This is a genomic window from Mesonia aestuariivivens, assembly GCF_019311235.1.
GTDB lineage: Bacteria > Bacteroidota > Bacteroidia > Flavobacteriales > Flavobacteriaceae > Mesonia > Mesonia aestuariivivens.
In genome coordinates this window covers 172,739-230,409 of record NZ_JAHWDF010000003.1, presented here as the reverse complement: position 1 = coordinate 230,409, position 57,671 = coordinate 172,739, and the positions used below count along the sequence as shown (strand labels likewise).

The 57,671-nt window shown below is 32.9% G+C and carries 50 protein-coding genes and 1 tRNA gene (2 of these 51 running past the window's edge); 32 read left to right on the top strand and 19 right to left on the bottom strand.

Features of this window, described 5'->3' with window-relative positions:
• On the bottom strand, nucleotides 1-1,616 hold the 5' portion of the coding sequence (ilvB, locus tag KW502_RS04375; RefSeq protein ID WP_219039317.1) for a biosynthetic-type acetolactate synthase large subunit. The gene continues 94 nt to the left of window position 1, outside the view; 1,616 of the gene's 1,710 nt are visible here — the first part of the coding sequence; it begins with the start codon at nucleotides 1,614-1,616; its stop codon lies beyond the left edge, outside the window.
• Entirely contained in the window at nucleotides 1,600-3,291 is a 1,692-nt protein-coding gene (gene ilvD, locus KW502_RS04370; RefSeq protein WP_219039316.1) for a dihydroxy-acid dehydratase, read from the bottom strand. Before ilvD ends, ilvB begins: the two co-directional genes overlap by 17 nt.
• Before the next feature lie 410 nt (nucleotides 3,292-3,701).
• Here ilvD and KW502_RS04365 point away from each other — a divergent pair, with 410 nt between their 5' ends.
• From KW502_RS04365 to KW502_RS04345, 5 genes are all read left to right on the top strand, one after another.
• Complete coding sequence (locus KW502_RS04365; protein WP_219039315.1) at nucleotides 3,702-5,606, top strand: tetratricopeptide repeat-containing sensor histidine kinase; 1,905 nt, start codon at nucleotides 3,702-3,704, stop codon at nucleotides 5,604-5,606.
• 4 nt (nucleotides 5,607-5,610) lie between these two features.
• Nucleotides 5,611-6,261: a response regulator transcription factor gene (locus tag KW502_RS04360; protein ID WP_219039314.1), complete on the top strand. Its 651-nt coding sequence runs from the start codon at nucleotides 5,611-5,613 to the stop codon at nucleotides 6,259-6,261.
• Nucleotides 6,262-6,366: 105 nt separating this feature from the next.
• On the top strand, nucleotides 6,367-6,789 hold the full coding sequence (locus KW502_RS04355) for a hypothetical protein (RefSeq protein WP_219039313.1): 423 nt from the start codon (nucleotides 6,367-6,369) through the stop codon (nucleotides 6,787-6,789).
• Between the two features lie 21 nt (nucleotides 6,790-6,810).
• Nucleotides 6,811-7,197 (top strand): DUF805 domain-containing protein, encoded by a 387-nt coding sequence (locus tag KW502_RS04350; protein WP_219039312.1) that lies wholly within the window; start codon nucleotides 6,811-6,813, stop codon nucleotides 7,195-7,197.
• A gap of 311 nt (nucleotides 7,198-7,508) precedes the next feature.
• Nucleotides 7,509-7,700 (top strand): hypothetical protein, encoded by a 192-nt coding sequence (locus KW502_RS04345; protein WP_219039311.1) that lies wholly within the window; start codon nucleotides 7,509-7,511, stop codon nucleotides 7,698-7,700.
• Nucleotides 7,701-7,860: 160 nt separating this feature from the next.
• On the opposite strand, the gene KW502_RS04340 is transcribed toward KW502_RS04345, so the two are convergent.
• Nucleotides 7,861-7,934: transfer RNA gene (locus KW502_RS04340), tRNA-Arg, on the bottom strand.
• 115 nt (nucleotides 7,935-8,049) lie between these two features.
• On the opposite strand from KW502_RS04340, the gene KW502_RS04335 reads away from it, so the two are divergent.
• On the top strand, nucleotides 8,050-8,559 hold the full coding sequence (locus KW502_RS04335; protein ID WP_219039310.1) for an adenine phosphoribosyltransferase: 510 nt from the start codon (nucleotides 8,050-8,052) through the stop codon (nucleotides 8,557-8,559).
• Here the strand turns inward: KW502_RS04335 and KW502_RS04330 are convergent.
• From KW502_RS04330 to KW502_RS04315, 4 genes are all read right to left on the bottom strand, one after another.
• Complete coding sequence (locus tag KW502_RS04330; RefSeq protein ID WP_219039309.1) at nucleotides 8,556-8,738, bottom strand: SsrA-binding protein; 183 nt, start codon at nucleotides 8,736-8,738, stop codon at nucleotides 8,556-8,558. The genes KW502_RS04335 and KW502_RS04330 overlap by 4 nt on opposite strands.
• Nucleotides 8,739-8,813: 75 nt before the next feature.
• The gene (locus KW502_RS04325) at nucleotides 8,814-10,874 is read right to left on the bottom strand and encodes a M56 family metallopeptidase (RefSeq protein ID WP_219039308.1); all 2,061 of its coding nucleotides are present in this window, start codon (nucleotides 10,872-10,874) and stop codon (nucleotides 8,814-8,816) included.
• Nucleotides 10,874-11,233, bottom strand: a complete 360-nt coding sequence (locus KW502_RS04320) for a BlaI/MecI/CopY family transcriptional regulator (RefSeq protein ID WP_219039307.1) — start codon at nucleotides 11,231-11,233, stop codon at nucleotides 10,874-10,876. The genes KW502_RS04325 and KW502_RS04320 overlap by 1 nt, the downstream gene beginning before the upstream one ends.
• 1 nt (nucleotide 11,234) lies before the next feature.
• A complete protein-coding gene (locus KW502_RS04315) occupies nucleotides 11,235-12,020 on the bottom strand; it encodes a TlpA family protein disulfide reductase (RefSeq protein WP_219039306.1) in 786 nt (261 codons plus the stop codon).
• Nucleotides 12,021-12,261: 241 nt separating this feature from the next.
• On the opposite strand from KW502_RS04315, the gene KW502_RS04310 reads away from it, so the two are divergent.
• The 11 genes from KW502_RS04310 to KW502_RS04260 all read left to right on the top strand — a co-directional run bounded on the left by KW502_RS04310 (nucleotide 12,262) and on the right by KW502_RS04260 (nucleotide 24,272).
• A complete protein-coding gene (locus tag KW502_RS04310; protein ID WP_219039305.1) occupies nucleotides 12,262-12,522 on the top strand; it encodes a lamin tail domain-containing protein in 261 nt (86 codons plus the stop codon).
• Complete coding sequence (locus KW502_RS04305; protein ID WP_219039304.1) at nucleotides 12,489-13,271, top strand: chitobiase/beta-hexosaminidase C-terminal domain-containing protein; 783 nt, start codon at nucleotides 12,489-12,491, stop codon at nucleotides 13,269-13,271. Before KW502_RS04310 ends, KW502_RS04305 begins: the two co-directional genes overlap by 34 nt.
• A gap of 153 nt (nucleotides 13,272-13,424) precedes the next feature.
• Nucleotides 13,425-14,318 carry a CotH kinase family protein gene (locus KW502_RS04300; protein ID WP_219039303.1) on the top strand — a complete coding sequence of 298 codons (894 nt, stop codon included), beginning with the start codon at nucleotides 13,425-13,427 and terminating at the stop codon, nucleotides 14,316-14,318.
• 63 nt (nucleotides 14,319-14,381) lie between these two features.
• Nucleotides 14,382-15,587 carry a T9SS type A sorting domain-containing protein gene (locus KW502_RS04295; RefSeq protein ID WP_219039302.1) on the top strand — a complete coding sequence of 402 codons (1,206 nt, stop codon included), beginning with the start codon at nucleotides 14,382-14,384 and terminating at the stop codon, nucleotides 15,585-15,587.
• Between the two features lie 131 nt (nucleotides 15,588-15,718).
• On the top strand, nucleotides 15,719-16,666 hold the full coding sequence (locus tag KW502_RS04290) for a calcium/sodium antiporter (protein ID WP_219039301.1): 948 nt from the start codon (nucleotides 15,719-15,721) through the stop codon (nucleotides 16,664-16,666).
• Nucleotides 16,667-16,784: 118 nt separating this feature from the next.
• Nucleotides 16,785-18,968 (top strand): glutamine synthetase III family protein, encoded by a 2,184-nt coding sequence (locus tag KW502_RS04285; RefSeq protein ID WP_219039300.1) that lies wholly within the window; start codon nucleotides 16,785-16,787, stop codon nucleotides 18,966-18,968.
• A gap of 86 nt (nucleotides 18,969-19,054) precedes the next feature.
• Nucleotides 19,055-20,236: an AIR synthase related protein gene (locus tag KW502_RS04280; protein ID WP_219039299.1), complete on the top strand. Its 1,182-nt coding sequence runs from the start codon at nucleotides 19,055-19,057 to the stop codon at nucleotides 20,234-20,236.
• A gap of 18 nt (nucleotides 20,237-20,254) precedes the next feature.
• Nucleotides 20,255-21,283 carry a DUF3078 domain-containing protein gene (locus tag KW502_RS04275; protein WP_255554066.1) on the top strand — a complete coding sequence of 343 codons (1,029 nt, stop codon included), beginning with the start codon at nucleotides 20,255-20,257 and terminating at the stop codon, nucleotides 21,281-21,283.
• Nucleotides 21,284-21,402: 119 nt separating this feature from the next.
• Entirely contained in the window at nucleotides 21,403-22,479 is a 1,077-nt protein-coding gene (gene prfA, locus KW502_RS04270; protein ID WP_219039297.1) for a peptide chain release factor 1, read from the top strand.
• 49 nt (nucleotides 22,480-22,528) lie between these two features.
• The gene (pyrF, locus tag KW502_RS04265; protein WP_219039296.1) at nucleotides 22,529-23,347 is read left to right on the top strand and encodes an orotidine-5'-phosphate decarboxylase; all 819 of its coding nucleotides are present in this window, start codon (nucleotides 22,529-22,531) and stop codon (nucleotides 23,345-23,347) included.
• Nucleotides 23,348-23,483: 136 nt separating this feature from the next.
• Complete coding sequence (locus KW502_RS04260; RefSeq protein WP_219039295.1) at nucleotides 23,484-24,272, top strand: ABC transporter substrate-binding protein; 789 nt, start codon at nucleotides 23,484-23,486, stop codon at nucleotides 24,270-24,272.
• A 113-nt stretch (nucleotides 24,273-24,385) separates the two neighbouring features.
• Here the strand turns inward: KW502_RS04260 and KW502_RS04255 are convergent, their stop codons facing one another.
• The 3 genes from KW502_RS04255 to KW502_RS04245 all read right to left on the bottom strand — a co-directional run bounded on the left by KW502_RS04255 (nucleotide 24,386) and on the right by KW502_RS04245 (nucleotide 26,536).
• Complete coding sequence (locus tag KW502_RS04255) at nucleotides 24,386-25,306, bottom strand: mechanosensitive ion channel family protein (protein WP_219039294.1); 921 nt, start codon at nucleotides 25,304-25,306, stop codon at nucleotides 24,386-24,388.
• A gap of 85 nt (nucleotides 25,307-25,391) precedes the next feature.
• Complete coding sequence (locus tag KW502_RS04250) at nucleotides 25,392-25,571, bottom strand: Lacal_2735 family protein (RefSeq protein ID WP_219039293.1); 180 nt, start codon at nucleotides 25,569-25,571, stop codon at nucleotides 25,392-25,394.
• Nucleotides 25,572-25,825: 254 nt separating this feature from the next.
• Nucleotides 25,826-26,536, bottom strand: coding sequence for a DUF4197 domain-containing protein (locus KW502_RS04245; protein ID WP_255554057.1), 711 nt, complete (start codon nucleotides 26,534-26,536; stop codon nucleotides 25,826-25,828).
• A gap of 269 nt (nucleotides 26,537-26,805) precedes the next feature.
• On the opposite strand from KW502_RS04245, the gene KW502_RS04240 reads away from it, so the two are divergent.
• From KW502_RS04240 to KW502_RS04230, 3 genes are all read left to right on the top strand, one after another.
• Nucleotides 26,806-30,258 (top strand): methylmalonyl-CoA mutase family protein, encoded by a 3,453-nt coding sequence (locus tag KW502_RS04240; protein ID WP_219039292.1) that lies wholly within the window; start codon nucleotides 26,806-26,808, stop codon nucleotides 30,256-30,258.
• 184 nt (nucleotides 30,259-30,442) lie between these two features.
• Complete coding sequence (locus tag KW502_RS04235; RefSeq protein ID WP_219039291.1) at nucleotides 30,443-30,640, top strand: DUF1328 domain-containing protein; 198 nt, start codon at nucleotides 30,443-30,445, stop codon at nucleotides 30,638-30,640.
• A 63-nt stretch (nucleotides 30,641-30,703) separates the two neighbouring features.
• Nucleotides 30,704-31,336: a DUF1684 domain-containing protein gene (locus KW502_RS04230; RefSeq protein ID WP_255554052.1), complete on the top strand. Its 633-nt coding sequence runs from the start codon at nucleotides 30,704-30,706 to the stop codon at nucleotides 31,334-31,336.
• Here KW502_RS04230 and crcB read toward each other — a convergent pair.
• Together crcB and KW502_RS04220 are read right to left on the bottom strand one after the other, a co-directional pair.
• Nucleotides 31,329-31,700 carry a fluoride efflux transporter CrcB gene (gene crcB / locus KW502_RS04225; protein WP_219039290.1) on the bottom strand — a complete coding sequence of 124 codons (372 nt, stop codon included), beginning with the start codon at nucleotides 31,698-31,700 and terminating at the stop codon, nucleotides 31,329-31,331. The two genes, KW502_RS04230 and crcB, sit on opposite strands and share 8 nt — an antisense overlap.
• Complete coding sequence (locus KW502_RS04220) at nucleotides 31,700-32,779, bottom strand: SRPBCC family protein (RefSeq protein ID WP_219039289.1); 1,080 nt, start codon at nucleotides 32,777-32,779, stop codon at nucleotides 31,700-31,702. Before KW502_RS04220 ends, crcB begins: the two co-directional genes overlap by 1 nt.
• A 90-nt stretch (nucleotides 32,780-32,869) precedes the next feature.
• Here KW502_RS04220 and KW502_RS04215 point away from each other — a divergent pair, with 90 nt between their 5' ends.
• Entirely contained in the window at nucleotides 32,870-34,918 is a 2,049-nt protein-coding gene (locus tag KW502_RS04215) for a dipeptidyl-peptidase 3 family protein (RefSeq protein WP_219039288.1), read from the top strand.
• 91 nt (nucleotides 34,919-35,009) lie between these two features.
• Here KW502_RS04215 and KW502_RS04210 read toward each other — a convergent pair whose 3' ends face one another.
• The gene (locus tag KW502_RS04210; protein WP_219039287.1) at nucleotides 35,010-36,326 is read right to left on the bottom strand and encodes a serine hydrolase domain-containing protein; all 1,317 of its coding nucleotides are present in this window, start codon (nucleotides 36,324-36,326) and stop codon (nucleotides 35,010-35,012) included.
• A gap of 309 nt (nucleotides 36,327-36,635) precedes the next feature.
• Here KW502_RS04210 and purH point away from each other — a divergent pair, with 309 nt between their 5' ends.
• The 11 genes from purH to mptB all read left to right on the top strand — a co-directional run bounded on the left by purH (nucleotide 36,636) and on the right by mptB (nucleotide 50,406).
• On the top strand, nucleotides 36,636-38,168 hold the full coding sequence (gene purH, locus KW502_RS04205) for a bifunctional phosphoribosylaminoimidazolecarboxamide formyltransferase/IMP cyclohydrolase (protein WP_219039286.1): 1,533 nt from the start codon (nucleotides 36,636-36,638) through the stop codon (nucleotides 38,166-38,168).
• 42 nt (nucleotides 38,169-38,210) lie between these two features.
• Complete coding sequence (locus tag KW502_RS04200; protein WP_219039285.1) at nucleotides 38,211-39,239, top strand: rod shape-determining protein; 1,029 nt, start codon at nucleotides 38,211-38,213, stop codon at nucleotides 39,237-39,239.
• Nucleotides 39,240-39,253: 14 nt separating this feature from the next.
• Nucleotides 39,254-40,072: a rod shape-determining protein MreC gene (mreC, locus tag KW502_RS04195; protein ID WP_219039284.1), complete on the top strand. Its 819-nt coding sequence runs from the start codon at nucleotides 39,254-39,256 to the stop codon at nucleotides 40,070-40,072.
• A complete protein-coding gene (locus tag KW502_RS04190) occupies nucleotides 40,065-40,571 on the top strand; it encodes a rod shape-determining protein MreD (protein ID WP_219039283.1) in 507 nt (168 codons plus the stop codon). Before mreC ends, KW502_RS04190 begins: the two co-directional genes overlap by 8 nt.
• Nucleotides 40,568-42,430 (top strand): penicillin-binding protein 2, encoded by a 1,863-nt coding sequence (mrdA, locus tag KW502_RS04185; RefSeq protein WP_219039282.1) that lies wholly within the window; start codon nucleotides 40,568-40,570, stop codon nucleotides 42,428-42,430. The genes KW502_RS04190 and mrdA overlap by 4 nt, the downstream gene beginning before the upstream one ends.
• Nucleotides 42,431-43,684, top strand: coding sequence for a rod shape-determining protein RodA (gene rodA / locus KW502_RS04180; RefSeq protein WP_219039281.1), 1,254 nt, complete (start codon nucleotides 42,431-42,433; stop codon nucleotides 43,682-43,684). It abuts the gene before it with no gap.
• Nucleotides 43,685-43,754: 70 nt separating this feature from the next.
• Nucleotides 43,755-45,056, top strand: coding sequence for an NAD(P)/FAD-dependent oxidoreductase (locus tag KW502_RS04175; RefSeq protein ID WP_219039280.1), 1,302 nt, complete (start codon nucleotides 43,755-43,757; stop codon nucleotides 45,054-45,056).
• A complete protein-coding gene (locus KW502_RS04170) occupies nucleotides 45,049-46,641 on the top strand; it encodes a 4Fe-4S binding protein (RefSeq protein WP_219039279.1) in 1,593 nt (530 codons plus the stop codon). Before KW502_RS04175 ends, KW502_RS04170 begins: the two co-directional genes overlap by 8 nt.
• Entirely contained in the window at nucleotides 46,642-47,337 is a 696-nt protein-coding gene (locus KW502_RS04165) for a glycosyltransferase family 2 protein (RefSeq protein WP_219039278.1), read from the top strand. It abuts the gene before it with no gap.
• A 218-nt stretch (nucleotides 47,338-47,555) separates the two neighbouring features.
• Nucleotides 47,556-49,049 (top strand): cellulose synthase family protein, encoded by a 1,494-nt coding sequence (locus KW502_RS04160; RefSeq protein ID WP_219039277.1) that lies wholly within the window; start codon nucleotides 47,556-47,558, stop codon nucleotides 49,047-49,049.
• A gap of 43 nt (nucleotides 49,050-49,092) precedes the next feature.
• The gene (gene mptB, locus KW502_RS04155; protein ID WP_219039276.1) at nucleotides 49,093-50,406 is read left to right on the top strand and encodes a polyprenol phosphomannose-dependent alpha 1,6 mannosyltransferase MptB; all 1,314 of its coding nucleotides are present in this window, start codon (nucleotides 49,093-49,095) and stop codon (nucleotides 50,404-50,406) included.
• A 174-nt stretch (nucleotides 50,407-50,580) separates the two neighbouring features.
• On the opposite strand, the gene KW502_RS04150 is transcribed toward mptB, so the two are convergent.
• The 6 genes from KW502_RS04150 to KW502_RS04125 form a co-directional block, all read right to left on the bottom strand.
• A complete protein-coding gene (locus KW502_RS04150) occupies nucleotides 50,581-51,216 on the bottom strand; it encodes a lipid-A-disaccharide synthase N-terminal domain-containing protein (RefSeq protein ID WP_219039275.1) in 636 nt (211 codons plus the stop codon).
• Nucleotides 51,217-51,287: 71 nt separating this feature from the next.
• Nucleotides 51,288-52,814, bottom strand: coding sequence for a carbon-nitrogen hydrolase family protein (locus KW502_RS04145; protein ID WP_439651377.1), 1,527 nt, complete (start codon nucleotides 52,812-52,814; stop codon nucleotides 51,288-51,290).
• 392 nt (nucleotides 52,815-53,206) lie between these two features.
• A complete protein-coding gene (locus KW502_RS04140; RefSeq protein ID WP_219039273.1) occupies nucleotides 53,207-54,178 on the bottom strand; it encodes a deoxyhypusine synthase family protein in 972 nt (323 codons plus the stop codon).
• 113 nt (nucleotides 54,179-54,291) lie between these two features.
• Nucleotides 54,292-55,170, bottom strand: coding sequence for an agmatinase (gene speB / locus KW502_RS04135; protein WP_219039272.1), 879 nt, complete (start codon nucleotides 55,168-55,170; stop codon nucleotides 54,292-54,294).
• On the bottom strand, nucleotides 55,160-56,560 hold the full coding sequence (locus tag KW502_RS04130; RefSeq protein WP_219039271.1) for a type III PLP-dependent enzyme domain-containing protein: 1,401 nt from the start codon (nucleotides 56,558-56,560) through the stop codon (nucleotides 55,160-55,162). Before KW502_RS04130 ends, speB begins: the two co-directional genes overlap by 11 nt.
• A gap of 376 nt (nucleotides 56,561-56,936) precedes the next feature.
• Nucleotides 56,937-57,671, bottom strand: partial view of a pseudouridine synthase gene (locus KW502_RS04125; protein WP_219039270.1) — the 3' portion only. The gene runs 93 nt beyond the window's last position; only the last 735 of its 828 coding nucleotides appear in the window; its start codon lies beyond the right edge, outside the window; its stop codon occupies nucleotides 56,937-56,939.

The window sequence follows — 57,671 nt, the reverse complement described above, 5'->3', positions numbered from 1 at the left end:
CCTTTATGATTTAGAAATTTATTTAAGGCGGCGTCTAAGTTTTCGCGCTGTTCAATTTTTTCAGTTTGAATGTGATAACCTTTGGCAATGGTTTGAAAATCGGGATTTACCATTTCTGTAAATGAATAACGACGATCAAAAAATAATTCTTGCCATTGTCTTACCATTCCTAAAAATTCATTGTTCAGCACTAAAATTTTTACATCTATTTGCGATTGAAAAATAGTTCCCAGTTCTTGAATAGTCATTTGAAAGCCGCCATCGCCCACCACGCAAATCACTTCACGATCTGGCGCTGCTAATTTGGCGCCAATAGCTGCAGGAAGGCCAAACCCCATTGTGCCTAAACCACCAGAAGTAACATGACTTCGCCATTGATCATGTTCATAATAACGCTGTGATGCCATTTGATGCTGACCTACATCGGTGACGATAATTGCCTTCCCTAATGTTTTATCTGAAATTTGTTTGATAACTTCTCCCATCGTCATTTCTTTTTCTAAAGACGGAGAAAGTTCTTCTTCAACAACTTCTAAAAATTCTTGTTGCTTGCAATCGTAAAAACGTTGCTTCCAGTTTTCGTGCTTATTTTCTTTTAAAAGCTCTGTAAGCATTTGTAAGGATTGCTTGCAATTACCCAGAACCGGAACATCTGCATAAACATTTTTATTAATTTCTGAAGGATCAATTTCTAGGTGAATCACTTTTGCTTGTTTGGCATAGCGACTTAAATCACCAGTAACCCTGTCGTCAAATCGCATACCAACCGCAATAAGTACGTCACATTCGTTGGTTAATAAATTAGGTCCGTAATTGCCGTGCATTCCCAACATTCCCATATTAAGAGGATGATGTGAAGAAAGCGCAGAAATACCCAAAATGGTCCAAGCTGCAGGAAGATCTGCTTTTTCAATGAATTTTTTAAACTCTTCTTGAGCTTCTGCTAAAACGACTCCTTGACCATAAACTACATAAGGTTTTTTGGCTTGATTAATCAGTTCAGCTGCTTTTTGCACTTGGTTTTCATCTACAGGATTGTCGGGTACATAACTGCGAACACTTGTACAGATCTCATATTCAAATTCGAAACTTTCAAACTGCGCATCTTTGGTAATATCTATTAATACAGGACCTGGTCTTCCGTTTTTAGCAACGTAGAAAGCTTTTGCAATTGCTTGCGGAATGTCTTTAGCTTTGGTAATTTGAACGTTCCATTTGGTCACTGGCGTAGAAATACCTACCACATCGGTTTCTTGAAAAGCATCGGTGCCTAATAAATTGCTACCTACTTGTCCCGTAATACAAACCAGCGCAGTAGAATCTATTTGTGCATCTGCCAATCCTGTGATTAGGTTGGTCGCACCAGGCCCAGAAGTGGCGATGCAAACGCCCACTTTTCCAGAAATTCTTGAATACCCTTGAGCCGCATGAATTGCTCCTTGTTCGTGTCGAGCAAGAATGTGTTCTAAGCGATCGCGATAATCATACATGGCATCGTAGACGGGCATAATGGCTCCGCCAGGATATCCAAATAAATAGTTCGTTTCTTCTAGCAAAAGGCATTTTATAACAGCTTCTGCTCCTGTAATAACTTTGGTTTTAGTTTGTGTTTCCATAAACTTTATCGGTTACGCATCCTAAGGATGCAGATGATACAAATTGAGCGTATTTAAATAATGCTCCGCGACTTACTTTTAGCGGTGGTGCCTTCCATTCTTTTTTACGTTGAAGTAATTCTTCTTCAGAAAGATGAACGTTGATGGTGTTTTTTTCGGCATCAATGGTGATTTTGTCACCGTCTTTTAATAAACCTATGGTTCCGCCTACTTGGGCTTCTGGGGTAATATGGCCTACAACAAAACCGTGTGTGCCACCAGAAAATCTTCCATCGGTAATTAATGCTACTTTTTTGCCTAAACCTCTTCCCATAATGGCTGAGGTTGGTTTGAGCATCTCTGGCATTCCGGGTCCGCCTTTAGGACCTTCATAACGAATAACAACCACATCTCCTTCTTTTACTTCGCCTTTAGCAATACCATCATTAGCTTCATATTCACCATTATAAATTTTAGCCTTTCCTGTAAAAAGCAAACCTTCTTTACCTGTAATTTTGGCAACAGCGCCTTCTTCAGCTAAATTTCCTTTAAGAATTCGTAAATGTCCACTAGCTTTTAGCGGATTTTCTACGGAATGAAGAATATCTTGTTCTGCAGGAAGCGAAGGAACTTCCGCTAAATTTTCAGCTAAAGTTTTTCCGGTTACCGTTAAGCAATCGCCGTGTAGATAACCTTTCTCTAGTAAATATTTCATCACAGCAGGAGTTCCTCCAATTTTATGCAAGTCTTCCATTAAGTATTTTCCACTAGGTTTAAGATCTGCTAAATAAGGAACCCGATCACTGATACGTTGAAAATCGTTCATGTTAAAATCGACTTCTGCGGCATCTGCGATGGCTAGAAAATGTAAAACCGCATTGGTAGAACCTCCTAGAGCAATCACTACCGTAATGGCATTTTCAAAAGATTTTTTAGAAACAATATCTGAAGGTTTTAGGTCTTTTTTTAAGAGTTGCATCACGGCTTCTCCTGCTTTAATACATTCAGTTTTTTTAGCATTTCCAATCGCTGGGTTTGAAGCATTATAAGGAAGAGAAAAGCCTAAAGCTTCGATAGCAGAAGCCATGGTGTTGGCTGTGTACATTCCGCCACAAGCACCAGGACCTGGACAAGCGTGGTGAATTACTTTTTTGAATTCACACTCCTTCATTTTACCTGCAGATTTTTCTCCCCAAGCTTCAAAGGCTGAAACTATATCTAATTTTTTATCACCTAATTTTCCGTGAGCAATAGTTCCGCCATAAACCATTACAGAAGGGCGGTTTAAACGAAACATTGCCATTAAAGCGCCTGGCATATTTTTATCGCAACCTACCACTGTTACTAACGCATCGTAACTCATTCCTTCGACCACAGTTTCCATCGAATCGGCAATAATATCTCGAGAAGGAAGTGAAAAGCGCATTCCCGGAGTCCCCATAGAAATACCATCACTAACGCCTATAGTATTGAAAACTAGACCTATACCATCGTTGTTATTGATTCCTGTTTTTACTTCTTGGGCCAAACCATTGAGGTGCATATTGCACGGGTTGCCTTCGAAGCCAGTACTGCCAATTCCTATTAATGGTTTTTGGAGGTCTTTATCGGTTAACCCTATAGCGTGCAACATAGCCTGTGAGGCAGGTTGTGAAGGATTTTGTGTAACACGTTGACTAAATTTATTAAGTTTCATGGGTTTGTTCTTTTAAACTAAAAAGCCCTTCTCGGAAAAAGAAGGGCTTCAATATATTAGATTGTAGCAATACCTTCTCAGTTCATTATTGGAATAATAATGACTAGAATAATAATGCTAATAATAGTTAGGTTTCGATTCATTTTATATGAAATGTATTTTATAATTTTTAATGAAACTATACAGATTAATTTAATTTACCAAAGTTTAATTCAGTTAAAATGTTAAAATACTTTACTTTTATCGAATTTGTATTTTTAGGTTTAATTTTTATGAAATTCGTAATTTTTATAATGAGGTTTAATTGCTATTTAAAATACCAATATTTTTATTATCAAAATGTAAAGCTTCATAGGTTATATACTTCGTAAAAACTATATTTTTGTGGTTTCAACGCTTCCAACTAGTTTATGCATTTAAAAGGAATATTTTTTTGGGGATTTCTATTTTGTTTTGTTCAACTTCATGCTCAAGAAAAGCATTCTAAATTTTCTGCCTACGGGGTTATTCCTTCAGAAGTACCGCCTTCTCTTTATTACCAATTAAAGCATGCAAAGAACACTCAAGAAAAACTTACGGGTTTAGATACGATTGCTAAAGTTTTCAATCAAATAGATTTACCAGATTCTTTACTGACTTATGCAAAGAAAATGCAACGTGAAGTTTTAAATATTCAGCCACAGGAAAAAACATATCAATTTTATAAGTTTCGTGCATTTTACTATGACGGGTTAGCAAAGCAGAAAATGGGCTTGCTAGATGAAGCCATTGCCTCTTACATTAAGGGTATAGAAATTACACCCTCAAAAAATCATGAAATGTTGGCTTATTTTAAATTGGGCTTAGCTGAAATTTATTTACAAAGAAATCAACTGCAAAAAGCTGAAGCTATCCTAAATAAGTTAAATGAAAACAGGCCATATACTTCTTCTGTAAAAATTTTAATAAAAGCTACTCAAGCAGATTTTTATTTATTTGATAATAATGTAAAAGAAGCTGAAGAATTGTATCATGAGATTTTGAATGATTCAGCAATTCATACTTTGCCTAAAATTAACTATCGTGTAAGATTAAATATAGGTAGGTTAGAAGCTATGAATAATAATATAGATAAGGCTATTCATATTTTTCAACAGACAAAAAAAGAAGCTTTGGCGTTAGGGTTTTACGATTTATATATTAAATCTGTTTTAAATGAAGGAGAAATTTATTTACAACAAGAGAATTATGATATTGCTGAAGTGGCATTTAGCACCGCTTATGTAAATACGGTATCGTGGAATAGATTAGAATTACAGAAGAAGATTAATAGAGCCATGGTAAAACTTTATGTTGCTAAAGAAAATTATAAAAACGCGTTTAATTTGATGACGCAATACCTACAAGTGAGTAACCAAATAGCTGCTCAACAAAATGAACGTGTCGTACGTGAGTTAGAAGAAAAATATGAAACGCTACAAAAAGAGCAAGAAATTGTAGACTTGCAGGCAGAACAATTTAAAAATCAGGTAGAAATAGATCATCAAAAAACAGTTAAAAATGCTATTTTAATAGGTTTTATAATACTTCTTATTCCTATTTTATTATTATTAGTAGTTTATTATCAAAAACTACAAGCGCAAAGCAAACTTAATGAACAGCAAAAATTGCTTAACATTCAAGAAATGCAAAGCTTACAGCAAGCGCAAGAATTAAAACTTACCAAAACAGCCATGCAAGCTCAAAGTGATGAAAGAAGCAGAATTGCCAGAGAACTTCACGATAGTATAGGGGGGAATTTAGCGGCTATAAAGCTACAGTTAAACACAGTAGATTTACATAATGATTTTGCAGATAAATTAATGCAACAACTAGACAAAACTTATAGTCAAGTACGTGAAATTTCGCATAGTTTAATTCCTGAAGAATTTAAAGAACAATCTTTCGTCACCTTAATTACTGAGTATTTGTTGCAATTTCATGAACAGACTCAAACACAGTTTTATTTTAATGCACATCCTGAAGAAGAGATTAACCAGCTAGAAGAATCTATTCAGGTCAATTTATTTAATATCATTAAAGAACTTGTTACAAATGCCCTTAAACACGCTCAAGCAGAACAAGTAGATATTCAATTTAATTATATAGAAGAAGAAAATAGTATTTCATTAATGTATGAAGATGATGGCGTTGGCTTTAACCCTAAAGAAAAAGCAAACGGAATCGGCTTAAAAAATTTAAACAAACGAATAAAAGACCTTAATGCTAGCCTAGATATTGATAGTGCTGTCAACAAAGGAACTGTAATTAGTATTAGTTTTCAAAAGATTAATTAGAAAAATGAAAGAATCAAATCATTATCAAGTCATTATCGCAGATGATCACGCTATGTTTGTAGACGGTCTAAGAAGTATATTAACGAATGAGCCAGACATTACTATTAAACTTACTGCGAGTAATGGTGAAGAAGTTTTAAAATACTTGCAGATTAATAAAGATGAAAAAATAGATTTATTAATTACCGATTTGAATATGCCAAAAATGGATGGAATGGCTTTAAATAAAGCGATTAAATCTCAATTTTATGGGGTGAAAACATTAGTGGTAAGTATGATGGAGAAGCCCAATACAATCAAAACACTTACAGAAGATAATGTAAATGGTTATTTGTCTAAAAATTCAGAAAAAAAAGAATTACTAAAAGCAATACGTACTATTTTAGAAGGAGAGAATTATTTTTCTCCTGCCATACAACAAGCACTCATAAAAGGAATGACCGATGCGAAAAAAATGCAAGAAATTAAACTCACTAAAAGAGAGAAAGAAGTCTTAAGCTTAATAGCTAAAGAGTATACTACTCAAGAGATTGCAGATGAACTTTTTTTAAGTAAACATACCATAGAAAGCTACCGCAAAAATTTAATTGCAAAATTACAAGTACGTAACTTAGCCGGTTTAACCCGTTACGCTATTGAAAATAATTTGGCCTAAATTTTTAGTCCCTGTTTTCAGGGATTCACTTTCTACGGATTCCGGGTTATTTATAGCGGTGTTCTCTTCGCATCTTTGCCATATATTCATCTAAAATTAATTATTATGATTTATGGTATTACTTTAATCTTATTAAGTATTATTGCTGTCCCTTCTTTAATATTATCTAAAAAGCCAAATGCAAAAGAGCTTTTAGATAAAGTACAGCCTTATCAAGCTTGGATAGGATTGTTTTTTTCCTTTTTTGGAATTTGGGGAATTATCTCTAGCATTCTTAATATTAATTTACTTACTGCTGCCCCTATATGGTGGGTTACATTACTCGTGGGAAGTATTGTAGAAGCAGGACTAGGTTTTTTATTAGGTTTTACGCTTCTCAATGATTTAATTCTAAAAAAATCACCCGAAGCTAAGGTGAAAGCAGCTTCTTTACGTAACAAAATCGTGCCTTTGCAAGGTAAACTAGGTGTTTTAGGGATTATATGTGGAGTTTGGTTAATTGTTGCTTCATTCGTATTTACAATTTAATTATAAAAAAACATGGATCTTATGAAATGGTACTTAAAAGCATTAAAACAATACGCAGATTTTAACGGTAGAGCACGTCGTAAAGAGTATTTTATGTTTAGTTTATTAAATTGTGTGTTCATGTTTATAAGCGTAATAATAGGTGTTGCGTTAAGTAAACTATTCAATACACAACTCTTTCTTTTTATATATTTAGTTTATGTATTAGCAGTATTAGTCCCTTCATTGGCTGTAAGTGTAAGAAGGTTACATGATATTGGAAAAAGTGGTTGGATGTTGTTGGTAAATTTTATACCCTTAGTAGGGCCAATCTGGGGCTTTGTCTTATCTATTACAGATACTGAAATGCGAGATAATCAATACGGACTCAACCCAAAATATGAACCTTTTGAACCACAGAAAGAATAAAATATATTGATGGATTCTTAAAAAATTCCATTTTCATCAAAAATAAGAGTTAGATAAACATTCATTACTTTATTTTAAAGTAATGAATGTTTATCTTTTTCAGTTGAACTATAATGCTAATAAAATTTCAAAAACTCATATAAAATCTGGGTTTAAAGGGATTTAGAAATTAAATTGATTTTTTTTCATTATTACATAATGGTTAAAAAATCGCAAAAAAATCAGATTAAATGCACATTGTATAGATTAAATGCATATGTTTGTAGTGTAATTAATTAGCTACATTTATTGTAGCAATAATCTTATTGAAAATGGGTGTTTTAGGCTTTATAAAAAGATTTGTATTATTCGTAACAATTTGGGCAACTGTGTTTGTAGGTATATGTTATGTTTTTCCTTTTCATTATTTCAATCAGAAAGTTTCTGAAGCTTACAATCTAGAGAAAACTTCAGAGATTGATCGTTCTCAAGACTTAGCGGTAGAAAATAAAATTTTTGAATAAGAATAAATTTTATTATTGTTTTATATAAACTTCACCAATAGGTGGAGTTTTTTTGTTTTGTGAAAAACAATATAAGTAGGTTAAAACTATAAACAGGTGAAATTATATATGCTATAAAGTAAAAAAGCAACTTACAAAGTAGTAAGTTGCTTTTTTTTAGTGACCTCGCCAGGATTCAAACCTGGAACCTCCTGAGCCGTAATCAGGTGCGCTATTCAGTTGCGCCACGAGGCCTTTTTGAGGTTGCAAATATATTTCTTTTCTTTAAAACTGCAAATTTTTTTTCAATGAAAATGAACTTTTAGTTTTCAAAGCTTATTTATATCTTCGAAAATTAGTAAACTCACTTATGAATTTAGAAGAATATATTAGAATCGTTCCAGACTTTCCTAAAGAAGGGATTTCTTATAAAGATATTACACCGCTGTTACAAAGCTCTGAAGCTTTAGGTTTTTGTGTGAAAAGTTTTGCTAGTCAAATCAAATCAGAAGTAGATGTAGTGGTCGGTATTGAGTCTCGTGGTTATTTTCTAGCCACCTTACTTGCTAAACATTTTAATACGGGCTTTGTGCCTATTCGTAAAAAAGGCAAGTTGCCTTATAAAACTTTAGCAGAGGCTTATGATTTAGAATATGGTCAAGATGAATTAGAAATTCATATAGATGCTATTAAACCGGGGCAAAAAGTTCTTATTCATGATGATGTTTTGGCTACCGGAGGTACAGCAAAAGCCGCCTGTAATTTGGTAGAACGTTTGGGAGGAGAAATAATTCAATGCAATTTCTTAATCGAATTAAATTTTCTTAAAGGAAGAGAGAAATTAAATGGAGTTGAGGTAAAATCACTTTTGAGTTATTAATTACCCAGTAATTTTTGATTGTGATTGGTAGCATGTTTGGTAACCCAAGCTTTCCAACCAATAATAGCCAATTGAAATTTAGTAGCATTTTCTAATTCTAGCCCTTTTTTAGTATAATTAGGGAGTATAATTTTATTCAGTTTAGAAAGTCCCTTGAAGAATGAAGATTTAAGTCCCATAGTTTTCTTTTAAAAATACAAAAATCCTTAAAGGAATGCTTCAAGGATTTGTTTTTTAAGAAAACTATAGGCTTTTTACTTTGTGTCAATCAAAATGACACCGTCGTTAGCTTTCTTACCATATTTTTTAATAGCTTTCTTTTCTTTTAAAACAGTTACGCTTTTAATTGAATTAGGGTCAAGCTCATCCATATCTACTCTAGAAATTTCTTCTCCGTCGAGAATAATCAGAATATTTTCTTTCTTCAGTATATCTTCTTTGGAGTCTTTTTTTGTGATTTCTACAATATTTTGGTTAGCGTGAGCAGAAGTCGCTTCATTTTTTAAGAAAATTTCTACCACACCATATTTTCCCTCTTCACCATATTTTTCTATAGCGTTTTTATCTTTTAAGATATTCATCTTTTCGATAGTATCTGGATTTATTTTAGAGATTACATTTTCATCATCTGCCTTTTTACCATCAATAATGTAAAGTGGTGCAGGTTGATCACCACTGTATCTAACACTATTATTTTCCTCAGGAAATTCTGAAGCGTTTATTTTATTCGGATTTTTTTCTACAATCGAATTAGAAACACTCTCTTCAGTTTTGATAGTATTATTTTTATTTTCAGAAGTCACTTTAACTCCAGAAAACTGAATAACACTGGCTCTAGTTTCTTCATTTATTTTTACAAATGTTTTTGGTTGCGATCCATTCATTTCATCAACATAGTCAGCAATTATTTCACCTTTAATATGGATAATTCCATTTTTCACCGAATAGTTAGAAACTTTTATAATAGTATTTTTTAATTCTTTTAAGTTTTTTTTATTTCCGTTAAATACAATCTTTTTATTCTCACTTAGTAATTTGCTAATGTTTGAAGAGTTGTTTTTTTTGTTGAAGCTTTTTGATTTACTTTCTTTGGCGCTTACTGTTCCAGCTGTGATTCTGCTTCTTCCGTCTTCATCTAGCGATTGCATAATAAACACTTTGTCTTTAATAGGTCTGCCGTTATTGTTTGTAGTGGCGATAGAAGAGCTGTTGAATTTTGTTTCCTTAATTTCTAGGGTTAGACTTGTGAGTTTATTGTTGCGGTTAAAATTTACATTGCTGTAAGTGATTTGTATAGGGAATTTATCTTCTAAAAATTTCTTGTCAGAATTTAACTGATCTATTGTTGTATTCTTATCATAAACAACTTCGAAATCTTTGAAAGTGTGTAAAATTTCAGTAGAATATACCTGAAAATTTATAGTTTCTTCAATTTCCTCTTGGTTAATATATTCTATTTCTTCCTTCACATTAAAACTCCATAAAAAGAAGCCTAGTAAAGGTAAAATGAAAGCGCTTTTTAGAAAAGCGTATTTTCTTGATGATTTTTTGTTTAACATAACGATTCGTTTTTTGATTAATGATTGATAAAATTGATTAGCTAAACTTGGCGCTTCGTAATTCGTCGAAACCTTTAATAAAGTTAATTCGTAATTTTTTTGTTGCTCTTCGGTTTGATTGGCAATCGCACGATCGGCGATAAATTCTAAATTTTCTAAAATTCGTTTTTGATAGTACCAAGCTAAAGGGTTAAACCAAAGCAGAACTAATAAAAGCTGATTAAGTAAAACGTCTATCGAATGATATTGTCGTGCATGAACCTTTTCGTGCTCAATAATAAATCCAAGGTCATTTTGGTCATACGAATTTAAGTGGTAGGCGATGTAGTTGAAAAATGAAAATGGAGAAAGATTTTCTGTAAGTTCTAAATGAAAAAAACCTTCATTGTCTTTTCGTTTAGGTAGTTTTAACACTTTTAATAAACCAAATAACTGAACTGCAAACCGAACTAGCATAATAATTACTCCCATTAAGTAGGTGTAGAAAATTATTGAAACCCAGTCAAAAGCTTCATCATCAATTAGAGCTGAATTTTCCATAGATAATTCATTTAAATCTATAGGATTAATAGTTGATTCAACATAACTCACTTCTATGAAAATTATAAAAGGACCAACGATCGCACAAAAAATTCCGAATAAAAGAAAATAGCGATTGTGATTAAAAGTAGTCTCTTTTTTAAGCAAGAAGTAATCTACTAAGAAAAACAACCCTAGAATAGCTGAACTTTTTAAAAGGTAAGTGTAGAAATCCATTATTTTTTGTTTTCAATAATTTCTAAAATTTCTCGCAATTCTTCTGCACTAATTTTTTCTTCTTTAGCAAAAAAGGAAACCATCTTTTTATATGAATTATCAAACAACTTCTGTGAAGCATTCTTCATAAAGTAAGAGCTGTAGTTTTCTTTACTAATTATTGGGTAGTAGCGGTGGGTATTCCCAAACGCTTCGTGAGCAACAAAGTTTTTATTTTCCAATTTTCTAACTAGTGTAGAAACTGTATTGTAATGCAGTTTGGTATTGGGCATTTCTGCTAAAATTTCTTTTACAAAAGCTTTTTCTAGCTTCCATAATGCTTGCATTACCTCTTCTTCTTTATTGGTGAGTTTTTCCATGTTATTCTTTAAGTAGTTTACTAATCGTTTTGGAGATCTTTTTTACATTGCCTTCTGTATTTCCTGTAGAAATAAATTGTATGACCCCATTTTTATCGATCACAAAATTTTTAGGAATATATTTAGTGGCGTACTTATTCCAAATTTTTTTATTTGGATCTAAACCAGATTCAAAATCAATTCCTTTTTGTTTTAACTGTATGAGTTTGTTAATAACTTTCTCTTTTTCTTCTCCTCTAGAAATAGCCAAAAAAACAAAATTTTCATTTTTGTAAGGTTTGAAAATTTGTTTAGGAAACTCATAAAGTTCCATTAGACAAGGTGCACACCAAGTAGCCCAAAAGTTTAGCAAAACTACTTTTCCTTTTAAATTTGATAATGTGATTTTTTCTCCAGACGTAAGTGTCACTGTAAAATCTTCTGTTTGATCACCTACTTGAAGTTTGTTACCTTGATTTTCAAAGCTAAATTGAGTATAATCATTGTTATCAATTTTGATTTCTTGACGTTTAGTATTTTTTTGACTAGTATGAGTAGAAATAATTATAATAAATTCTTTATCTCCTATTTTTCCTTGATGCTTCTTAGCAAGCTGATCTCTTTTTTCTTGAGAAACTCCTTTTTTTAAAGAGATAACTTTTCCATTTTGAACTAAACTGTCTAGGGCTTCTTCAGAAATTAATTCGTCGTTAGCAATATAGATATAGCTAGGTTTTTCAATAGTTTTATTTTGGCTATATGAAATGAGGTTAATAAGTAAAAAGGTAAATAGTATAATTTTTCTCATTAGAACAATATATTATGGTTAATTCAAATATAAACTAAAAAATAAGTTAATCAACTATTTTTGTAGTTAATATTTGTTTTCGTAGCTCTAATCGTGTTTTAATTCGTTATATCGAATAATTTGTGTTTTAGCCTGTAGAAGCTTTAGTTTTGTTTATTTAAACAAATAAACCATAGTTTTAATTAATAATGACTCTAGTTAAACTTTTAGCTTTTGCATCTTTTGGTCTAAATTCTTTTATATGATAAAAACAATTACTCTTAAATTTAGCTTGATTTTTATATTTTTTTTAAATCTCTCATTGCATAGTCAAGATTTAGCGATTAATGAGATTATGGCCTCTAACGATGATGTGGTTGCAGATGAAGAAGGTGATTATGAAGATTGGATAGAAATTTTTAACTATGGGAATACCGCAATAAATTTAGATGGATTTGGTCTTACTGATGATAGTGCAGATCTTTTTCAATGGGTTTTTCCTGCTTATATTATTCAGCAGTAGAATACTTAATAGTTTGGTATTCAGATAAATGCACATCTGTAGTAGATCAAAATTTGCACACTAATTTTAAAATAAGTTCGGGAGGAGAAGACATCATTTTTACGAATGCTGATGGAACTGAAATTGACCAAGTGCCCGCTGTAGATTTAGAATCTAATGTTTCTTATGCTCGGCAGCCAGACGGGATAGGATCTTGGTTGTATTTTTATACCAGTACACCCGGTGCAACAAATACAGGGAGTGGTTTTTCTGAATTAATGACTCCGCCAAATTTTTCTTTTTCTTCAGGATTATATACGACGGAGTTCGATTTGAGTTTAACACATTCTAATATTAATGCACAAATAGTTTATACGCTAGACGGTTCAGAGCCAAGTATAACCAATATAGGAGGAACAAGTTATTCTTATAAAAATGAATATCCTTTGCAACCTACAGATGTTCCGGGTCCGTTACTTTATGATCAATATACATCTAATATGTATGCTTCGCCTATACCTATTGAAGATAGATCATCAGATCCTGATGAATTAACAGGTAAAAATCCAAACCAAAACATATTAGAAACGCCATTAAACCCAGTAAGAAAAGCTACTGTTATTAAAGCTAAAGCTTACTTGAATGGTGTTGAGTCTGAAACAATATCTCATACTTATTTTGTTTGGTCGGGAGGTAGCCCTTACGATATACCTGTAATTTCATTACAAATTCAGGAAAATTATTTATTTGATTACAATGATGGGGTGTAAACTGCGGGGGTAGATTTTGATACTTGGCGAGCAGAAAACCCTAATAATACCTAATATTGGCGTCCAAACTGGAATAATTATTGGAGAAGAGGAAGAGAGTGGGAGTATCCTGTAAATATTGAGTTTTTTGAGCCTACAAGTTTAAATTCTGTAATGAATATAAATGGAGGGTTTAGAATTCACGGAAATAATTCTAGAGCTTTAGCGATTAAGAATTTAAGATTATATGCTAGAAGTGATTATAGTTCCGAAGATAAGTTTGAACACGACTTATTTAATGTAGCTATTACAGATGCTCCAGTTTATAATAATAATGAATATAAGCGAATTATGTTACGTGGTAACGGAAGTGGAGGTTCAATCGCTTACGATGTTGTATTTAATAGAGTTATGCAGCCTATCTATAATGGTGTCGCAAGAATACAACCTGCAATTCATTTTATTAATGGTGAATTTTGGGGACTAACCGCCATTAGAGACCGAATGGATAAACGTCACTACGCCTTAAATTTTGATTTAGATGATGATGAAATTTTAATTATTGATTGTAAAGGGGTTAATTGTGATCTAGATGAGGGGGAAGATGCTGATTATGATGAATATATAGCCATGAGAGATTTTATTTTAGACAACGACTTGAGTGTGCAAGCTAATTATGACCAAGCTGCAAACCTTTTAGATATGGAATCTTACATAGATCACATGATTTTAGAAGTTTTTGCCGCTAATGATAGTTATGAAAGAGCCTTTTGGAAAGTTAGAACTCCAGTGAATAATAAATATGGAGATGGAAAATGGAGGGTAAGTATGCAAGACTTTGAAGCTTCTTTAAAAGATAATATCAATTGGTTAGAGAATTGGACAGATCTTAATAACGCTAGTAATGATGCTTTGTTAAATTCTTTATTTGCGAGTACGCAATTTCAAAATCAATTTATCAATAGGTTTGCAGATGTTTTAAATACGGTATTGAATACCACCTATTTTAACGAAGTGGTGAACTTTACGTTTGATGAAGTAAGTCCGTATTTGGCTGAAGACGAATAGCGCTATCCTAAAATAGATTTTTATGAGTCTTCAGAGCAAACAGAATTATTAAATTGGGGTAATTTGCGTCCCGATGTTCAAAGAAATCAGATTAAAGATTTTTTCTCTATAAATACGATTGTAAATTTTAATTTAAATGTATCTGATGTAGAAGCTGGTTTTGTAAAAGTTAATACTATTGAAATTCAAGAAGAAACTCCCGGAGTTTACACAAATCCTTATCCGTGGTCAGGTCAGTATTTTGAAGGTGTGCCTGTTAATTTAGAAGCAATAGCCTTACCTGGTTATGAGTTTTCTCATTGGTCTGGTGATATGACGGGTTCTAACCCTGAGTTAAACATTACGCCTTCAGTAGATATGCAAATTCAAGCAAATTTTGTGAGTGTGCCAATGCCTTCAGATGAAGTGGTATATTTTTGGTTGATGGATGGTGATATCCCTAATGATACTTCATTACTGGGGTTAGATGCTACTTATGCTAGTAATAATCTTTCTGCAACTATAAATTATAGCAGTTGTTTAACCGGATATCCGTTTACAGATACACATCCAGATTGGAGAACAGCTTCTTTTGAAAGAAAAAGCTCTCCTACAGCTATAAATTATGTTTCCGAGGCTAACGATGATATTCCTTATTCAGAAGATATTATGAAAGGAGTACAAGTAAAGCAACCCTTTAAGTTTGGTTCTTTAGAAAATTATTTAGAATTTTTAATGCCTACTAGAGATTTAGAAAATATCAAGTTTTCTTTTGCTGTTGAAACAAATGGAGCAGCAGAAACCATCTTGATTGATTATTGGGATGGAAATGCTTGGTCTACAGATGGGCTAGTAAATGCTACAGTAAGTATTCCTGAAGATTATGAAATTAGAGAATTTGATTTTTCTAATGTAAGTCTGGCTACCAATAATCCAGATTTTAAAGTGAGAATGCGTTTTGATGGTGAAGATATGTTTATGGATAATGGAGATAAAGTAAAATTGAATAACATAGCCCTAATGGGAGATTCTACTTTGTCATCTAAAGAATTTTCAACACAAAATCTTATCAATATATATCCAAATCCTACTTCTGGTTTTGTAAATATTGAATCTGAAAATTTAATTTCTAAGATAGAGTTGTTCGATATCTTCGGAAATTTAATTCAACAATATTCAGAAACGAATAAGAAAACAACCATAAATATGGAATCTTTTGCTGCTGGAATGTACTTTTTAAAAGTTCATTCAGAAAATCATCAGCAAACCTTAAAGCTTATGAAGCGTTAATCCATTAAAACTTAAAATTAAAAGTCCCCTTTTTTAGCTGAAAAAGGGGACTTTTAATTTTAAGATAAGTTAATTCACAGAAAACTTCTAGATTGTTTCTATTATCTTCGTATTTAAAAAAAAAGAAGAACATGTCTATAGTATTAATCGTTGCTGGTTTTATTTTGTTGGTAGTTGGAGGGGAGTTTTTAGTGAGGTCTTCCGTAGCATTATCGTTTAAATTGAATATTTCTAAAATGGTTATTGGGTTAACGGTAGTTTCATTTGCCACTTCTTTACCAGAACTTTTAGTGAGCTTGCAAGCTGCGATGGAAGGATTTTCTGATATAAGTTTAGGAAATGTAATAGGTTCTAATATAGCTAATATTGGTTTGGTTTTAGGGATTACTACTATTATAAGTAGTATAGATGTAGATAAAGATTTCTATAAATTCAATTGGCCAGTCATGCTCTTATTTTCGGTAGCTTTATATGTTTTTCTTCAAAGCGGTTATGAAATATCTAGAATAGAAGGCGTTATTTTTTTAGGCGCAATTTTAGTTTACTTATTTATTTTAATTAGAAGAGCAAGAAAAAATGATGAGGTAATTACAGAAGAGGTAGATGATAAATTACAGGTCGTTTCTTATTTTAAAATAATTATTTGGTTAATTATTGGTGGGGCAGCATTGTATTTTGGTTCAGAATGGTTGGTAGAAGGATCTGTAGATTTAGCAAATAAAATGGGAGTAAGTCAACGAGTTATATCGGTAACTATGATTGCTATTGGAACTAGCGTTCCTGAATTGGCAGCTTCTGTAATTGCAGCACTTAAAAAAGAAAAAGCCATTTCTTTAGGTAACCTAATAGGCTCTAATATTTTTAATATTGGTTCTGTGTTAGGTGTGACTGCTATTATTAGTCCTATTCATTTAGAATCAAAAGAGGTGTTAACCAATGATATTTTTTGGATGCTTGGTTTTGCTGTAATTTTGTTACCCTTAGTTTTTCTTCCAAAGCGTTATACGTTTAGTAGGTATAAGGGTCTTGTTATATTTATCGGGTATGCTTTGTTTTTAGGTTTAGCTTTTGTAAGCTAGTTTTTTTTAGGGTTAAATTAAGATTAACCTTGTTTTTTGGAGAACTTAACAAAAAAATATAGGGGGTGTTTGTAAAAATGTTACTTTTGTGTTCAGCAACACAAAAATTAATTTATAAATGTCAACGCTAAGATTCCAAGCTTTAAAAAAATCATTAAATAGAAAACCTATAGAGGTTAAAGAACCTCATAGGCGTTCAGAAATTTTCGGTAAGAATGTTTTTAACGAGATGGCTATGCGCCAATACTTAACTAAAGACTCTTACAAAAGTGTAATGGATGCCGTTCAACATGGCTCTAAAATCAATAGAGATTTAGCAGATCATATCTCTACAGGAATGAAAGAATGGGCTATCTCTAAAGGAGCTACTCATTATACGCATTGGTTTCAGCCATTAACAGGTTCTACTGCAGAAAAACACGATGCTTTCTTTGAAACTACAGGAAATGGTTCTGCAATTGAAAAATTTGGAGGTGGTTCTTTAGTGCAACAAGAGCCAGATGCTTCTAGTTTTCCTAACGGAGGAATTAGAAATACTTTTGAAGCTAGGGGGTATACCGCTTGGGATCCTACTTCACCGGCATTTATTTTAGGAACTACACTTTGTATTCCTACCGTATTTGTTTCTTACACAGGAGAAGCGTTAGATTATAAAGTACCTTTATTACGTTCGTTACAAGCCTTAGATGGTGCAGCAACAGAGGTGGCTAAATATTTTGACAAAAAGGTTACTAAGGTTAATGCAACTTTAGGTTGGGAACAAGAATATTTCTTAGTAGATGCAGCATTAGCAGCTTCTCGTCCAGATTTAGTGATGGCAGAACGAACCTTATTAGGTCACGCTCCAGCTAAAGGTCAGCAATTAGACGATCATTATTTTGGTTCTATTCCTACGCGTGCACTTAACTTTATGCGTGAACTAGAGAACGAATGTATGTTATTAGGTATTCCTGTTAAGACTCGTCACAACGAGGTGGCTCCTAATCAGTTTGAATTAGCTCCAATTTTTGAAGAAGTAAATTTAGCAGTAGATCATAACCTGTTGTTGATGGATGTGATGGATAAAGTTGCTGAGCGTCATCATTTAAAAGTTCTTTTTCATGAAAAGCCATTTGCAGGTGTAAACGGTAGTGGTAAACATAATAACTGGTCACTATCTACCGATACAGGAGTTAACCTTTTAGGTCCTGGTAGTACCCCAATGAAAAATTTACAATTCTTAACTTTCTTTGTAAATACGATTAAAGCAGTTTACGATAATGAAGAATTAATTCGTTCTTCTATCGCATCTGCTTCTAATGATCACCGTTTGGGAGCTAATGAAGCACCACCAGCAATTATTTCTGTATTTATAGGTTCTCAATTAACTAAAGCTTTAGATGAATTAGAAAAAGTTACCGATGGTAAACTTTCTCCACAAGAAAAAACAGATCTTAAGTTAAATGTAGTTGGTAAAATTCCTGAAATTTTATTAGATAATACAGATAGAAATAGAACTTCACCTTTTGCTTTTACGGGTAATAAATTTGAGTTTAGAGCCGTAGGTTCTACAGCCAATTGTTCTAACCCAATGACAATTTTAAACGCAATTGTTGCTAAGCAATTACAAGAGTTTAAAGTAGAGGTAGATAAGCTTATCAAAGATAAGAAAATGAAGAAAGATGATGCCATCTTCAATGTGCTTAGAGAGTATATTAAAAAATCTAAGAAAATAAGATTTGAAGGAGATGGTTATGGAGAAGCTTGGGAGAAAGAAGCTAAAAAGCGAGGTCTAAGTAATAATAAAAAGACTCCGGAAGCTCTTAAAGTAAAAAAAGCAGACAAGACCATTAAATTGTTTGAGGAATTAGGAGTGATGAACCGTGTAGAAATGGAAGCTCGTCACGAAATTGAGGTTGAAGAATACTCTATGCATATTCAAATTGAAGGAAGAATTTTAGGTGATATCGCAAGAAATCACGTAATACCAACTTCAATTAGATACCAGAATATCTTAATTAAGAACGTACAAGGACTTAAAGATATTTATGGAGACGACTTTAAAAAACATGCGAGTGAGCAACTGTCAATCATTGAAGAAATTTCAAATCATATCGAGAAGATAAACAAAGGAATTACAGAAATGATCGACGCTCGTAGACAAGCAAATAAAATTGAAGATACAGAAGAAAAAGCTTTTGCTTATTGTGATGAAGTAAGACCTTATTTCGATGAAATTAGATATCACTGTGATAAATTAGAAATCTTAGTAGATGACGAATTATGGCCATTAGCTAAGTATAGAGAAATGTTATTTAACTAGAAGTGATTTTTTTTTGTAATATGACCCCGTTTTTATAAATGGGGTTTTTTTATTTCCCTATTTTTGCAAATCCAATACTAGAAAATATGAGTCAAGAAGTAAGTAAACGTTATGCCCAAAGAGGTGTTTCCGCAGGAAAAGAAGATGTACATAATGCAATTAAAAATGTAGATAAAGGTTTATTTCCTAAGGCTTTTTGTAAAATAGTTCCTGATTATCTTACTAAAGATGAGAATTATTGCCTTATTATGCACGCCGATGGTGCTGGTACGAAATCTTCTTTAGCTTATATGTATTGGAAAGAAACCGGAGATCTTACAGTATGGAAAGGTATTGCCCAAGATGCACTTATTATGAATATTGATGATCTTTTATGTGTTGGGGCTACAGAAAATATTCTACTTTCTTCTACTATTGGAAGAAACAAAAACTTAGTTCCGGGAGACGTAATTTCTGCAATTATTAATGGCACAGAAGAGCTAATTTCAGATCTAAAAACTTTTGGTGTTGAAATTCATTCTACAGGAGGAGAAACAGCAGATGTTGGAGATTTGGTGCGAACCATAATTGTAGATTCTACCGTAACGGCTAGAATGAAAAGAGAAAATGTAATTGATAACGCAAATATTAAAGCAGGAGATGTAATTGTTGGGCTTTCCTCTTCAGGTAAAGCTTCTTACGAAAAAGAATATAATGGCGGAATGGGAAGCAATGGTTTAACTTCTGCACGTCACGATGTTTTTAATAAAGAATTAGCAGTGAAATATCCTGAAAGTTTTGATAATACAATCCCTTCAGAATTAATTTATTCAGGTACTAAAAGTTTAACTTCTACCGTTGAAGGTGCAGAATTAGATGCCGGTAAATTAGTGCTTTCACCAACGAGAACCTATGCGCCTATCATCAAGAAAATTCTTTCTAAATATTCTTCAGCAGAAATTCACGGAATGGTGCATTGTAGTGGAGGAGCACAAACTAAAATTCTTCATTTTATTGGTGATGATTTACACATCGTAAAAGATAATATGTTTGAAGTGCCGCCATTATTTAAACTTATTCAGCAAGAAAGTAAAACAGATTGGAAAGAAATGTACCAAGTGTTTAACATGGGACATCGTATGGAAATCTATGTTCCACAAGAGTATGCAGAAGAGATCATTACGATTTCAAAATCATTTAATGTTGATGCTCAAATTGTTGGAAGGGTAGAAGCATCAGAAGCTAAAAAACTTACAATAAATAGCGAATTCGGAAGTTTTACTTATTAGATAATTTATTTTTTGATGATGAGCAAGAGTATTTTGTTTGTGTTTATGGTCTTATTATTAGGCGTAAGCCATGCGCAAACACGGGATAGTATAGTGCCAATTAATCAAATAACACCTTTGGCAGTTAAAAATTTATCTCCTCCTGCTTCATTAAACAGGCTGAAGAGGTATAGCAAGCGTCATCCCAATATTAAATTCTGGAAATCGTTAAATAGAATAGGAGTAGATTTAAGTGAAGTAGCTTTTGTAAACTGGAATGCTGGAGGTGCAAACTCTGTTGCTGGTTTGGTAAATGTAGACTTAAAAAGAATTTACGAACGCAAAAATTTACGTTGGAATAATGAGCTAATCGCACGTTATGGTATAAATCAACAGAAAGGGCAAGAATTAAGAAAAACCGACGATCATCTAGAGATTAATTCTACTTTTGGTTATCGTAAAGACACGTTATCTAATTGGTATAGTTCTGCTAAGATGAATTTTAGTACGCAATTTTCTAATGGTTATAATTATCCAGATATTTCTAATAAAATTTCAACCGTGATGGCTCCTGCTTATTTCTTTTTAGGAGCGGGTTCAGAATATAATGATGAAAAACTTAATTTAAATATTTATGCTTCACCGCTAACTCTGCGTTCTACATTTGTATTAGATCAAGAATTAGCCAATAATGGCTCTTTTGGGGTAGAACCTGCAATTTATGACGAAGATGGTAATTTAATTAAAGAAGGAAGAAATACAAGAACAGAACTCGGTATTTTAATTACCAATGAATATAATATTCAGCTTTTTGAAAATATAGGGTTAACTAACAAACTGAGTTTGTATACAGATTATATCAACAAATTTGGAAATATAGATGTAAACTGGGAGCTTAATTTTAACTTTAAAGTAAACGAGTTTGTACTCGCAAAATTAGGATCTCATCTTAAATATGATGACGATATTAAAATGCAACAAGAGAACGCCGATGGAGAATTAGTAGATGGTGGCCCTAAAGTGCAATGGAAACAACAATTGGGAATAGGCGTTATTGTTGAATTGTAAGTCTAGCGTTAGACAGTTAATTTGAGAACAATTAAGTCTAACTTTTACGACAACTTAAATTATCGATATATAAATTCATTAAAAATATCGTAAATTTGTCAGAATTACGATGAAGAATTATGATAGATAAATTAAATATAGTTAAGCAGCGGTACGATGAGGTGAATGATTTAATTATTCAACCCGATATCATTTCAGATCAGAAAAGGTACGTAGAACTCACTAAAGAATATAAAGACCTTAAGGCTTTAATGGTCGAAAGAGAAAAATACGTAGAGCTTACTAATAATATAGCTGAAGCTGAAGAAATTATTGCTGATGGTGGTGATGCCGAAATGGTAGATATGGCCAAAATGCAATTAGAAGAAGCAAAAGATGAATTACCTGCTTTAGAAGAGAAAATAAGAATGTTACTCGTTCCTAAAGATCCCGAAGATGCTAAAAATGCTGTAGTAGAAGTTCGTGCGGGAACTGGTGGTGATGAAGCTAGTATCTTTGCCGGAGATATTTTTAAAATGCTTACCAAATATTGCGAAAACAAAGGTTGGAAAGTAAGTACAGTAGATTATTCTGAAGGTACCAATGGCGGATTTAAAGAAATTCAGTTTGAAGTTTCTGGAGAAGATGTTTACGGAACTTTAAAATATGAAGCAGGAGTACACCGTGTCCAGCGTGTGCCTCAAACAGAAACTCAAGGTCGTGTACACACAAGCGCAGCTACCGTAATGGTATTTCCAGAAGCAGAAGAGTTTGATGTGCAGATAGAACCTAAAGATGTACGTATCGATTATTTCTGTTCTTCAGGACCAGGAGGTCAGTCGGTAAACACCACGTATTCAGCGGTACGTTTAACACACGAACCTACTGGGATTGTAGCCCAATGTCAAGACCAAAAATCACAGCATAAGAACAAAGAAAAAGCCTTTAAAGTACTGCGTTCTCGATTATACGATATGGAGTTGGCGAAGAAACAAGAAGAAGACGCCGCAAAACGAGGCTCTATGGTTACTAGTGGTGACCGAAGTGCGAAAATTAGAACCTACAATTATTCTCAAGGTCGTGTAACAGATCACCGTATTAACTTAACGCTTTATGATTTATCAAATATCATAAATGGTGATATCCAAAAAATTATCGATGAGCTTAAACTTGTTGCTAATACAGAAAAATTAAAAGAAGCTTCAGATGCTTTATAAAATATAGCCCGCTTTATAAAGTGGGCTTTTTTACTATATTATATTCATTATGACCACTCAAGAGTTAGTTGCCCAAATCAAGAAGAAAAAATCGTTTTTGTGCATTGGTTTAGATGTAGACTTACAAAAAATTTCAACACATTTATTACAACAAGAAGATCCTATTTTTGAGTTTAATAAAGCTATTATCGATGCCACGCATCATTTAGCTGTTGCTTATAAACCCAATATAGCTTTTTATGAAGCTTATGGGATTAAAGGTTGGCAAGCTTTAGAGAAAACAATCAATTACTTAAATAAAAAGTATCCAGAAATTTTTACGATTGCCGATGCTAAACGCGGAGATATAGGGAATACCTCTACGCGTTATGCAAAAGCTTTTTTTAGTGATTTAAATTTCGATTCTATAACAGTAGCTCCGTATATGGGAGAAGATTCTGTAGTTCCTTTTTTAGAGTTTGAAAATAAACATACTATTTTATTGGCATTAACTTCTAATCGCGGTGCGTTCGATTTTCAGACCAAAAAAGTAGATGGAGAAGAGGTTTATAAAAAGGTTTTAAAAACCGCTCAAACTTGGAAAAATCATCACAACCTAATGTACGTGGTTGGCGCTACAAAAGCAGAACATTTTGTAGAGATTAGAAAAATAATTCCAAATAACTTTATTTTGGTTCCTGGTGTGGGAGCACAAGGCGGAAGTATAGCTGAAGTATGCGAATACGGGTTGAATGAAAATGTAGGATTGTTAATCAACTCTGCACGTGGAATTATTTACGCTTCTACAGAAGAAAATTTTGCCGAAGCTGCAGCAGAAAAAGCAAAAGAACTTCAACAAGAAATGGAGGGTATTTTAGCTAAAATGTAATTTAGGCGAAGTTCATTTAACCTAAATATTGAAGTTAAGTGACTATTGAAAATAAATTATACCTATATAAGTCTTACAGTTGTTAAATTGTAATGCTTTTTTATCCTCTTTGCGGAAAGAATTCTTATTTTGTACTATGCAATTTCAAGATCAATTACTGCGAACATTTCAGTTGAAAAAAACTCCTCAACGTATCATATCATTGGTGCCTAGTCAAACCGAATTACTTGTTGATTTAGGCTTACGTGAAAAATTAGTAGGCATTACAAAATTTTGTGTTCATCCAACCGATTTAAAAAAAGAAGTTGAAATTGTAGGAGGTACAAAAGAGGTGAAACTTAAAAAAATTAAAGCTTTACAGCCAGACCTTATACTTTGTAATAAAGAGGAAAATACGCCTAAAATGGTTGCTGATTTAGAGCAAATTGCTCCAGTTCATGTTTCAAATATTTCCACTATTGAAGAAAGCTTAGTTTTGATTGGTCAATACGGAAAAATTTTCTCAATTGAAGAAAAAACGAATTGTCTTATTACTGATATTAAAAAGGAATTAGAGAGTTTTCAAGATTTTATTAAAAACAGACCTAAACAAAAAGTTGCTTATTTAATTTGGAGAAAACCTTGGATGGTGGCAGCTGGTGATACTTTTATAAATGAATTACTTCGGCTTAATCATTTTGAAAATATTTTTGCTGAAACTAATCGCTACCCAGAAATAGAGTTGACAGATTTAAAAGATGCAGATGTAATTTTGCTTTCTTCAGAACCTTTTCCGTTTCAAGAAAAACATAAGCATGAAATTTTAAAAGAAGTTGATTTAGAAAAGATAAAGTTTATCGACGGAGAGTTTTTTAGTTGGTATGGTTCACGATTATTAAAGGCTTTTCGTTACTTCAAAAAATGGCATTTAACTGAGTTTTCTTAGTAAAAGGTATAGCAGTGACATCCTTTTTTGCTTAATTGGTTTTAGAGCATTGGCAAAAAAGATATAGCGTATAGCCCGGTTTTGTAATTTTTTCGTTACAAAATTTACCATGATTAAAAGTTGTTTTCTAATAAATCTCGCGGGTCTTTTCTTAATTTTAATGGGATATCTTCTTCGGTGCTGTAAAGTTTTAATTCGGTAATATCTGCCGGTAAATTGAAGCCGTTAATGTCTAGAATTTCTTTTACTTCTCTCATAACTAAACCTCTTAATACGCTCGAGGTAACACGGTAATCTAGGGTGTTAATCCAAAAGAAAACTTTTAGATTAACAGTACTTGCGGCTAATTCATCTACAATGACAAAAGATTCGTGAGCTTCATCTTCAATAATATCTTTATTATTGATTAAGACTCCTTTGATTAATAATTTAGCTTTTTCAATATCGTTTTCATAACCAATTCCCACTATAAATTCTAAGCGATACAATCCATCGGCGGTATAGTTTTCTACGGGTTTGGTGAGTACATCACTATTTGGGATATAAATATCTCGCCCATCGGTAGTTTTTATGTGTGTATATCTAAAATTGAGTTCTTTTACTTTCCCAAAAATATCATCAATTTTAATGGTATCATTAATATGAAAAGGTCTATTAAAAGCTAAAATAATTCCGGCTAAAAAGTTTTTACCAATATCTTGAAAGGCAAATCCAAGTACAATGGCAGCTCCTCCAGCTGCGGTTAAAATTCCAGCAGCAATTCCGCTAAGACCTGCCACTTCTAGCGCAATCATTACGGCAATGAGAATAAGAATAATTTTGATAGCTTGCGCTAAAAATCTCGCCATTAATGGGTCTTGTGCTTTATTTAATACTTTTCTCTTATAAAAATTAGTAATAAATTGAGCGATTAATACACCAATAATCACAATTAAAATTCCTAAAACTATTTTAGGTAAGATTTCTAAAAATTGATGGTAGTAACGTTTTATAGCGTTTAATATTGTTTGGGTTGGTGATTGTAGTGTAGGCATATAAAAAAGAAAAATAATAGTTAAAATGTTGAAAAGGAACCAATTAATTTAGAAAAAGAGAAGATTAGTTTAAGATAATATTAAATTAATGTAATTGGTTTATTTCTAATATTCTTAATTCTTGTAAAATCTGTTTAGCTTCACTATTAAGATAGTCACTTTTTTTCTTATTTCTAGGGGCAATCTCGTATGCACGTTTCATTAAACGTGTGTATTTTTCTTTGAGACGTTGTATTCTATCTTTATTTTGGTTCCAATTAAACATACTATCTTTTTCTTTTTACAAAACTAAAAGATAAGTTGTTTTGCTTTTACTAAAATTCGTTAAGCTATTAATAAAGTATAGATGAATGGTGTGTTTTGTCGTTAATAAATTAACAAAAAAAAGCCTAGGAAAATTTTCCTAGGCTTTTTTTTAACCCAAATAAATAGTGAGATACCCTAAGTCTCATTACAAATATAAATTATAGATCAGTTCTTGATGTTATCTTAATATTACGAAGTATTAGTTTAGTATTATTAATCTTGTAAGGCAAAAACTTTTTTTAATAGCTCTGTAGATCTACTTGCTAGGTTAGTTCTAATATCTTTTTCTTCTACAGCGATCATTTTGTAAACTCCATCAAGTGCTTGCTGTGTTACATAATCTGTAAGGTCTGGATTAACTTTTTGTGTAAAAGGAATATTATTATACTTTGTAATTATATTAGCCCAAATTTGATCTGCGCCAACTTTATTAAATGAATTTTTAATCACTGGGTTAAATTTATCATATAACACTTGATTGGTTTTTTGTTCTAAATAAGTGGTAGCTGCGCGATCATTACCTAAGAGGATATTTTTAGCATCATTAAAAGTCATTTGTTTAATTGCATTTACAAAAATTGGGGTCGCCTCTTTGGTAGCATCTTCAGCAGCACGGTTTAAAGCTTTAATACCTTCATCCGCTAAACTGCCTAATCCAATATTTCTTAAACCTTTTTCAACTTTTTGTAACTCTTCTGGTAATAAAATCTTAACGAGTTGATTTTTGTAAAATCCATCGGTCTGAGTAAGCTTGGTAACCTGCTCATCTATGCCTTTATCTAGCGCCTGTTTCAATCCGTTAGCAATTTGGTCTTGGCTAAGCTCCATTCCTTGTCTTGGATAATTTTCAGCAATAGTTTGTAGTTCTGCGCATGAAAGTAATGAAAAACATACGAGACAGCTTAGAAGTATTTGTTTGATCATTAGTATTGTTTTTAAGATTATTGCTAATTTATATTCAATTCAAAAATAGACTTTATGAATGAAGGAAAAAATAATCTCTAGTCTTTAATAAATAATTTAAAATAGTAAGAATTGAAAGAGGCAGGTTTGTTTATAAAGTTATTAATTTCAAATGAGATTAAAATTTGAAACATTTTTCTTATTTTGATAACTTTAAATCCTTCGAGACAATAACTTCTATATTAATAGTATTTTCTTAAATTTACCCATCAGAAATTCAGAATAATTCAATGGAACAACCTAAGCCTTATAAACCTAATTATAAAGTAAGAATAGTTACAGCAGCCTCATTATTTGATGGTCACGATGCCGCTATTAATATTATGCGACGTATCATTCAATCTACGGGAGTAGAAGTGATACATTTAGGTCACGATAGAAGTGTAGAAGAAGTAGTAAATACGGCAATACAAGAAGATGCCAATGCGATTGCGATGACTTCTTACCAAGGAGGGCATACTGAATATTTTAAATATATGTATGATTTACTCAAAGAAAAAGGAGCAGGGCATATTAAAATATTTGGCGGCGGTGGCGGCGTAATTCTTCCAGATGAAATTAAAGAACTTCACGAATACGGAATTACAAGAATTTATGCTCCCGATGATGGTAGAGAATTAGGTTTACAAGGAATGATTAATGATTTGGTTCAAAAATCAGATTACGCCATTGGTGATGTTTTGAATGGAGAATTAGAACAACTTGCTTCTAAAAATGATAAAGCTATTGCGCGGATTATTTCTTCTGCAGAAAATTTTCCTGACATAGCAAAGTCTACTTTAGGTGAAATTCATGAGAAAAATAAGAATATCAAAACTCCAGTATTGGGAATTACAGGAACTGGTGGTTCTGGTAAATCTTCTTTAGTAGATGAATTGGTGCGTCGTTTTTTAGTAGATTTTGAAGATAAAACCATTGGGATTATTTCGGTAGATCCGTCAAAAAGAAAAACCGGTGGCGCTTTATTAGGAGACCGTATTCGTATGAATGCCATTAATTCACCACGAGTTTATATGCGTTCTTTAGCCACTCGTCAATCCAATCTGGCACTTTCTAAATATGTACAAGAAGCGATAGAGGTTTTAAAAGCTGCGGAATATGATTTAATTATTTTAGAAACTTCAGGTATTGGGCAAAGTGATACCGAAATTTTAGACCATTCAGATGTTTCTCTTTATGTAATGACACCAGAATTTGGTGCAGCAACCCAATTGGAGAAAATAGATATGCTCGATTTTGCCGATATCGTTGCTATTAATAAATTTGATAAACGTGGTGCTTTAGATGCTTTGCGTGATGTGAAAAAACAATACCAACGTAATCACCAGTTATGGCATGAGGATGCTGAAAAACTTCCGGTTTATGGAACGATAGCTTCACAATTTAATGACCCTGGAATGAATAATCTTTACAGTAAGATTATGGATACCTTGGCAGAGAAAACAGAAACTTCCTTAAAAAGTGAATACCATATTTCAGAAGAGATGTCTGAAAAAATATATGTAATTCCACCTAGACGAGTTAGGTATCTTTCAGAAATTGCAGAAAATAATCGTGGTTATGATGAAACTGTAGAAAACCAAGTAGAAGTAGCGCAAAAACTCTACGGTATTTATAAGACAATTCTTTCAGTTATTAATGTCACTTCGAGCGGAGTCGAGAAGTCTTGTTTAACTAAGTCTGGTCTTGATGAAAATGAGATCCTGAATCAAGTTCAGGATGACGGTGGTCAACAGTTTTTAGAGTTACTGATTGCTCAATTCAACAAAACAAAAATGGACTTTGATCCTTACAACTGGGAAGAAATTTTGAAATGGGAAGATACCGTCAAAAAATACAAAGATCCTATTTATACCTTTAAAGTTCGTGATAAAGAAATTAAAATAGAAACGCATACCGAGTCACTTTCACACTCACAAATTCCAAAAGTGGCTTTGCCAAAATATAAAGCTTGGGGAGATTTATTAAAGTGGCTTTTACAAGAAAATGTACCAGGAGAATTCCCATATACGGCAGGTTTATATCCGTTTAAACGTCAGGGAGAAGATCCTACCAGAATGTTTGCAGGAGAAGGCGGGCCAGAGCGTACCAATCGTCGTTTTCATTACGTGAGTTTAGGTTTGCCGGCTAAGCGTCTTTCTACCGCTTTTGATTCGGTAACTTTATATGGTAACGATCCCGATGAGCGACCAGATATCTACGGAAAAATTGGTAATGCTGGAGTTTCTATTTGTTGTTTAGACGATGCTAAGAAACTTTATTCAGGATTCGATCTAGCACACCATTTAACTTCGGTGAGTATGACTATTAATGGTCCAGCGCCAATGTTGCTTGGTTTCTTTATGAATGCGGCTATAGATCAGCAATGTGAAAAGTACATCATAGAGAACGGACTCGAAGAAGAAGTGGAAGAAAAAATTAAAGCTATTTATAAAGAAAGTGGCTTAGAGCGACCAACATATCGAGGAGAGCTACCAGAAGGGAATAATGGACTTGGCTTAATGTTACTAGGTGTTACTGGAGATCTTGTGCTTTCAAAAGAGATTTACGGGAAAATAAAACAAGAAACCATGGCGGTGGTTCGTGGTACCGTACAAGCCGATATTTTAAAAGAAGATCAAGCGCAAAACACTTGTATTTTTTCAACTGAATTTGCTTTACGTTTAATGGGTGATGTCCAAGAATATTTTATTGATAATAAAGTAAGAAACTTTTATTCGGTTTCTATTTCTGGATACCATATTGCTGAAGCTGGCGCAAACCCAATCACGCAATTGGCACTTACTTTAGCTAATGGGTTTACTTATGTAGAATATTACTTAAGTAGAGGAATGGATATTAATAAATTTGGCCCAAACCTATCGTTCTTTTTCTCTAACGGAATAGATCCGGAATATGCGGTAATTGGTCGTGTAGCTAGAAAAATTTGGTCTAAAGCGCTAAAGCATAAATATGGAGCTAATTCTAGAGCACAGATGCTAAAGTATCATATTCAAACTTCAGGAAGATCTTTACATGCTCAGGAAATCGATTTTAATGATATTAGAACAACACTTCAAGCTTTGTATGCAATTTACGATAACTGTAATTCGTTGCATACCAATGCTTATGATGAAGCGATTACTACACCAACAGAAGAATCGGTTAGACGTGCGATGGCTATTCAGCTTATTATTAATAAAGAGTTAGGATTAGCTAAAAATGAAAATCCTATTCAGGGTTCTTTTATCATTGAAGAATTGACAGATTTGGTCGAAGATGCAGTGCTAACAGAATTTGATAGAATTACAGAACGTGGTGGTGTACTTGGCGCAATGGAAACGATGTATCAACGTTCTAAAATTCAGGAAGAGAGTTTGTATTACGAGACTTTAAAGCATAATGGAGATTTCCCAATTATTGGGGTAAATACATTTTTAAGTAGTAAAGGTTCGCCAACGGTAACTCCAGGAGAAGTGATTAGAGCTACCGAAGAAGAAAAGCAATTTCAGCTTACTACTTTAACCAAACTTCATAAAACTTATGAGAATAGTGCAGATGAAGCGCTCAGTAAAGTTCAAGATGCAGCTATTCATAATCAAAACATTTTTGCAGAATTAATGGAAGCAACTAAAGTTTGTTCTTTAGGTCAAATTACAGAAGCTTTATTTGAAGTAGGTGGCCAATACCGAAGAAATATGTAATCAATTTTTTTTTTAAGTAGAAAGCCTTCAGTTAAATCTAAACTGAAGGCTTTTTTGTGTGGGTGATTTGTTAACACAGTTTAACTAATTAAATTTTTTTTGGTTAAATTAAATAGAATTAGCAATACCTTAATATTTTTCAATTGATTTCTCGTCTATATTTACCGAAAATATTATAGAAAACATGAAAGATAAAAGTATCATTTTTTTAGTATTAACATTAGTAACAGGAATTTTAGGTTTCGCGATGGGAGACTTTACGGGTACCCAAATTTTAAGAGTGTTATTTATTATTTTTGCAGATCTTTTTATAGTTTCAATTATAGCTAAAGGTTTATTTAGTAATAATAGACAATTAAGAAAGATTAAAGTAAGAAAATAATATTTCTTGTTTTTTTAGTAGAAAAAATCATTTTCAAATTACCTTTGTAGTAAATACTAAAAGTTGGAACGCTTAATTTTTTTAATCGGAATGTGTTGCTTTTCTCTTTGTGTTTATGCACAAGAGGATAGTTTATTTACTTCTCAAGGTTATCAGGAACATTTAAATGAAGAATTTGCTAATAAAGATACTTCACCTTTAATAGATGAAGATTTAGAAAATTTTAAAAGTTTAGATTTTTTTGAAATCGATTCAGCATACATCGTAAAAGCAACTTTCCATAAAATTGAATCACAAGTAACATTTGTGATGCCTACAACTACAGAAAGAAAACCAATTTATGTAAAATATGGTGAATTAAATTTTATTTTAAAAGGAAAAGAGTTGAAATTGAATGTTTATCAAAGTCAGCGTTTAAGTGTAGATCCTCAGTACAAAGATTATCTTTTTATTCCCTTTACAGATTTAACCAATGGTGAAACGACTTATGGCGGTGGTAGGTATTTAGATTTTAAAATTCCACAAAAATCAGAAGTGATTTTAGATTTTAATAGAGCTTATAATCCTTATTGTGCTTACAATGGAGTTTATTCTTGCCCTATTCCTCCTGAAGAGAATGATTTACCTGTTAAAATTGAAGCAGGAGTAAAAAAGTATAAAAAGCATTCTGTTAAAAAGAATAATTCGGTTAAATAAACTTCACCAACCACATTCCTAAAAATACAGCTGCAAAACCAATAATAACACTGGTTAATCCGTAAGCTGCAAAAGTTATAAAATCTCCTGATCTCAGAAACATATGACTTTCGTAGGCAAAAGTTGAAAATGTAGTAAAACCACCACAAAATCCTGTCGCTAAAAGTAGAGTAGTTTCTTGAGAGAGGTGCTCAGATTTAGCAAAGTAGCCTAAAATAAGACCTATTAATAAACTCCCTAGTACGTTTGCTAAGAAGGTTCCGTAAGGTATTCCTGTAGAAAAATTATTAAGCCATTTTCCTAATAAAAATCTCATTATACTTCCTGTACCTCCACCTAAAAATACTAATGCTAATTGTTTCATTAAAGAGATTCATTTTTAACGCTGGTAAATTCGCTTTCTTTTCTTTTAATAGGAATGTATATTTCAGTTTCCCATCGAGATGGATTGGGTTCTTTATAAGCATCTGTAATATAAATTTCAAAAGGTGAAATCTCTTTATTAATTACAAAATCTGTCTTTCCTAAATAGTTTTTCGCCTGTAACCAAGCTTCAGGTAAATTACTGTGATTACCTTTTAGAGTTACTTTTAAAGCTTTAGTTCTCTCTAAATAACCATTTAAAATGTCACTTTCTGAAGGAGTTACAACTTTACTAGGGGTTGGGGCTCCAAAAGATATAATAGCTGTATTCGCGTTTTTATTGATTTGATTGTAAATAATCATGGGAGCTCCACTCATAGCAATATCATTAGTCTCCATAAAACTAGTGACTTGTGGTAGTAATTGTTTCATTTTATTATCTAAAGCCTCAGGTGTATTTTTAGAAGCAGTGGTGACGTACATATAGAAAGTTCCGCCATATTCTGTAACTCCATCAATATTGATCGAGTATTCTTTCATTTTTTCAGAAAGGTTATTGTTGAGGTTTTTTAATCCTTTTTCAAATTTTTCTTGAAATTTTTGAACCGAAGATTCATCTTCAATAGTTAATTTAATTTTCTCGAAGAAACTTAGTTTTCCTTTTACTCCCCAAGTAACTTTAGTTTTACCTTCTACAGGCTCAAAAACCCAGTATAATTCTCCCTGAGATTCTCCAAACGGAATTTCAAAAGTAATTTCTTGAAGAATAGATTGATATGGAATAGCTTCTACGGTTTTAATACTTCCGTCGTTACTTTTATCTCCAATCCATGAAAAGGCAGCACCTTCGCCTTTTGTTTTTTCAAGGTAGTTAATTACTAAATTAGGGTCTTCTAATTTCCAAGGGCTCCATGTTTCCCAAGTTTTTAAATCATTCACTTCATTATAAACCATAGCGACTGGTACGTTCATCACCATTGTTTCTTCAGCCTGATAATCGCCATCAATAGTGGCTACATAAATAGAGCCTCCAATTAATATAATAAGAATTAAGAAAAACAGGTACTTGAAAATTTTCATTTTTTAAAATTGTTAATTTTTGTTAAGCTAATATACGCAATTTAAAAAACCTTAATCCTTACATTTGTAAAAACAATTAATGTCATTATCATGAAATTTAAATTTATACCCATGCTTTTAGCGGCATCTATGTTTATTGTCTCTTGCGAGGATAATAAAAAAGAAGAAGCTAACACTTCTACTGAAGAAACAGAAAACGCTGCAGTAGATAATTTTGATTACACGGCAGAAGAAGTGGCCGATTTAAAAATATTACGTTACCAAATCCCAGGTTGGGAAAATCTTTCGTTAAAAGAACAGACGTTAGTATACTATTTAACACAAGCTGGGTTGTCTGGTCGTGATATACTTTGGGATCAAAATTACAAGCATAACTTAACGATTAGAAAAGCATTTGAAAATATTTATGCTAATTATGAAGGAGATAAAGAGGCTGAAGAATGGATAGCTTTTGAAACCTATTTAAAAAGATTTTGGTTTTCTAATGGGATTCATCACCATTATTCGATGGATAAAATGATGCCAGAATTCTCAAAAGAATATTTTGATACACTTTTAAAAGAAACCAATACTAAACTTACAGGAGAAGCTTACGAAGTTTTATTTAACGATAAAGCGATGAAAAAAGTAAACCTGAATGAAGATAAAGGGTTAATAAAAGGTTCTGCAGTAAATTTTTATGGAGAGAATATTACAGCAGAAGAGGTAGATGCTTTTTATGCTGAAAAAAAATCACCAAATCCAAAACACCCACTTTCTTTCGGTTTAAATTCTAAACTTGTAAAAGAAAATGGTAAGTTAGTTGAGAAGGTTTGGAAAAGTGGCGGAATGTACGGTCAGGCCATCGATGAAATTATCAAATGGTTAGAAAAGGCTCAAGGTGTTGCCGAAAATGAAAAACAAGCAAACGCATTAGACTTATTAATTAAATACTACAAAACTGGAGATCTTCAAACTTGGGACGATTATAACGTTGCTTGGGTAGAAGCAACAGAAGGGAATATAGACTATATCAACAGTTTTATCGAAGTATATAACGATCCTAAAGGTTACCGTGGTTCTTACGAAACTATTGTGCAAATCAAAGATTTTGATATGTCTAAAAAAATGCAAGTCGTAGAAGATAATGTACAGTGGTTCGAAGATCATTCGCCAATTATGGATGCTCATAAAAAAGACTCTGTAGTTGGGGTTACCTATAAAACCGTTATCGTAGCGGGAGAAGCAGGAGATGCTTCGCCAAGTACACCAATTGGTGTGAATTTGCCAAATGCTAATTGGATTAGAACTACTCACGGAAGTAAATCTGTTTCTTTAGGAAATATTATTCATGCTTACGAAAATGCAGGCGGTTCTAATAAATTAAAAGAGTTTGCGCACGATGAAGAAGAAATTCAGCTTTCAGAAAAATATGGAGCGCAAGCTGATAAATTACATACAGCACTTCATGAAGTGGTGGGTCATGCATCTGGTAAAATTAACGCTGGAGTAGGAGAAACTAAAGAAACGTTAAAAAACTATGCTTCTACGATGGAAGAAGGTCGTGCAGATTTAGTTGGTCTTTACTACTTAATGGATCCTAAATTAGAAGAACTAGGTTTAACAGACGATTATAAAAAACTAGGAAAAGCAGCTTATAACGATTACTTAAGAAACGGATTAATGACGCAATTAACTCGTATAGAAGTAGGTAGCGATATCGAAGAAGCACACATGCGTAACCGCCAATGGGTAAGCGCTTGGGTTTTTGAAAAAGGAAAAGAAGAAGGAGTTATCGTAAAAGAGAAAGTTGATGGTAAAACATCTTTCGAAATTAAAGATTACGAGCGTTTGAGAGAGTTGTTTGGAGAGTTGTTAAAAGAAGCTCAACGAATTAAATCTGAAGGAGATTTTGAAGCGGCTAAAAATTTAGTTGAAAACTACGGAGTAAAAGTAGATCAAGAAATTCATAAAGAGGTTTTAGAAAGAAATGAGAAATTCAAATCTGCTCCTTATAGCGGATTTATTAATCCTGTTTTAGTTCCTGAAATGGATGATAATGGAGAAATTAAAACCATTAAAGTGACTCAGCCAGAAAGTTTTGAAAAACAAATGATGATGTATTCTAAAAATTACGGTTTTTTACCAGAGATTAATTAATAGTAGTATTATAATAAATGAAAAAGTCCTTTCTATTTAGAGAGGACTTTTTTATTGAAAAATAATTTCATTTAACTAATTTGGTGAAAAATCATTTTTTTTCTAAAGTATAGCTATTTCCAGATTCTGTAATTTTCATATTGTTATCTTCTGTTGAAAATACAATTTCTAAAGAAGCCGCAGAGAATTCAAAAGTGTTTTCAGTTACTGCAGTTAAAACAAAAGACGGTTGCCCGGTAGCCTGAGCTTTTAAAACTTCATCTTCAATAAAAATTTTAATGTCTAACGGAAACTCGTCACTTCCATAAGTTCCTTCATACTGTTTTAGTGTAGCAAGATCTACGTCAATAGATTTGCGATAGGTAGGTAACTTATAGTCTTTGTTGTAATAAATACTCAAAGCTCCTAGGACCACATCGTTTAAAGAAATTGAACTTCCGTTAGAAGTAACGCTTACAGCTAATTGGTCTTCTTCAATAAAGCCTGCCATAGAAGAAAAGCTATCGATACCTCCCGTGTGACCAAAGGAAGACTTTTCATAGAATGGAAATTTAAACAGACCTAATCCATAATTATCTTCAATAGTTTTCATTTTTTCTAAAGAAGCTGTATTTAGAATTTCTCCATTAAAGAGCGCAGTATAAAATAGGTTTAAATCTGAAGGTGTAGAAACTATAGCTCCTGCGCCCAGCGGAATACTCATAGCGGTTTCGGTCGCTTTTATCCAGGTATTACCTATTTGGTATGAATACGCTTCGTTATTACTAGTATTAATTTTTCCTTGGTATTTAGTACGCTTTAATCCCAGAGGTTCAATTATATGTTTTTCAAGTAAATCAGAAAAAGAACTGTTGCTTGCATCTTCTGCAATCCAAGTTAATATCACATAATTGGTGTTGCTGTATTCGCCTTTTTCGTTGGGTTCAAATTCGGTGCCGTTAATTTTAATGATCTTGATTAATTCTGCTTTAGATTTTGGTTGTTGCATCCAAGAAGTGTAATTTTTATCGTTGGTAAAATTAAAAAGACCGCTATGGTGATTTAATAGATGCTTAATCGTAATTTTTTCAGCATTAGGTAATTCAGGATAATATTTGGCAAGTTTCGTGTCTAAAGAAAGTTTTTCTTGTTCAACTAACTTTAAAATAAGTGTTGCGGTAAACGATTTAGTAATCGAGCCAATTCTATACATGGTTTTTGGATTGGCTTCTATTTTGCTCTCTACATCTGCATAACCTATTGCTCTGGTGTAAATTGGTTTTCCGTCTTCGTAAATAGCTAAACTTAGCATCGCTTTATCGGCCTCTGTGATTCGGTCTAATAATGAGTCTAATTTTTTACTGTTGAATTTTTGAGATAAAGCTATACAAGGGGAAAATAACAGTAATAAGATTATAATTTTTTTCATAAAAATTTTATTTGAGATAATAGAATCTAATATATAAAATATATTATTGTTTCAAACTTATTAAATTAATGGATGTAAAACTGATACTAAGGTTATTTAGTGAAATTTTAGATACAGTTTTTTGTGAAAGTGATTTTAATACTATAATTCATTAACTGGTTTACATGATTTTTAATATGCCATTTTAGTCAATAAATATGAAATGGCTTAGTTAGTTTATAGATTAAATTTTAGCTTAAAAATGAGTGTTTAAGCTAGCTTCTTTTAGCATAAAAATATTACTTTTGCACTTTTAAACAACACAACAACATGAGTAATTATAAAACTGCGAAATCTGCATTGATTTCTGTATTTCATAAAGATGGTTTAGCGCCAATTGTAAGAAAATTAGATGAGTTAGGCGTCACTATTTATTCTACTGGTGGAACCGAAACTTTTATCAAAGATTTAGGAATTGACGTAGTTCCTGTAGAAGATGTTACTTCTTACCCTTCTATTTTAGGCGGAAGAGTGAAAACACTTCATCCCAAGGTTTTTGGTGGTATTTTAAACCGTCAAGATCACAAAGGTGATGTTTTAGAAATGGAACAATATGAAATTCCGCAGTTAGATATAGTGATTGTAGATTTATACCCTTTTGAAAAGACTGTTGCTTCTGGAGCTTCAGAACAAGATATTGTCGAAAAAATTGATATAGGTGGTATCTCTTTAATAAGAGCTGCGGCTAAAAACTTTAAAGATGTACTTTGTGTTTCTTCGATGACCGATTATGATGAATTTTTAAGCGTAATTTCTGAAAGAGAAGGAAAAACAAGTTTGAAAGATAGAAAGCGTTTTGCAGGTAAAGCTTTTAATGTTTCTTCTCATTATGATACAGCAATCTTTAATTATTTTAATGCTGAAAATGGAGAAGTTGTTTATAAAGCCAGTATTACTGAAGGAAAAAAACTTCGTTATGGGGAAAATCCTCATCAAGATGGTTATTTCTTTGGTGATTTTGATGCTATTTTCGATAAGCTTCACGGAAAAGAGCTATCTTACAATAATTTATTAGACGTAGATGCAGCAGTAAATTTAATGAATGAATTTAAAGGGGAAGCACCAACTTTTGCCATATTAAAACATAACAATGCTTGTGGTTTAGCACAACGAGATACTTTACACCAGGCTTATGTAGATGCTTTAGCTGGAGATCCTGTTTCTGCATTTGGAGGTGTTTTGATTAGTAACACAACTATAGACGCTGCAACAGCAAAAGAGATTCATCAACTGTTTTGTGAAGTGGTGATAGCTCCATCATACGATGAAGATGCACTAGAGATCTTAAAGGGTAAGAAAAATAGAATCATCTTAATTCAGAAAGAAACTGAACATTCAGACAAAACCGTACGCACATGCCTAAACGGAGTTTTAGTTCAAGATAAAGACACCAAAACAGATGCTAAAGAAGATTTAGAAACAGTGACTACAGCAGCGCCAAGTGCAGCTCAGATAGAAGATTTACTTTTCGCTTCAAAAATAGGTAAGCATACTAAGTCTAATACCATTGTTTTAGCTAAAGGAAAACAACTTTTTGCTAGCGGAACTGGGCAAACCTCTCGTGTAGATGCTTTGCGACAAGCTATAGAAAAAGCACAATCTTTTAATTTCGATCTAAAAGGGGCAGTAATGGCTAGCGATGCGTTTTTCCCTTTCCCAGACTGTGTAGAGATTGCAGATCATGCTGGAATATCATCAGTTATTCAACCAGGCGGATCAATAAAAGATAAATTAAGTATAGAATATTGCAATAAAAATAATATTTCTATGGTTATGACAGGAACACGTCATTTTAAACATTAATTTTAATACTTTTATATACGCTGATAAGCTTTAAAATAATTTATGGGATTTTTTGATTTTTTAACGGAAGAGATAGCAATAGATTTAGGAACTGCTAATACACTTGTTATTCATAATGACAAAGTAGTGGTAGACAGTCCATCTATTGTGGCGAGAGATAGAGTGACTGGAAAAATTATTGCAGCAGGTAAAGAAGCAGCGATGATGCAAGGGAAAACCCATGAAAATATAAAAACCATAAGGCCGCTTAAAGACGGAGTAATTGCAGATTTTGATGCTAGTGAGCAAATGCTTACTCGCTTTATAAAAGAAATACCTGCATTAAAAAAGAGAGTATTTACTCCGGCTTTAAGAATGGTTATTTGTATTCCTTCAGGAATTACAGAAGTAGAGATGCGTGCAGTAAAAGAAAGTGCTGAGCGTGTTAACGGTAAAGAAGTTTATTTAATTCATGAGCCCATGGCGGCAGCTATTGGTATTGGTGTAGATATCATGCAGCCTAAAGGAAACATGATTGTAGATATAGGTGGTGGTACTACAGAAATTGCAGTAATTGCTCTTGGAGGAATTGTATGTGATAAATCTGTGAAAATTGCAGGAGATGTGTTTACCAATGATATTGTTTATTATATGCGTACACAACATAACCTTTATGTAGGTGAGCGTACTGCTGAAAAAATAAAAATTCAAATTGGTGCGGCTACTGAAGATTTAGAAGTTCCGCCAGAAGATATGAGCGTTCAAGGACGAGATTTATTAACAGGGAAGCCAAAGCAGGTAGAAATTTCTTACCGTGAAATAGCAAAAGCTCTAGATAAATCTATTTTACGCATCGAAGATGCTGTTATGGAAACACTTTCTCAAACCCCGCCAGAATTAGCAGCAGATATTTATAATACAGGAGTTTACTTAGCAGGTGGTGGTTCTATGTTGCGCGGTTTAGATAAAAGGCTTTCTCAAAAAACAGAATTGCCCGTATATATTGCAGAAGATCCATTAAGAGCAGTAGTGAGAGGTACCGGGATTACCTTAAAAAATTTAGCTAAGTTTAAAAGTGTACTTATCAAGTAGAATAAAATGAATTTATGCAGCAAATTGTCAATTTTCTTATAAAATATAAGAATACCTTACTTTTTTTGCTATTATTTTTTGTATCACTTGTTTTTACCGTTCAGTCTCATGCTTACCATAAAAGTAAGTTTATTAATTCGGCTAATTTTTTAACAGGAGGGGTTTACAATTGGGTGAATAATATTGAAGAGTATTTTAATCTCAAAGAATATAACACTAGACTGGTAGAAGAAAATAAATACTTGCGTTCTCGTTTAGGCGAATTAAATAATAAAAGTTTAGATACCGTATATCAAGATACTTCTAGTTTTGATAATCCTTTTCAGTTCACTTCAGCAAAGGTTGTAAGAAATCAATATGTTAATATTGATAATTATATTTTAATTAATAAAGGAAAACACGATAGTATTAAAAATGATTTAGGCGTGATTACTAGCCGCGGTATAGTAGGAATTGTTGAAGAAAGTAGCGCAGGTTTTTCTAGAGTTATTTCCATATTAAATAGTAATTCATCAATTAGCGTTCAGCTTAAAAATACCAATCATTTTGGTAGTTTAATTTGGAATGGTAAAGATCCCAATATTGTTCAATTAGAAGAAGTTCCTAGGTTAGCTCCTGTTAAAGTAGGAGATACAATCACCACAGATGGGCGATCTTTTATTTTTCCTAAAGGAGTTCCCGTAGGTGTAGTAGATGGGTTTAATTTAGATCAAAACCAGAGTTATTATAAGATAGATGTAAGGCTTTTTAATGATATGACCAATATTGGCTATGTTTATGTAATTAGCAATAAAAACATAGATGAAATCAAATCTTTAGAGCTCAATGAATAAGCTATTAAGTCCAAATATCATCAGGTTTGTTTTGTTAGTATTGCTTCAGGTTTTAATTTTAAGTAATATTAATTTTCTCGGTTACCTCAATCCATACCTTTACGTATTATTTATATTGCTTTTACCTTTTACAATTCAACAATGGAAAGTTTTGGTTTATTCATTTTTGATTGGTATTGTTATTGATGTTTTTCAGGATAGTGGAGGGGTAAATGCCGCTGCTTGTTTAGTTGCAGCCTATTTTAGACCTAACATTTTAAAATTTACATTTGGGGTGAGTTACGAGTTTCAAACCATTAAGTTTTACCAAACTCCTTTTGGTCAACGTCTAACTTATATTTCATTAATTGTTCTAATACATCATTTTGTGTTATTTTCAATGAGTTACTTTAACTTAGATTATATAGTTGAAGTTCTAAAAGACACGTTGTTTTCAAGCCTATTTACGATTGCACTTATTTTAATGGTAATGGTTTTATTCAGAAAGAAAAATAGATGAGAAGAATACTTCCTTTTTTATTAATTATTTTAACTGGTTTTGTATTTATCGGTAGACTCTTTTATTTGCAAATTTTAGATGATTCCTCAGCCATTTTATCGCAAAATAATGCTATTAAAATAGAGTATGATTATCCGCAACGAGGATATATTTTCGATAGAAATGGAGATCTTTTGGTAGCCAATCAACCTTCTTATGATGTTATGGCAATACCTCGAGAAGTAGAACCTTTTGACACGTTAGAACTTTCGACACTTTTAAATATTACCCCAGAAAATATAGGAAAACGCTTAGATAAAGCTAAAATTTATTCTCCTAGATTACCTTCCGTAATTGTTCCGCAATTAACCAAAGAAGAATATGCCTATTTTCAAGAAAAACTAAGAAAATATGAGGGGTTTTATATTCAAAAAAGATCATCAAGAGATTATCAAATTGATTATGCAGCAAATGTTTTAGGATATATTTCTGAAGCAAATACTGCTGAAATAAAAAATAACACATACTATCAAGCCGGAGATTTAATAGGAAGACAAGGGGTAGAAAAACAATATGAAGATATTCTTCGTGGTAAAAAAGGAGTAAAATACATTCAGAAAGATAGATTTAATAGAGAAATAGGGGCTTATAAAGATGGTATTTACGATAGTTTGCCAGTAAAAGGTAAAGATATCACGCTTACATTAGATGCTAAATTACAAGCTTACGGTGAGCGATTGATGAAAAATAAGCGAGGAGGCATTGTAGCGATAGAACCTAAAACTGGAGAACTATTAAGCTTAATTAGCGCTCCTGGTTATGATCCAGATTTGTTAGTAGGGAGAAAGCGGAGTAAAAATTTTAATAAACTTTGGTACGATACTATTGCTAAGCCATTGTACGATCGTAGTTTGCAAGCGATGTACCCTCCAGGATCTCCGTTTAAAACAATGACAGCACTCATTGCTTTACAAGAAAATGTAATAAATACACAAGAACGCATAGAATGTCACCATGGGTTTTCATATGGTCGAGCTTCAAGCATGAAGTGCCACGGTCATCCCTCTCCGTTAAGTATGTCTCCTGCAATAGCGTATTCGTGTAATGCATATTTCGGAAAAGTTTATCGTAGAATCATCGAAAAATATGATACTCCTCAGGCGGGTATGAATGCTTGGCATGATCATTTGGCTAGTTTTGGATTAGGTGATTTTTTGGGTAATGATTTACCAGTAGGTCAGCCCGGAAGAATTCCAGATGCCGAATACTATAATAAATGGTATCCAGAAAATCGATGGCAAGCAACCTATACTTTATCCAATGGTATTGGTCAAGGAGAAATAGCAACCACTCCAATTCAATTAGCAAATATGACAGCTACGATTGCCAATCGCGGTTGGTATTATACCCCACACATTCTAAAAGAAATTGAAGGGAATACTTTAAAAAATAAAAAATTTACCACTAAAAATATCACCACCATAGATCCAGAAAATTTTGATCCTATTATAGAAGGAATGCATGGAGTTTATGAATATGGTACAGCCCAATTTTTACAAATTCCTGGTGTAGAAATTTGTGGTAAAACAGGAACTGCCGAAAATTATTCAAAGATTAATGGCAAAAGAGTTCAATTAACAGACCATTCTATTTTTGTAGCATTTGCTCCTAAAGATGATCCCAAAATTGCTATCGCTGTATTCGTAGAAAATGGTTACTGGGGAGCTCGATATGGAGGAAGAATAGCGAGTTTAATGATTGAAAAATATTTAAAAGAAGAAATTTCTCGTACAGACTTAGAAAGTTGGGTGCTTTCTCATAGCTTAGAAGATGAGTATGCTAAGCCATATACAGGAGAACCTTTTAAAATTAATCAATAAATGAATAAAAGTACTGGTTTCGATTGGGTATCTATCTTATTGTTTTTATTACTTGTAATTTTTGGATGGGTAAATATTTATTCAGCTTCATTAAATGAAAGTGCACAGAGCTTTTTTGACTTAAGCCAAATTTATGGTAGACAAGGCCTGTTTATTGGATTGAGTGTTCTTTTAATCATTTTCATTCTTTCTGTAGAAGCTAAATTTTATGAACGTTTTTCAAGTGTTATTTATTTAATTTCTTTGTTGTCGCTCTTAGGTTTGTTTGTGTTTGGTAAAACTATTTCTGGAGCTACTTCTTGGTATGCTTTTGGCGGTTTTAGTATTCAGCCTTCAGAATTTGCGAAAGCAGCCACAGCATTAGCATTAGCAAAATACTTAAGCGATATTCAGACCAATATTAAATCTTTTAAACACCAATGTGGGGCTTTTTTAATTATTATGTTACCTGCATTAGTAATTATTCCACAGCCAGATCCTGGAAGTGCCTTAGTTTATGCCGCCTTCTTTTTTCCTCTATATAGAGAAGGACTCTCAGGCGGATATTTGCTTGTAGGTTTATCGTTAGTTTTACTTTTTGTATTTACATTAATTTTTGGTGCAATTTGGGTGAGTGTAGCTGTGGTAATATTAGCTTTACTTCTTTTATTTTTTAATCGAAAAAATAAAAGAAAGCATTTATGGCGGTATATCATAATTTCCCTAACGTCTATTTTATTTGCTTTTTCTGTAAATTATATATTTCATAACGTTTTTGAGCAGCGTCACCGAGATCGTTTTAATATAGTTTTGGGTAAAGAAGTAGATACTAAAGGGATTGGCTACAATACCAATCAAAGCGAGATTGCGATTGGTAGCGGTGGGTGGACAGGTAAGGGTTGGACGCAAGGGACTCAAACCAAAGGTAATTTTGTACCTGAGCAACATACAGATTATATTTTTAGCACTGTAGGAGAAGAATGGGGTTTTGCAGGAAGTGCAATGGTAATTTTGTTGTTTATAGCATTAACTACACGATTAATTTTTATAGCAGAACGTCAAAAATCTCAATTTAGCCGAGTTTATGGCTATAGCGTTGCCGGTATTTTATTTATTCATTTTTTAGTAAATATAGGAATGGTTATTGGTGTTTTTCCTACCGTAGGGATTCCGTTACCCTTCTTTAGTTATGGCGGCTCAGGGCTTTGGGGCTTTACTATTTTGTTATTTATATTCATAAAATTAGATTCCAATAGAAAAGCAGCATACCAGTAATTGCTTTAACTATTTTGTTTAATTTTTTCTGAAAAGAAGTGCTTACCTTTAAAACTGAAGAATAATTATCATGAGCCACGTCGTTATTATCGGAAATGGAATTGCAGGCATCACTGCTGCTCGACATATTCGTAAATTTTCTGATAACAGAATTACCGTTATTTCCGCAGAAAACGAATATTTTTTCTCTCGTCCCGCCTTAATGTATGTGTATATGGGACATATGAAGTTTGAACATACTCAACCTTATGAAAATTCGTTTTGGAAAAAAAATAGAATTGAATTAAAGCAAGCCTATATTAACATAGTTGACTTTAAAAGTAAAAAATTAATTTCTGCGGAAGGAGAAGAGATTGTATACGATAAGTTAATCTTAGCGACTGGTTCGGTAACTCATTTTAGAGGTTGGAAAGGTCAAGATTTAAATGGTGTGCAAGGTTTAGTAGCCAAGCAAGATTTAGAATTATTAAATAATAATTCAGAAAATTTAAATCATGCGGTTATTGTAGGCGGTGGTTTAATTGGTATTGAATTAGCCGAAATGTTACATACTCGAAATATCGAAGTGACAATGCTTATTCGAGAATCTCATTTTTGGGGAAGTGTGTTGCCAATTGAAGAAGGAAAATTAATTAGCAATCATATTGAAAAACGCGGTATCAACTTAGTATTTGAAACTGAATTAGCAGAAATAATTCCAGACAGCGACAACCGTGTAAAATCAATAAAAACAACCACAGGGAAGCATATTGATTGCCAATGGGTTGGGATTGCAACTGGTGTAAAACCTAATATCTCGTTTCTAAAAAACACAGCGCTAGAAACCGATCTCGGTATTTTAGTTAACAGAAACTTAGCTACCAATATTCCTGATGTTTATGCCATTGGCGATTGTGCGCAACAATGCGAACCTATCGGTCATCGAAAATCGGTAGAAGCGGTTTGGTATACAGGCAGAATAATGGGAGAAACCGTTGCGCAAACTATTTGCGGTAATCCTACAGCATATAATCCTAGTAATTGGTTCAATTCAGCAAAATTTTTCGACATAGAATATCAAACTTATGGATGGGTTTTTTCAAAAAAAAAAGAAGGCTATTCAGATTTTTATTGGCAAGATGCCAAAAATGAACGAGCGCTTCATTTTCAATATGAAACTAATTCTAAGAAGTTTATTGGTATCAATGCTTTTGGAATTCGTTTACGACACGAAATTGTTGATGCTTGGCTAACCGAAAAATTACCTATAGAGAAAGTTATTCTGCAATTACAGAAAGCTAATTTCGACAAAGAATTTTCAAAGAAATATTTAAAAAAAGTGCAGCAAGCATTTCAGCAATCAAAATTTCAAAAAAACTTAGTTGATGAGTAGAGTTCAATATAATATGGCATTGTCGGGACAGCCACCGCAAGAATTAAATTTCTGGCAGAAACTGTTTTTAGTATTAGGCGTTTTGGGTCTTGCAATCTTATTATTAGCTAGCTTTAATCTTAATTTCCCCAATAAACCGCTATGGTTAAGTTTGTCTTTAACATCTATTTCTTTAGGAGTGATAGGTTTTTCGTGGTCTATATATGGCGATAAATACAAAGGAGTTAAAAATGATGGCGTTTGGTTTAAATCACTTACCTCACATGGGCTTTGGGCTTGGGTTTTTGGTGTTTTAATTACCATTTTCTATGTAGTACTCTATTTTTATCCTCAATATTTAGGCTTAAATAGTGAAGCTGAAAATACAGGGTTAGTCGCTTTATTCGATCCGTTGAGTTATGCTTTGAGCGGTAATCCTGCAAGCCAATGGTTTATGTATGGTACTTTATATTCACTTTCTATATTAATTTTCGGCATCAAATTTATCTGGAAATATCGTCATAGTCGCTACGAGATTATTCGTACAATATCTGTTATGTTTTTTCAAACGGCATTTGCTTTTATCATTCCAGAGTTAATGGCAAGATTAAACGGAGAACATTTACAACTTCCGTATTACGATTTAAAAAGCATTTGGCCTCTTAATTATTATAATTTTGAGCAATATAGAATCGATGGTTTTTTAAATTCAGGGGCAATTGGGTTGGCTCTGCTAATTTTTGGAATTATTTCAATTTTCGTTATAACACCTATTCTTACTTATAAATATGGCAAGCGTTGGTATTGTTCTTGGGTTTGTGGTTGTGGTGGTTTAGCTGAAACTGCTGGTGACCCATTTCGGCATTTAAGTGATAAGCGTCAAATCGCTTGGAAAATAGAACGTTGGGTCGTGCATAGCGTGGTGGTTTTTGTAACGCTCATGACTACTGCCGTAATCTATTCTTATTTAGATTACGATACTTCTAAATATTGGTTGAACAAAGATGTTTTTCTAGGTTTTGTGGCCTCAATATTGACTTTGGTTTTTGGTTGGGTGATGATTTTTCGTAGACAAGAATTACAAGAAGATGCGCGATATGGAGCAATTGGTTATTTCGTTATCATTATAGGCTTAATCGCTATTCATTTTTTTTGGGGAAATTCGCTATTTCTTTTTCAAGCTGAAACACTAAGAACAACCTATGCATTTTTAATTGGTTCTGTGTTTAGCGGAGTTATAGGCGTTGGTTTTTATCCCATCTTCGGAAGTCGCGTTTGGTGTCGTTTCGGGTGTCCTATGGCAGCAGTTTTAGGTTTTCAGCAGCGTTTGTTTTCAAAATTTAGAATAACTACCAATGGCGGACAATGTATATCTTGCGGAAATTGTTCTACCTATTGTGAAATGGGAATCGATGTTCGAGCCTATGCGCAAAAGGGAGAAAATATTATACGTTCTTCTTGCGTAGGCTGTGGGATTTGTGCTGAAGTTTGTCCGCGTGGCGTACTGAAATTAGAAAATGATTCACCTAACGGAAGAATCAATCCGAAAGATGTACTTTTGGGCAACGATGTAGATTTGATGAACTACGTCAACCAAAAAAAGTAAATGAAAGATCCTCGTATAAAAGTCATCATTCCCGCTTTTAATGAAGAAGATTCTATTGGTTTAGTGATTCAAGATATTCCTGATTTAGTTGAAGAAGTCATTGTGGTAAGTAACAATTCAACAGATCAAACCGAAGAAAACGCTCGTAAAGCTGGCGCTACGGTGTTAACCGAATCTCGAAAAGGTTATGGTTACGCTTGTTTAAAAGGAATGGAATATGTGGCTGTTCAAACTGCAAAACCAGATATAATTGTTTTTTTAGATGGAGATTACAGCGATTACCCCGAGCAACTTTTAAAAATTATTCACCCCATTGTTAAAGATGATCTTGATCTTGTAATTGGAGCAAGAGTAGATCGACTTAGAGAAGAAGGCTCGATGACGTATCCTCAGATTTTTGGAAATTGGCTGGCTACACATTTAATGAGTTTGTTTTTTGGTGCAAAATTTACCGATTTAGGACCGTTTCGAGCAATTAAATATGATAAGTTATTGAAGCTACAAATGGAAGATAAAACCTATGGATGGACGGTAGAAATGCAGTTGAAAGCCATTAAGCAAAAACTTTCGTATGTAGAAGTGCCTGTGAACTATAGAAACAGAATTGGAGTTTCTAAAGTTTCTGGAACCATTAAAGGAGCTGTAATGGCTGGCGTAAAAATTTTAGGCTGGATCTTTAAATATAGTTTTAAATAAATGTTACGAATTTTACGATTTAAAAATACCGTTACCCTGAACTTGATTCAAGGTCTTATTTGAATTTTTTAATATTAACTTTTATAAGATATTTAAACAGCTTAAAAGAGGAAAATCTAAACAATAATATAAATGTCAGTTCAATCGAAGTTGAAAACTAATTGACAAAAAGTTTATCAACAACAATCTAGAGAACCTCCCGAAAGTAGAAATCTTTTATGATTACAGTAATTCTTATTCTTTACACGTTAGCACTTTTTGTGGTGTTTCTCTACGCAATCTCGCAGTTGCAATTAATCTTTTATTATTGGAAAGCCCAAAAACTAACCGATTTTGCTGATACATTTGATTTTCAAAACGAAGAAGAAATTCCTTATGTCACCATTCAGTTGCCTTTATATAATGAAGAATATGTCGTAGAACGATTACTGAAGAATATTGTGCAACTCGATTATCCGCAAGAAAAATTAGATTTTCAAGTACTCGATGATTCTACCGACGATTCGGTTTTGCAAACGCATCATTTAGTAGAGCAATTGAAAACTGAGGGTTATAACATCAAGCATATTATTAGAAGTCACCGTAAAGGCTTTAAAGCAGGTGCATTAAAAGAGGGTTTAGCTGTTGCAAAAGGAGAATTTATCGCCATTTTTGATGCAGATTTTATACCGAAAGAAGATTGGTTGCAACAAACCATCCCGTATTTTAAAAATGAAAAAATTGGTGTAGTGCAAACCCGTTGGGAGCACCTTAATCGAGATTATTCTTTATTGACAAAAGTGCAAGCTTTTGCGTTAGATTTTCATTTTGTTTTAGAGCAAGTGGGCAGAAGTTTCGGGAATCATTTTATCAATTTTAATGGCACTGCTGGCGTATGGCGAAAATCTTGTATTCTAGACGCTGGAAATTGGCAAGGCGATACGCTTACCGAAGATTTGGATTTAAGTTATCGAGCCCAATTAAAAGGATGGAAATTTAAGTATTTGCAAAAAGTAGAAACTCCTGCAGAATTGCCAATTACAATAAGTGCCGCACGTTCTCAACAATTTCGTTGGAACAAAGGAGCTGCAGAAAATTTTCAGAAAAATTATAGTCGTTTATTTAAGAGTAAACAAGTGTCGTTGATGACCAAATTTCACGGATCTTTTCATCTGCTTAATAGCTCTATGTTTTTGTTGGTGCTGATAATTGCAGTGCTGAGCGTACCTGTTTTATATATTAATAATCTGTTTCTCGATTATAGCTTTTATTTTTATGTGATGGCATTTTTTGGGTTGGCTACGGTAATTTTTTTTATGGCCTACGGAATTACATTTTTCAAAATTCATGGCATAAATAAAAATAGTGTTTCCCAATTTATAGGTTTATTTTTTGCTTTCTTTTCCATCGCGATGGGATTATCGGTTCATAATACTTGGGCGATTTTAGAAGGTCATTTCGGTAAAAAATCATCTTTCGTGCGCACGCCAAAATTTAATATTACTAATCTAAATGAGATTCGGAAAGAAAACAAATCTTTAAAAAATTCTTTTAATTTCATACAAATAATTGAATTGATATTGTGCTTTTATTTTGCCTTTGCTATCTACAGCGCTTTTAAGTTGAATGATTACGGTTTTTTAATTTTTCACTTCATGTTGTTTTTTGGTTTTGGCTTCGTGGTTTCAAAATCATTTTTCCCTAACTTTCGTTTTTTGAAAAAGCTAAAATAGATTGCTAAAATCATTTTTTAAATATCACAAATATTCCATCTTAATGATGCTTGCTTTGTGTGCATTCTATTTCAGTTTTGCTTACAATTTGGTAAGAACTGATTTTGTAAAATTAAGCAGCTTATACCTAGCTTTATTTTTTCTGAGTTTTAAACTTATTCAGCAACAAAAAACAAACTGGAAGTTGCTATTGGGTTTCGGCATTGCTTGTCGTCTATTATTTTTATTTGCGCTCCCCAACTTATCACAAGATTTTTATCGATTTATCTGGGACGGTAGGTTAATAGTAGAAGGAATTAATCCATATTTGTCTACTCCGCAACAATGGCTAGCATCCGGCAAAATAGCAGCGATAGTACAAGGTGAAGAATTAGTAAAAGGAATGCAAGCCTTAAACGCAAGTCATTTTACCAACTACCCACCGGTTTCTCAATTTGTATATGCCTTGGCTGGAATAGTAACTCCTAAAAATATTTTAGGAAGTGTGATGGTGATGCGAATCGTATTAATTTTTACCGATGTAATCACTTTTATTTTTTTCAGAAAATTACTTCAGTATCTAAAATTACCATTACATCAAGCCTTTTGGTATTTCTTGAATCCCTTAGTAATTATCGAACTTACAGGAAATTTACATTTTGAAGGTTTAATGGTGATGTTTCTCGTGATTGCTTTTTATTTATTGTTGAAAAAGAAATTGATTTGGGCGGCTATTTTATTTGGGTTGTCTGTTTCTGTCAAGCTTTTGCCTTTGGTGCTATTACCTTTGTTTTTTAACTATTTCAGAAAACAAGAACAACTCAATATTTATAAACTAATTACTTTCTATGGAGTAAATTTTTTAAGCGTTTTACTCACTTTCCTTCCTTTTCTTTCTGTGAATTTGATTCAGAATTTTGGAGATTCTGTAGCACTTTGGTTTAATACTTTTGAATTTAATGCCAGTTTATACTACATTATTCGCTGGGTGGGATTTCAAACGATGGGTTGGAATATTATAAGTATTGCAGGCAAAATTTTATCAGTAATTATCTTATTGTCGGTTTTGAGTTTGGCATTTTTCAGAAAAAATAATTCGTGTCAAAGGCTTTTTGTAAGTATGCTTTTTGCGCTGAGTATTTACTTTCTATGCGCAACGACCATCCATCCTTGGTATGTAATTACTCCTTTGGCAATTTCAATTTTAACTCGTTATCGCTTCATATTAATTTGGTCTGTAAGTGTAATGTTAAGTTATAGCGCTTACAGAACAAATGGTTTTGAGGAAAAATTATATTTAGTTGCCTTAGAATATATTTTGGTAATAAGTGTTGTAGCTTACGAATTTAAATCGACTAAAAAACTATTCTGTGGTTAATTTCTGCAAGGGATAGTAGCCCTTCGACTTTCGCTCAGGATAAACTTATCCTTTTTTGATTTTTGAATTCGAGGCTTTTGAAATTCACTTAAAACGTTTTTATCGAGTAGCTTTATCTTACAAGTTTTAAAAAAAAAGATATAGCGAATAGCCCGACCCGTTGAGGTATGCAGCCTAATTATTATCAGCTTTTACTCCAATATAAATATTCCGAATATAAATAAAAGACCCTCCCGCGTGAGAAGCAAATAATACTGGGTCTTCCCGCATAACGGCATAATAAATAAGAATACCAGAACCTACTAAACTCATTGCCCAAAATGTAATAGGTAAATTGGACTCATTTTCTTGTTCAGAATAATACCACTGGTATAGAAATCTTCCCGTATAAATAATTTGACCTACAACACCTATTATCATGAGCCAAGTGGCTATTCCGTTTTTGTCTTGCTGAGAAAATAATAAGCCAAAATCTATGTTAGCCCAAAAAAGTCCATACAGAATTGCAAAAACAGGAAACCCTAAAACTAGAAGTTTAAAAAAAATGTTAGTAGGTTTCCATTCATTTTGAAGCTGAAGATTACGTATAAAAACATAGTAAATAATCATTTGGCCTAACATGATAGAAAAATCTTTTCTAAGGTATCCATAAATAAAAAAGATAATAGCCGCAATAAGGCTAAGCTTCCAAAAAATGGTTGGAGTTTCTAGTTTTTTAGATTTTTCAGATTTAAACCATTGGATGATTATTCGTGAAGCAAAAATTAATTGAGAAGTAAATCCTACGGCGTAAATCATCCAATCACTCATAAAATCAAAATTTTTGGCAAGTAAAGAAATTTAACATTAATTGATAAGCTTTTTGCAAAAGCTTATCAATTTTACTTGTTTACTCTTTTTACTTCATAAATATCTTTTCTACGATCTTTTAAATTGTGAACGCTACCAAAAGTATGTAACTCCCGAAGTAAATCTATATCTACATCGGCTACTAAAATCATTTCTGTATTTGGGGTAGCTTCGGCTTTAATTCCGTTAGAAGGGAAGGCGAAATCACATGGGGTAAATACAGCAGATTGCGCATATTGGATATCCATATTATGCACATTTGGTAAATTCCCTACACTACCTGCAATGGCTACGTAACATTCGTTTTCTACGGCGCGTGCTTGTGCACAGAGTTTAACACGAGAATAACCATTTTGCGTATCGGTTAAAAATGGCACAAATAAAATATCCATTCCTTCTTCTGCTAATAATCTAGATAGCTCAGGAAATTCGACATCATAACAAATTAAGATTCCTATTTTGCCACAATCGGTATCAAAAGTTTTTACTACATTTCCGGTTTGCATACCCCAAACTTTAGCTTCATCTGGAGTTACGTGTATTTTCTCAAAACGATCGATGCTTCCATCTCTTTTACAGAGGTAACCTACGTTGTATAGTTTACCATCAATCATTTCTGGCATACTTCCCGAAATAATATTAATATTATAAGATACAGAAAGTTCAGAAAAACGTTCGATAATGGTATTAGTAAACCCTGCAAGTTTTCGAATTGCTTCTGGCTCTTTCATATGGTTGTAAGTTGCCATTAATGGAGCATTAAAAAATTCAGGAAACAAGGCGAAGTCTGATCGGTAACCAGCTACGGTATCAATAAAATATTCTGCTTGCTGCATTAAATCGTCCAAGCCTTTATAGGTACGCATCTGCCATTGAATTAAGCCTAAACGAACAATACTTTTATTGGCGGAAGGTTTTTTGCTGGGTTTAGTGTAATACACATTATCCCACTCCATTAAAACCGCATATTCTCCAGAATCATCATCACCTTCTAAATAGCCTTTTAAAATTCTCACTGGGTGAAAATCATTTGATAACTGAAAGTTTAATACAGGGTCGTGAATTTCTTTAGAACGTACTTTTTCGATATATTGTACGGGAGTAATATCTTTAGAAAACTTGTGATAATTAGGTATTCGTCCTCCAAAAACAATACCTTTTAAATTAAGATTTTCGCAAACCTCTTTTCTATAATCGTATAATCTTCTGCCTAATCGAAGTCCGCGGTAATCTGGTTTAATAAACACATCAATGCCGTAAAGCATATCTCCGTTTTTATTATGCACTTTAAAATTCTCGTCTCCCACAATATCTTGATACGTGTGGTTATCTTCAATTTCATCAAAATCTACGATCATCGATAGCGCACAACCAGCAATATCACCATTTACTTTAATCACAATTTGCCCTTCAGGAAAGATGCTAATTAATTTCCCTATGTCTTCTAACTTCCAATAAGAATTAGGCATCGAGTGGTAAGCTGCTTCGGTAGCTGCTTTCAGTTCTTCAAAATCTTCTAACGTTAAATATTTTAACTCTACATTTTCAATTTTTTCCATCTTCAATTCTATTAATTTGGGCGCTACCACAAGGGTAGGGCTTTCGGCAGTCGCTTTAAAAATTTAGCTTAGGCTAATTTTAAAGAGCTCCAACAAAGCCTCAATCCCTAGCGCAAACCTCCTAGTAAATTATTTATAAAAATAATTTTGAAAACCAGAATTTTTAATAACGTAACATTTTTTATTTTTGGTCAATGCGATATATTAACATCAAGAAATCAGATTCTGAATTAAATTCAGAATGGTGACTTCTTATTTTCAAGATAAATTAATTTCAGTTCGAGTGGAGTCGAGAACAATTTTAAAATAAAAAAGTTTTTAGACTCCACTCGAACTGAACATTTAATAAGATTTCTAACACGTAACCTTAGACTCTCTTTTGGAGGGAAGTTTTACATATCTAACAAATACGCAAAAATTAAAGGAGCAACAATCGTAGCGTCACTTTCAATAATAAATTTAGGCGTATTGATATCTAGTTTTCCCCAAGTAATTTTTTCATTAGGTACTGCACCAGAATAAGAACCATAACTGGTTGTAGAATCTGAAATTTGACAGAAATAACTCCAGAAAGGTGTATCGGTACGTTCCATATCTTGGTATAACATTGGTACTACACAAATTGGGAAATCACCGGCAATACCTCCGCCAATTTGGAAGAAACCAATTCCGTTTTTAGAATTATCGGTATACCAATCGGCTAAAAATCCCATATATTCGATACCAGATTTCATGGTGGTAGCTTTTAATTCTCCTTTCATTACATAACTCGCAAAAATATTACCCATTGTACTATCTTCCCAACCCGGAACTACGATCGGTAAGTTTTTCTCTGCTGCTGCATACATCCAAGAGTCTTTTAAATCGATCTCATAATATTCTTCCAGCACACCACTTAGTAACATTTTGTACATAAACTCATGAGGGAAGTAGCGTTCGCCTTTTTCTTCAGCATCTTTCCATATTTTGAAAATGTGCTGTTGTAAACGTCTAAATGCTTCTTCTTCAGGTATACAGGTATCGGTCACACGATTCAATCCTTTTTCTAATAAATCCCACTCGTCTTGCGGAGTAAGATCACGATAGTTGGGAACGCGTTTGTAATGAGAGTGCGCCACCAAATTCATAATATCTTCTTCTAAGTTGGCACCTGTACAAGAAATAATATGCACTTTGTCTTGTCTAATCATTTCGGCAAAAATCTTACCGAGTTCTGCAGTACTCATTGCTCCAGCTAAAGAAACTAACATTTTAGCTCCGCCGTTAAGTTGCTCTTCGTATGCTTTTGCCGCATCTACTACCGATGCAGCATTAAAGTGTAAATAATATTTTTGGATAAATTCTGAAATTGCTCCTTTGCTCATAATTTTGTTTTTGATTGTCTCTTCGATCGGAGTCGGGAGGTCTTATATTCAAGTCCTTTTTTCGACATTGCTGAAATTGACATATAGTTTTATTCTTTTATTTCGTTTAAAGATTACTCATTTTCATCTTCACCTTCATAGTTTTCATACTTAAACTTATAGCTTAGCATTTTATAGTAAAGCTTAGCTGCTAAAAAGTCTGAAGATTTTTCTGAAGGATTTGGGCAGAGTTCTACGATATCAAAACCTACCACATTTTTCTTTTTAAAGATCATTCTCAGAAAATCTAAAGTCTCATACCAAAATAAACCTCCTGGTTCTGGTGTTCCTGTAGAAGGTAAAATGGAAGGGTCGAACGCATCTAAATCTATGGTTAAAAATACATTTGGCGTCATTTGCCCAATAGCATCGTCCATCCAATCTTCATATAGATCGTGAGCAAAATAAACTTGATTTTCATCCATATAATCAAGCTCTTCTGCATCCATCGAACGTATTCCTACTTGTATTAAGTTGGTTGTTTTACTCGCTTCGTGAACAGCACAAGCATGATTACATTTAGTACCTTCGTATTCTTTACGTAAGTCGGCGTGAGCGTCAATTTGTACCACGGTTAAGTCTTCAAAACTTTCATTAAAGGCACGAATACTCCCGATAGAAATGGAATGTTCTCCTCCAAAAAGGGTAACAAATTTTTCTTGATTAATATAGTTTTTAGTGGTTTTATACACACTTTCTACCATTTTCTCGGGAGAAGAATTTTCAGTTACTGGGGGCGCTAAATACACCCCTTTTTTATATACTTCTGTACGAGTTTCAATATCAAAAAGCTCCATGTTTTCTGAAGCTTCTAAAAAAGCTTGCGGACCTTTATCTGCACCTTTTTGCCAAGTGCTTGTACCATCGTAAGGCACAGGAATTAGTACTACTTTTGCATCGTCTATACGAGCATATTTTTCTGGGATTCCTGCGTAATTTTTTTTAGTTGTCATCGTAACCTAAAATTTTAAGTAAGTCTTCACTTTTTTGTTGTTCACTAAATAGTTTGGTGGTTATTTTACCGTCCTTATCTTTATTAATCAAAATATGCTTTGGAGATGGTATTAAGCAATGTTGCAAACCTCCAAAACCACCAATGGTTTCTTGATAAGCTCCTGTATTAAAGAAGCCGATGTATAATGGTTTATCTTTTCTGAATTTTGGTAAATAAATAGCGTTCATATTCTGTTCACTATTATAATAATCATCACTATCGCAAGTTAACCCGCCTAAAAGTACGCGTTCATATTCATCATTCCAACGGTTAATGGCAAGCATAATAAAACGCTTGTTAATAGCCCAAGTATCTGGTAATGTGGTGATGAAGGAGGAGTTGATCATATTCCATTTCTCTCGGTCATTTTGCTGTTTTTGATAGAGAATCTCATAAATAGCTCCGCCGCTTTCGCCAACGGTAAAACTTCCAAATTCAGTAAAAATATGAGGGACAGGAACTTCAGCTTCATCACAAGAAATTTTAATTTGATTGATGATCTCATTTATCATGTATTGATAATCGTAATCAAACTGTAACGAATTTTTGATTGGGAAACCGCCACCAATATTTAAGCTGTCTAAAGTTGGGCAGATCTTTTTTAAACGAATATATACTTTTAAACATTTAAGTAACTCGTTCCAATAATAGGCAGTATCACGAATACCAGTATTAATGAAAAAGTGAAGCATTTTAAGCTCAACTTTATCATTATTTTTAATTTGCTCTTCGTAAAACGGAACAATATTTTTATAACCAATTCCTAACCTAGAGGTATAAAATTCAAATTTTGGTTCTTCTTCAGAAGCGATACGAATTCCTATTTTAAAGTCGTCTTTAATTTCTTCAGAAAGTAAATCGATCTCTTCATAATTATCAATAATCGGGATACAATTTTGGTGTCCGTTATTTATTAATCTTCCAATATTGGTGATGTATTGCTCACGTTTAAAACCGTTACAAATCACATAGGTGTCTTTGTTGATTTTTCCTTTTTTCTGAAGTTTTTCTACAATATTGATATCGAATGCCGAAGAGGTTTCAATATGAATATTATTTTGTAAAGCTTCGTCTAAAACGTGTTGAAAATGAGAGCTTTTGGTGCAATAGCAATAGTTGTAATTTCCATTATAATTGTGACTTTCTATAGCTTCTGTAAACCACTTTTTTGCCTTTTGTATATTCTCTGAAATTTTAGGAAGATAGGTAAACTTTAAGGGAGCACCATATTCTTTAATTAATTCCATAAGATCAATTCCGTGAAATTGAAGTGAGTCTTCTTTTAAATCAAACTCTTCCTGTGGAAAATAATACGTTTGATCTATTAGATTGATGTATTTAGTATTCATTAAATTGTATTGAAATAAATTGGGTTTTTACTATAATGTATAGAAAGTTATGAAAATAAGAGCTGACTTATCTTAAATTAAAGTAAAATTTGTTTTGAAGTCACTGGCACAAATGCTAGGGCTTGAAAGAAAGAAGGTTGTAAAACGGAAGCTAGCTTTAAAATTCGGTTATTTACCTGGTAAACTATTTTTGAAATTGACTTCCTCACGTTCAAAAATCCGAAACTATAAACAGATTTCAATATTGTTCAGCTAAAATGCTCGACAAATAAAATCTTTTTTTTAATGTTGTGGAAGAGGTTAAATGTTAAATTTTATAAAATAAAAAACCTTCTCGGTAGTCGAAAAGGCTTTTTAATTTATAGCTATTTAGTGTTTATAACATCCCTAAATTTATCACTTCTTGTCTAGTTAAGTGTCTGTAATTTCCTCTTGGTAAATCTTTTTTGGTAAGTCCGCCAAAAACTACACGATCTAATTTTACAATTTCGTAGCCTAACTTTTTAAACGTACGTTGTACAATATGAATTCTAGTGCTTTGTAACTCTAAACCAACTTCACGTTTTGGTCTATTGTCTACATAGCTAATATCATCTACAGTTACTTTACCATCCTCTAAAATCACACGGCCTTCAGAAATTTTTTCTAAATCTTCTTGGTCTAAGTTTTTATTTAGGGTAATATGATAAATTTGTCTTACTCGAGTTTTAGAACTACCTAAGCTTTTTGCCATCGTACCGTCGTTGGTAAATAATAACAATCCGGTGGTGCTCGTTTCTAATTTACCAACAGGGTCAAGTTTAGAATTTGATGCATTAGCAATTAAATCCATAACCGTACGGTTATTTTTTTCTAAACTACCAGTTACATAAAATCCAGAAGGTTTATTTAAAAGAACGTATTCTTTCTTTTCTGGGCTTATTTTACGACCGTCAAACTTTACTTCATCGGTAAGTTTTACTTTGTGCCCCATTTCTGTAACCACCTCTCCGTTTACACGCACGCTACCGGCAGTAATGTAAATATCTGCATCACGACGACTACAAATTCCCGCATTAGAAATGTATTTGTTTAAACGCATTCCTGCCTGTGGATCTTTAACCTGCTTATC

Excerpts from the sequence above, each read along its gene's own strand:
- ilvD (WP_219039316.1), bottom strand. The coding sequence starts at position 3,291 with ATGAAACTTAATAAATTTAGTCAACGTGTTACACAAAATCCTTCACAA.
- KW502_RS04365 (WP_219039315.1), top strand. The coding sequence starts at position 3,702 with ATGCATTTAAAAGGAATATTTTTTTGGGGATTTCTATTTTGTTTTGTT.
- KW502_RS04360 (WP_219039314.1), top strand. The coding sequence starts at position 5,611 with ATGAAAGAATCAAATCATTATCAAGTCATTATCGCAGATGATCACGCT.
- KW502_RS04355 (WP_219039313.1), top strand. The coding sequence starts at position 6,367 with ATGATTTATGGTATTACTTTAATCTTATTAAGTATTATTGCTGTCCCT.
- KW502_RS04350 (WP_219039312.1), top strand. The coding sequence starts at position 6,811 with ATGAAATGGTACTTAAAAGCATTAAAACAATACGCAGATTTTAACGGT.
- KW502_RS04345 (WP_219039311.1), top strand. The coding sequence starts at position 7,509 with ATGGGTGTTTTAGGCTTTATAAAAAGATTTGTATTATTCGTAACAATT.
- KW502_RS04335 (WP_219039310.1), top strand. The coding sequence starts at position 8,050 with ATGAATTTAGAAGAATATATTAGAATCGTTCCAGACTTTCCTAAAGAA.
- KW502_RS04330 (WP_219039309.1), bottom strand. The coding sequence starts at position 8,738 with ATGGGACTTAAATCTTCATTCTTCAAGGGACTTTCTAAACTGAATAAA.
- KW502_RS04325 (WP_219039308.1), bottom strand. The coding sequence starts at position 10,874 with ATGGATTTCTACACTTACCTTTTAAAAAGTTCAGCTATTCTAGGGTTG.
- KW502_RS04320 (WP_219039307.1), bottom strand. The coding sequence starts at position 11,233 with ATGGAAAAACTCACCAATAAAGAAGAAGAGGTAATGCAAGCATTATGG.
- KW502_RS04315 (WP_219039306.1), bottom strand. The coding sequence starts at position 12,020 with ATGAGAAAAATTATACTATTTACCTTTTTACTTATTAACCTCATTTCA.
- KW502_RS04310 (WP_219039305.1), top strand. The coding sequence starts at position 12,262 with ATGATAAAAACAATTACTCTTAAATTTAGCTTGATTTTTATATTTTTT.
- KW502_RS04305 (WP_219039304.1), top strand. The coding sequence starts at position 12,489 with ATGGGTTTTTCCTGCTTATATTATTCAGCAGTAGAATACTTAATAGTT.
- KW502_RS04300 (WP_219039303.1), top strand. The coding sequence starts at position 13,425 with ATGAATATAAATGGAGGGTTTAGAATTCACGGAAATAATTCTAGAGCT.
- KW502_RS04290 (WP_219039301.1), top strand. The coding sequence starts at position 15,719 with ATGTCTATAGTATTAATCGTTGCTGGTTTTATTTTGTTGGTAGTTGGA.
- KW502_RS04285 (WP_219039300.1), top strand. The coding sequence starts at position 16,785 with ATGTCAACGCTAAGATTCCAAGCTTTAAAAAAATCATTAAATAGAAAA.
- KW502_RS04280 (WP_219039299.1), top strand. The coding sequence starts at position 19,055 with ATGAGTCAAGAAGTAAGTAAACGTTATGCCCAAAGAGGTGTTTCCGCA.
- KW502_RS04275 (WP_255554066.1), top strand. The coding sequence starts at position 20,255 with ATGAGCAAGAGTATTTTGTTTGTGTTTATGGTCTTATTATTAGGCGTA.
- prfA (WP_219039297.1), top strand. The coding sequence starts at position 21,403 with ATGATAGATAAATTAAATATAGTTAAGCAGCGGTACGATGAGGTGAAT.
- pyrF (WP_219039296.1), top strand. The coding sequence starts at position 22,529 with ATGACCACTCAAGAGTTAGTTGCCCAAATCAAGAAGAAAAAATCGTTT.
- KW502_RS04260 (WP_219039295.1), top strand. The coding sequence starts at position 23,484 with ATGCAATTTCAAGATCAATTACTGCGAACATTTCAGTTGAAAAAAACT.
- KW502_RS04255 (WP_219039294.1), bottom strand. The coding sequence starts at position 25,306 with ATGCCTACACTACAATCACCAACCCAAACAATATTAAACGCTATAAAA.
- KW502_RS04250 (WP_219039293.1), bottom strand. The coding sequence starts at position 25,571 with ATGTTTAATTGGAACCAAAATAAAGATAGAATACAACGTCTCAAAGAA.
- KW502_RS04245 (WP_255554057.1), bottom strand. The coding sequence starts at position 26,536 with ATGATCAAACAAATACTTCTAAGCTGTCTCGTATGTTTTTCATTACTT.
- KW502_RS04240 (WP_219039292.1), top strand. The coding sequence starts at position 26,806 with ATGGAACAACCTAAGCCTTATAAACCTAATTATAAAGTAAGAATAGTT.
- KW502_RS04235 (WP_219039291.1), top strand. The coding sequence starts at position 30,443 with ATGAAAGATAAAAGTATCATTTTTTTAGTATTAACATTAGTAACAGGA.
- crcB (WP_219039290.1), bottom strand. The coding sequence starts at position 31,700 with ATGAAACAATTAGCATTAGTATTTTTAGGTGGAGGTACAGGAAGTATA.
- KW502_RS04220 (WP_219039289.1), bottom strand. The coding sequence starts at position 32,779 with ATGAAAATTTTCAAGTACCTGTTTTTCTTAATTCTTATTATATTAATT.
- KW502_RS04215 (WP_219039288.1), top strand. The coding sequence starts at position 32,870 with ATGAAATTTAAATTTATACCCATGCTTTTAGCGGCATCTATGTTTATT.
- KW502_RS04210 (WP_219039287.1), bottom strand. The coding sequence starts at position 36,326 with ATGAAAAAAATTATAATCTTATTACTGTTATTTTCCCCTTGTATAGCT.
- purH (WP_219039286.1), top strand. The coding sequence starts at position 36,636 with ATGAGTAATTATAAAACTGCGAAATCTGCATTGATTTCTGTATTTCAT.
- KW502_RS04200 (WP_219039285.1), top strand. The coding sequence starts at position 38,211 with ATGGGATTTTTTGATTTTTTAACGGAAGAGATAGCAATAGATTTAGGA.
- mreC (WP_219039284.1), top strand. The coding sequence starts at position 39,254 with ATGCAGCAAATTGTCAATTTTCTTATAAAATATAAGAATACCTTACTT.
- KW502_RS04190 (WP_219039283.1), top strand. The coding sequence starts at position 40,065 with ATGAATAAGCTATTAAGTCCAAATATCATCAGGTTTGTTTTGTTAGTA.
- mrdA (WP_219039282.1), top strand. The coding sequence starts at position 40,568 with ATGAGAAGAATACTTCCTTTTTTATTAATTATTTTAACTGGTTTTGTA.
- rodA (WP_219039281.1), top strand. The coding sequence starts at position 42,431 with ATGAATAAAAGTACTGGTTTCGATTGGGTATCTATCTTATTGTTTTTA.
- KW502_RS04175 (WP_219039280.1), top strand. The coding sequence starts at position 43,755 with ATGAGCCACGTCGTTATTATCGGAAATGGAATTGCAGGCATCACTGCT.
- KW502_RS04170 (WP_219039279.1), top strand. The coding sequence starts at position 45,049 with ATGAGTAGAGTTCAATATAATATGGCATTGTCGGGACAGCCACCGCAA.
- KW502_RS04165 (WP_219039278.1), top strand. The coding sequence starts at position 46,642 with ATGAAAGATCCTCGTATAAAAGTCATCATTCCCGCTTTTAATGAAGAA.
- KW502_RS04160 (WP_219039277.1), top strand. The coding sequence starts at position 47,556 with ATGATTACAGTAATTCTTATTCTTTACACGTTAGCACTTTTTGTGGTG.
- mptB (WP_219039276.1), top strand. The coding sequence starts at position 49,093 with ATGATGCTTGCTTTGTGTGCATTCTATTTCAGTTTTGCTTACAATTTG.
- KW502_RS04150 (WP_219039275.1), bottom strand. The coding sequence starts at position 51,216 with ATGAGTGATTGGATGATTTACGCCGTAGGATTTACTTCTCAATTAATT.
- KW502_RS04145 (WP_439651377.1), bottom strand. The coding sequence starts at position 52,814 with ATGGAAAAAATTGAAAATGTAGAGTTAAAATATTTAACGTTAGAAGAT.
- KW502_RS04140 (WP_219039273.1), bottom strand. The coding sequence starts at position 54,178 with ATGAGCAAAGGAGCAATTTCAGAATTTATCCAAAAATATTATTTACAC.
- speB (WP_219039272.1), bottom strand. The coding sequence starts at position 55,170 with ATGACAACTAAAAAAAATTACGCAGGAATCCCAGAAAAATATGCTCGT.
- KW502_RS04130 (WP_219039271.1), bottom strand. The coding sequence starts at position 56,560 with ATGAATACTAAATACATCAATCTAATAGATCAAACGTATTATTTTCCA.